Consider the following 54134-nt stretch of genomic DNA (forward strand, 5'->3'; position numbering starts at 1 on the left):
CTTGAGCCGCTCGGTCGCGTATCTGCTCGCATCGTAACCGCTCGGGATCTCCTGCACCTTGAGCGTCTCGAGCGCGCCGGTGGCAACATGATAGTCATAGACCGTCCCCGGCGTGACCATCGATTCATAGCCCAGCCGCAGTTTCTGGATGTCGTATTCGGGATTGTCCCCGCTCCCCGCGACATAGCTTGCCTCGGGAAATTTCAGCCGCACCGGCGCAATCGCGGGATCGTAGCGATGCAGCTCGACCTGATCGAGCCCATCCTCGCGCCCCTCGACGATGAAGAAGTCCGCGAAACACTCGACGCCGGTCATGTAGAAATGCTTCGAAGGGCCGATCCGCTCGATCCATTCGCCCGGCGCCTCGACGCTAGCCGTCACCAGCCGCCACATCGGATCCACATCGTTGGTGTGGATGAACAGCGTGCCGTCATGCTCGTCGACATCATATTCGCGGCCCGCTCTGCGCGGCGCCACCATCACCGGTGGCGCGACCGGGTTGTCCGCGGGCAATAGATAGACTTCGCTGGTGACATGGTCGCCCGTCGAGATCAGCAGCCATTTGCGCGATCCCGTCTCTCCGACTGCGACGCGGTAGCCCTCGTCTGCCTCGCGAAACAGCTCCACATCGTCCGCGACCGGCTCGCCTAGCTTGTGCCATCGCGCATTGTCGGTCCGCCATTGCTCGTTGGCGACGCCATAAAGAAACCCCTTGGAGTCCGCGGTCCAGACAATCTCCGAAAGCATCCCCGGGATCGTGTCGTCCAGCAGCTCGCCGCTCTCCAGATCCTTGACCCGAACCTCGAACCGCTCCGAGCCATTATCGTCCACTGCATAAGCCAGCCAGCGTCCATCGGGGCTCACCGAAGCCGCTCCGAGGCGGAAATATTCCTTGCCCTGCGCCAATGCCGGCTCGTTGAGGATCAGTTGGTCCACGCCGCCGTCGACATGCCGCCGCCAATGCCGCGGATATTCGCCGCCGGTCTCGTAATCGGTCCAATAGACCCAATCCCCGTCCTTTTGCGGCACGGTCGATTCGTCTTCCTTGATCCGCCCACGCATCTCCTGGAACAGCCGCTCGGAAAGCGCCTTGTGCGGCGCCATCACCGCTTCGAAATAAGCATTCTCCTCCTCAAGATAGGCGAGCACCTGCTTGTCGGTAACGTCGGGATAATTGGGATCCTTGAGCCACGCCCAGGGATCGTCGACCTGGATATTATGCGCGGTAAAGCTATGCGGACGCGTCGCCGCGATCGGCGGCTTGGGGGTATCGGTCATGCGACCTCATTACCGCACCGGCTAAGCCTGTCGATAACTAAGCCCCTCCCGTGAAGGGGAGGGTGCCTGCAGACCTGCTAATCCTCCCTCCTCCGCCCCTCCTTCTCCGGATCGGCATACAATTCCCACACCTGCTCCCCCGTCACCACATCGGCATAGGGCCGCCCCCGCGCATCGCGGCTCGGCGCATAGCGGAAGCGCTGGCGGATCAGCCGGCACGTCACTTCGTCCAGCGCCGCGCTGCCGCTCGATCGCGTCACGCGGCAATCGCTCACGCGCCCGTCCACGCCGACGACGAAGCGCAACCCCACGGTTCCGCTCTCGCCCATATCCGCTGCGGCGCGCGGATAGTCACGATTGTCGATGCGCCCTTTCAGCAGCCGCAACACGGTCCCGCCCCCGCCACCGGGACCATTTCCGGCATCGCCGCTTCCAGTGCCTTGGCCCTGCCCGCCGGCTCCCGTCCCCGGCCCAGCGACGGGCGCCGCGCCCGACGAGGCATCCGCCCCCTGGGCCGGCGCCGTCGCGGCGGGCACCGGCACCGGCACCGGCAGTATCGGCGGAGGCGCGGCCACTTCGGTGGCGCGCGAAACCAGATTGGGCGGCGCGGCGGCGCCTTCCTCGCGCGGTTTGGGCGCCGATGGCCGCTCGGGCTGGATTTCCAGCGGCGGCGGCGGCTCGAGTGCGAAGTCGAGCACCTGCATCGCGCGCTTGTCCTCGGGCGCGATCCGCACGCCCAGTCCCTGCACCAGGATCAGCAGCAGCGCCACCTGCACTGCGATTGCGCCTGCCGCGCTCAGCACCCGGCTGCGGGGATCGATACGCGCATACATGCTGGCTCAATGCGCCCACACGCCCATGCGATCCGCTGAACGACAGGTTGTTTTCAGTTCATGCAACTTGTCGGTCGCCGCCCGGGTTTGACACAGATCAGTTTGCAACAAGGGAATTCGTAATGCGTAAGATGCTCTTCACTCTCGCCGCCTTTGCCGTCGCTGTTCCGGTCAGCGTTGCGCTTCCGGTCGATTCTGCCGAGGCGCAGGCCCGCTCGTCGCGTTATTATGCCGGCACGAACTACAGCAAGGCGCGCTACATCAAGAAGTGCCGCCGCTCTTCGGGCACCACCGGCCTCGTCGCAGGCGGCGTCGGCGGCGCAGTGGTCGGCTCGCAGGTCATCGGTGGCGGCCTTCTCGGCACCGTCGCCGGTGCAGTCGGCGGCGCGCTCGGCGGCCGCGCGATCGATCGCTCGATCACTGCCAAGGAACGCTGCACCTATATCCGCCGTCGCCGCTAAGTAGAGCAACCGCGCGCAGTGACCGGCCAGAAGCCGGTCACTGCGTCGCCGTCTGTGATGGCATAGCGGTCGTATAGGTTCACCGTCGGGTCGCAGTGCGGCGGAATGAGCGTTACGCGGTCCGCCAGGCCCGGCAGCTTGTCGCCAATCAGCGCGCCCTGCTCGTCTCCCATGAACACATAGCGCCCCTCCGCGCCCGCCCACGCCACTGGCACGCCGGCATCAGCCGCAAACGCCTTGAGCCCCGCATCGATCGTCACGCGGCCGGGCACGTTGGCGCTCACCACCGTCGCATCCACGAACAGCGCCGGTTCGAACGCCGGCCCGCCCAGCTCGCAGTCGCGATATTCGCGGTCGAGGAAGATGTACGAACCGGCCTGCAATTCGGTCAGCACAGCCAGATCGGCGTCGATCGCAAAACTTCCCGTCCCGCCCCCCGTCACCACCGGAACTTCAACGCCATCGGCGCGCAGCGCGTCCAGCACCGTCCGCAGATAGCCCGTCTTCTCCGCCAGCACCGCGCGACGCTCCACCTCGCGCCCGATATGCTGCTCCGAGCCGCAATAGAATTGCACCCCGCCGATGCTCCCGATCGCCCTGGCCAGCGCCACCGCCGCCTCGGGCGAAGTCACCCCCGTCCGGTGCACCCCAGGGTCGATGTCTACAAACAGGCTCGCCCCGCACCCGGCCAGTGCGCGGGCATTGTCCGGGTGATCGACCACCACAGACAGCCTGATCCGCTCCGCGAGCGCCGTCAGCCGCGCGATCCCGCCGCGCGTCACCACCGGCGATGTCAGGTGGATATCGCGCACCCCCTCCGCCGACAGCGCCTCCGCCTCGCTCAGCTTGGCGCAGCATATCCCAACCGCGCCCGCCGCGATCTGACGCCGCGCGATCTCGCCCGATTTGTGCGTCTTCGCATGCGGCCGGAGCGCTAGGCTCCGTTCGCGCGCAAACCCCGCCATTGCCGCAATGTTGCGGTCCATCGCCGCAGCATCGAGCACGAGCGCCGGAGTCGGCAGATCTTCGCGGAAAAAGGCACGGTCCATCCACACAGCCTAGCGCGATTCCGGGCCGGCAGAACAGCGCAGGGTGCTGACTTTTGCCGCAATCGGGAGCAAAGCGTCCGCCAACCCTCCCACCGGAAGACTCGCAATGTCCAGCTATGCCGACCGCCTCCAGGCTTTGCGCGATCAATTGAAGCGCGACCGCCTGGACGGCTTCGTCGTGCCGCTCACCGATGAGCACATGTCCGAATATGTCGGCGAATATGCCCAGCGGCTCGCCTGGCTGACCGGCTTTCAGGGCTCGGCCGGCTCCGCGGTCGTGCTGTCGCAGGAAGCCGCGATCTTCACCGATGGGCGCTATACGCTCCAGGTCCGCCAGCAGGTCTCCGCCGATCACTGGCAATATGTCCCCGTTCCCCAGGTCAGCATCGCCTCCTGGCTCGGCGAGCATGCTCCCGAGGGCGGCCGGATCGGCTACGATCCATGGCTGCACACCCGTGCCTGGGTCGAGGAAGCGCGCAAGGCGCTCGCCGAAAAAGGTGCCGAGCTGGTCGCGGTCGATACCAATCCGATTGACGCGGTCTGGCCTGATCGCCCCCAGCCTTCGGGCGCCACGCTATCGGTTCAGGACGATTCGGCTGCGGGTAAATCCTCCGCCGCCAAGCGCGCCGAAATCGCCGACTGGCTGCACGAGCGCAAGGCCGATGCCGTCGTGCTGTCGGCGCTCGATTCGATCGCCTGGGCATTCAACATCCGTGGCAACGACGTCACCCACACCCCCGTTGCTTTGGCCTATGCCATCGTCAATTCGGACGGCACCGCCGATCTGTTCGTCGCGCCTGAAAAGATGACCGACGCGGTCGCCCAGCATCTCGGCAATGCGATCCGGCTGCATCCGCGTGCCGCCTTCGCGCCCGCACTCGCCAGCTTCAAGGGCAAGCGCGTCGCCACCGATCCCGGCAGCGCCGTCGCCGCGATCTTCGATGCGCTCGATGCCGGCGGCGCCAAGGTGCTGCCGCTGCGCGATCCGGTGATCCTTGCCAAGGCGATCAAAAACCCTGCCGAAATCTCTGGGCACAAGGCGGCGCAGGCCCGCGACGGCGCGGCACTCGTCAGCTTCCTCAAATGGTTCGAGGAAACCGCACCGCGGGGCGGGCTCACCGAAATGTCCGCGGCCGACAAGCTCCGCGAATTCCGCGAGGCAACGGGCGTCCTCAAGGATCTGAGCTTCGACACTATCTCCGCTACCGGCCCGAATGGCGCCAGCCCGCACTATAAGGTCACTGAAGAATCGAGCCTGCCGATCGAGCGCGGCCAGCTCTATCTGGTCGATTCGGGCGGCCAATATGCCGACGGCACTACCGACGTGACGCGCGTCATGCCCGTAGGCGAGGCAAGCGAGGAAATGAAGGACCGCTTCACTCGGGTTCTCAAGGGCCATATCGGCATCGCCACTGCGATCTTCCCGGTCGGCACCGTCGGCGCCCAGCTGGACAGCTTCGCCCGCGCGCCGCTCTGGGAAGTCGGACTCGATTACGGCCACGGCACCGGCCACGGCGTCGGCGCCTATCTTTCGGTCCATGAAGGCCCGCAGCGAATCGCCCAGCCCTTCTATCCCGGCGGCCAGGCGCTCGAGCCCTTGAAGGCCGGCATGTTCCTCTCAAACGAGCCCGGTTATTACAAGGCTGGCGAATATGGCATCCGCATCGAGAACCTCGTCCTCGTCGTCGAAAAGGCGATCGCCGGCGCCGAGCAGCAGATGCTGGCATTCGAGACGCTGACCTTCGCACCGATAGAGCGAACGCTGATTTTACCTAAACTTTTGACTCAAAACGAACTTGCCTGGCTCAATGCCTATCATGCGCGGGTTCTGCAGATCGTTGGCCCGCAATTGGGTGGGGACGAATTGCGATGGCTGGAAGCGAAGTGCGCACCGGTAAGCTGATGTGGTTTGCCGCGGGGGCGGCGAGCATGGCAATCTATCTGCTCGGGCCGCATGCGATCATCGATCAGGCCTATATGATGGGTCATTCGGCATCGGAATGGGTCCGCACGCGCTGAGCCTCGTCCGCGGCCTGTTCGCGGGACTGGGCCTTGCGCTTGCGCAGATTGGCCCTCAGCGCCTCGGCCAGCCGCGCTTTCTTCTCCGCTTCGTTCATGGCGCAGCGATAAACCGTCCGGGCCAAGGTTGACAATCGCCTTGCCCCAAGCACATAGGCCCCTCCCGCCCGGGCCCCTGGCCTAGCGAGTGCTGCCGTAGCTCAGTGGTAGAGCGCATCCTTGGTAAGGCTGAGGTCGTGAGTTCAATCCTCACCGGCAGCACCATTTTTCCTGTAGAATCAGAAATTACCCCATGGGGGGCAGGAACGCGGCTGGGGAGGGGGAGCATGAGACGATTGGTCCTGACCGCCCTGGCACTGACCTTGGCCGCATGCGGCAGCCAGACCCCCACTCCGCCAGGCGTCGCCGCACGCACCACCATCGATTTCGCGCATGTCGCCAATTATTCTGCCCCAAAGCTCCCAGCCTATTTCGACAAGACCGTAGCGGCGCTCGACAATAGCCCCGCCGCCAACGCTGTTGATGACAAGGTGGCGACGCTTGGACGTGTGCTGTTCTACGATCTCCGGCTGAGCACCAACGACCGCGCCTCTTGCGCCGCCTGCCACCAGCAGGCGCTCGGCTTCACCGATTCGATGCGCTTCAGCAACGGCGTCAGCGGCGCTGCGATCACCGATTTCCACGCCATGCGACTCGGCAATCTGCGTTACTGGCAGCCCGGTTCGACCTTTTGGGACAGGCGCGCGCCGAGCATCGAGGCACAGGCCAGCCACCCCTTTCACAGCCTGGTCGAATTGGGCTGGGGGGGCGCCGCGGGCGGCTTCGACGCCCTGATGCGCAAGATGGCCGCGACCGACTATTATCCGGACCTGTTCGCCTGGGCCTTTGGCAGCGCCACGATCACCGAACCACGGATTCAGAACGCGCTAGCCCAGTTCGTCCGCGCGATGATCTCGAGCACCAGCCGGTGGGACACGGGCTACGCCCAGGTCTTCTCCGCCACCGCGCCGAACCGCGCGCTGGACATGGATCTGCCCAACCTGTCGCGCGAAGAGAATCGCGGCCGGCACTTGTTCATGGCCAGTGCCCAGCAAGGCGGCGCCGGCTGTTCTTCCTGTCATCGCCCGCCGACCTTCACGCTGGCGACGGAAGCGCGCAGCAACGGCCTGGATGCCGGCGAGACCCGCCTGTTCAAGGCGCCCTCGCTGCGCAGTGTCGGGCTCACCGGCCCCTATATGCACGATGGTCGCTTCACCACCCTGGCCGAAGTAATCGACTTCTACGATCACGGCATTCAGGATGGCCCGGCACTTGACGATCGCCTGCGGCGCGGCCGCCAGCCGCAGCGGTTGAACCTAGGCGCAGCGGACCGGGCGGCTTTGGTCGCGTTCCTGATGACGCTCTCCGACCCGGCCCTTACCGGCGATCCGCGCTTCAGCGACCCCTTCCGCCGCTAGGCGCGGATCGAATGCAAGGTCGCATTGCTGATCGCATAGATTGCGCCATCGGCGCCGATCAGCGTAGGCGTATAGGCCTGGCCCAAGCCCGAATTGAGCCGCAGGTTCTGCGACAGCGTGTTGCTCGCAAGATCCCAGCGGTAGAGCACGCCATCCTCGTTGTTCGCCAGGATCGACCTGCGCAGCGGATCCGCCGCCATCGTGTTGATGCACCATTCGCGCTTGGCGGTGGCCGAGGCGCCATCCGCCGTCGGACTAAGCATCGTCAGCACTTCGCGCATCACTTCCACGCTCGGCACGATCGGATCGGCCTGCGCTGTCTTCGGGTCGAGCACCGCCATCCGGTTCTGGCCGTCGCCCGTGCCGACTCCGGCGTAATTGTTATACTTCTGCGCGAGCAGGTAGGTCGATGGGCCGGCATAGGACGGCACCATCGATGCCGGGATCACGCTGGGCGACACGTCCCAGCCGAAGCTGCCCGGCACGCCGACCGGATTGAGCAGCGCATCGAACTGCAACAGCCAGCCGCGCGCATTGTGCGTCGGAAACTGCGCTTCCAGCACGCCATAGAATACGCGCCCGTCAGGACCGATCACCGGCGATGAGGTGCCATCGTCGCTGATCCGCGCGGGAGTGAGCAAATTCGGGTCGGTCAGCGCCACCCTGGCCCGCGTCGCCAGCGTCGTGCTGTCGAGCGCGAGCAGAAAGCCGGTCTGCGTCGCGGTGGTCGAGCCGCGATTCACCGCGATGTAGACCGTGCCGCCATCGATCGAGATCGCGGGAGCGCAGTTCATTGCGGGCTTCTGGACGGTAGGATCGCTGGCAGCCGCAGCCGCGCCGACCCAGATCCCCGTCCCATCGGGCGCGACCCGCGCGATGCCGCTGACCAGACCCGCCGGGTTCGCGCCGGTAACCACGAAGCCAAAGAAGACATTGCCCTGCGCATCGGCAGTGAGCGGCGTGTTGATGAAGACGGTCCCGTCGAACGCAGCGGGATTGGCGTTATAGGTCGCAGCACCGTAGAAAACCCGCGCAGCAAAGGCGGCACTGCCGGGCTCGGCGTCGAGCCGCATCAGCAGCTTGCCGCCAGCGCCTGGGGCGTAGAGGCGGCCCTGCTCGGTCAGCAGCAGATTATAGGGCGGCAACCAATTGCGCGGCGGCGTGACGTAATCGGTGGCCGCCGACCACAAGAGCGCGCCGTTCGCGCCCGTGCGGGCTTCGACGCGGTAGCCGCCCGTGGCCGTGGTCTTGACCGGGATCACCACGATGTTGTTCGTCGTCACCACCGGCGAGCCGTAATGCGTGAGCAAGGCGCCAGACGGCGTATATTGCGGCGCCAGATCGACGGCGGTCGACCAGGAAATGCGCCCCAGATCCTGCGATGCGATCGCGCTCACCGCAGTGTGCTGCGCATCGCGGCCATAGCCGAACCATGCCGGCCCGGACACCGGCGTGGGGGTGGAGGTTGCCGTGGGCGTAGGCGTGGGTGCCGGGCTCGGCGCAGGCGACCCACCCCCGCCGCCGCCATTGCTGCATGCCGCAAGCACTGCCGACGACGACAGCATGGCCAGCGCACTGCGGCGCGAAACAAGAGTGGGAAGCGGGGCGAACGGGATGGAATCGTTACTCATAATCGCAACATACGCCTTTCTGCGGGGAAAGGCACAGGTTCGATCTGGCGGATTTCGGCCTGTGCATTGTCATACGCCCCCCGGCCTGAACTCCGCCGTCATATCGTAGCGGTCGCCGGGAAAAAGCTGCTCGACCAACGTCACCGGCGCATCGACTCGCCAGGTTCGTCGTTCGATCGAAAGGCACGCGCCGCCCACCCCCATCTGCAGCAAGGCGGCCTGGTCGGGACCAGCCTCGACGGCTCGAATCCCATGCCGCGCCCGCGTCCAGGGAACGTGCCCCAGAAGCCAGCTTCCGGGCGATACTTCCGCAAAGGGTTCGTCGGCGGCGTCGGGGACCGCGGGCAGGAAGATAGTGCGCGTCTCGAGGCACAAGGGCCGTCCGGCGGCATGGTGCACGCCGATAACCAGCAGTTCTTCGGTCACGCGCCGCTCGCGCAATTCCCAGCGGTAAACCTCGCCCCGCGCCGCGATCATCGCCGCCAGATCGGGCACTTCGAGCACTGCCGAATGGACCTGCGGATCGGCGACGAACGACCCCGCCTTGCGCCGCCGCTCGATCAGCCCCGCCCGCGCCAGCCGCGTCAGCGCCTTGCTGACGGTCGCGCGCGAGCAGCCATACGCGGCGACCAGCTCGTGCTCGAAGGGGATACGGTCCCCGGGCCGCCACTCGCCCGAATGGACGCGGCGCTCGACATCCGAGCGGATGCGCTCCTCAACCGTCATGCGAGCAGCGCCGCCACCGTCGCCCGGTAGCGGGCCGCCACCGCATCTGCCGCGACATGCCGCCCGCCCGACACCCATTTGCGTCCGCCCCGCCACACGCTCTCCACTGCGCCATGCCGTGCCGCAAAGATCCACGCGTCGAGCAATGTGTCTTCGCGCATCCCCGCCAACGCCGGATGGGCGAGATCGAGGGCAACCATGTCGGCAGCAGCGCCAACTGCCAGCCCGCCCTCAACGCCCAGCGCCTGCGCTCCGCCGACCTGCGCCCCATCGAACAGGGTTCGCCCGACCGAAGGCACCGCGTCGTCGGCAAGCAAAGCCCGCCGCCGATGCGCCAGCCGCTGTGAATATTCGAGGCCGCGCAGTTCACCGGGGGCATCGACCAGGATGTTCGAATCGGTGCCGACGCCAAACTGCCCGCCTTGCTCAAGGTAGCGGATTGCCGGGAATATCCCGTCGCCCAGATTGGCTTCGGTCACCGGGCACAGCCCTGCGACGGCTCCGCTCGCCGCCAGCCGGTCGCACTCCGTATCGCTCAAATGCGTTGAGTGGATCAGGCACCAGCGCGCATCCACGCCGGCATTATCGAGCAACCACTCCACCGGCCGCGCGCCGCTCCACGCGATGCACGCCTCGACTTCCTTGGTCTGCTCGGCAGCATGGATATGGATCGGTCCCCCCTTCGCGAGCGGCAGGAGCGCGGCGAGTTCTTCCGGCGTCACTGCCCGAAGCGAATGCGGCGCGATGCCGAGCACTGCATCGGCCGGCAGCTTCGCCCGGCTCGCCTCCAGCAGCCGCGCAAACCCGTCCATATCGCTTAAAAATCGCCGCTGCCCAGGCGCAGCCGGTGCACCGTCGAAATCGCCGTGCGCATAGAATACCGGCAGCAGCGTCAGCCCGATCCCGCTCGCCTCCGCCGCAGCGACGATCGCCCCCGCGGTTTCGGCCGGATCGGCATAGCGCGCGCCGTCCGCGTCGTTGTGGAGATAATGAAACTCGCCGACCCGCGTGAAGCCCGTCTCAAGCATCTCGACATAGGCCTGCGCGGTAATTGCGGCGATATCCTCGGGGGTCAGCCGATCGAGGAAGCGATACATCACTTCGCGCCAGCTCCAGAAATCGTCGTCGGGCCGCCCGCGTCGCTCCGAGAGTCCGGCCATGCCGCGTTGGAAGCCATGGCTGTGGACGTTGCACAGGCCCGACAGCGCCACTCCGTGCCGCTCGTCCGTCTGCTGCACCGCTACGCCGGATTCGATCGAGGCAATCCTGCCGTCGGCAAGTCCGATCCGCACATGCCTCGCCCAGCCACTCGCGAGCAACGCGCTTTCGAACCAGAGATGCTGCATCGCCAAGCCTCCTGCGTATTATGTCTAGACATAATCCGGGCCCCCGCGCAACATCGCCGCCATGGATCGGCTCTGGATCAATGCCCGACTCGCCACGATGACCGGAGGCGGCCTCGGCGTGATCGAGGACGGCGCGGTCGCCTGCAAAAACGGCCGGATCGCCTATGCCGGACCCTGTGCGGACGCGCCCACAGCGACAGAGACGATCGACTGCCAGGGCCGCTGGATCACTCCGGGCCTGATCGACTGCCACACCCACCTCGTCCACGCCGGCAACCGCGCGGACGAATGGGCGATGCGGCTCGAAGGCGCATCCTACGAAGATATCGCCCGCGCCGGCGGTGGCATCCTCTCGACCGTCCGCGCGACCCGCGGCGCGAGCGAGGCCGAACTGGTCGAGACCGCGCTCCTCCGGCTCGATGCACTGCTGGCCGAGGGCGTCACGACGATCGAGATCAAATCGGGCTACGGCCTCACGCTCGAAGACGAACTCAAGATGCTCCGCGCCGCCCGTACGCTCGGGGAGGAGCGCCAGGTCCGCGTCACGCCCACGTTGCTCGGCGCACACGCACTCCCGCCCGAATATGCCGGCCGCGCCGACGACTATGTCGATCTGGTATGCGAGGAGATGATCCCGGCCGCGGTTGGTCTCGCCGATGCAGTCGACGCGTTCTGCGAGGGCATAGGCTTCACCCCCGAACAATCGGGCCGCGTCCTTGCCGCCGCGCGGCAGGGAGGCCTTGGCGTAAAGCTACATGCCGAGCAGCTCTCCGCGCTGAACGGGGCCAGTCTAGCCGCCAGCCATAATGCGCTTTCCGCAGACCATTTGGAGCATGCTGACGAAGCCGATGTCCGCGCAATGGCGGCTGCGGGCACGGTAGCCGTGCTCCTCCCCGGCGCTTATTATTTCATGCGCGACACGCATCTGCCCCCGGTCAATCTCTTCCGCGCCCATAATGTGCCCATCGCCATTGCCACCGATTGCAACCCGGGCACTTCGCCGACCACATCGCTGCTGTTGATGCTCAACATGGGCGCGACTCTGTTCCGCCTCACCGTTGCCGAGGCGCTGCGCGGGGTGACCGCCAACGCCGCTCGCGCGCTCGGCTTGCATGACGAGATCGGCACGATCGAGCCCGGCAAGGCCTGCGATCTGGCAATCTGGGACATGACCGACCCTGCCGAGCTGGTCTACCGCATCGGCTTCAACCCCCTGCACGCGCGAGTGAAAGACGGAATATGCTGTTGACCCCCGGTGCGGTCCCCTATGCCGATTGGCGCGCCATCTATCGCGGCGAAGCGGTCGAGCTCGACCCCGCCTGCCGGCCCGCGATCGCCGAAAGCGCTGCCGCGGTCGCACGCATCCTCGCGCGCGGCGTGCCGGTCTATGGGATCAACACCGGCTTCGGGAAGCTCGCCAGCGTGCGGATCGAGGCCGAGGACCTCGCCACCCTCCAGCGCAATATCGTGCTGAGCCATGCCGCCGGCGTCGGCGAGCCGATGCCCGTGCCCGTCGCGCGGCTTATGATGGCGCTCAAGCTTGCCAGCCTGGCACGCGGCGCATCGGGGGTCGCGCCCGCAACGGTCGAGCTGCTCGAAGCCATGCTAGCCAAGGGCCTCACGCCCGTAATCCCCGCCCAGGGCTCGGTCGGCGCCTCAGGTGATCTCGCCCCGCTCGCGCATATGGCCGCGACGATGATCGGCGTCGGCGAAATCTTCGTCGATGGCGCGCGCCGCTCCGCTGCCGACGCCCTCACGCTTGCCGGTCTGGCGCCACTCGAGCTCGGCCCCAAAGAAGGCTTGGCGCTGCTCAACGGCACGCAATTCTCGACGGCCTATGCGCTTGCCGCCCTGTTCGAAGCCGAGCGCCTCTATCGCACCGCATTGGTCACCGGCGTGCTCTCCACCGAAGCCGCCAAGGGCTCCGACACACCGTTCGATCACCGCATCCATGCGCTGCGCGGCCATGCCGGGCAGATCGAGACCGCCAATGCCTTGCGCGGTCTGATGCAAGGCTCGGGAATCCGCGCCTCGCACGCGGTCAACGACGTCCGCGTCCAGGATCCCTATTGCCTGCGCTGCCAGCCCCAGGTGATGGGTGCGGTGCTGACTTTGCTCCGCCAGGCCGGCGATACGCTGGTCACCGAAGCCAATGGCGTGTCGGATAATCCCTTGATCTTCGCCGACACCGACGAGGCGCTTTCGGGCGGCAATTTCCACGCCGAGCCGGTCGCCTTCGCGGCAGACATGATCGCGCTCGCCCTGTGCGAGATCGGCAGCCTTGCCGAGCGCCGGATCGCGATGCTGGTCGATCCCGCGCTCTCCGGGCTGCCGGCCTTCCTCACGCCGCAGCCCGGGCTCAACTCAGGCTTCATGATCCCGCAGGTCACTGCCGCGGCTCTGGTCTCGGAAAACAAGCAGCGCGCCACGCCGGCGAGCGTCGACTCAATCCCGACCTCGGCCAATCAGGAAGACCATGTCTCGATGGCCGCGCACGGTGCCCGCCGCCTGATCGATATGGCCGCGAATCTCGATCACGTCCTCGCCATCGAGTTGCTCGCCGGGGCGCAGGGGTGCGACTTCCATGCGCCACTTACCTCCACCGCCTCGATCGAGGCGGTCCGCCAGGCGCTGCGCGCCGAAGTGCCGACGCTCGATCACGACCGCCACATGGCACCTGACATGGCCGCCGCGGCCGAACTGATCCGCTCCCCCGCATTTCTCACAGTTGATCTGCCGGGGATCGAGCGATGAACTGGCTCCACGTCGAACGCAGCGATACCCCGCTGATCCTCGCTTTCCCGCATGGCGGCACCGAGCTTTGCGAGCACGAGGCCGCATTTCGCTCGCGCTGGTGGGCAATACGCGACGCCGACTGGCACATCCGCGCGCTCTACGAAGGTCTCGCCGACGCGACCTTCATCTGGACCGACATTTCGCGCAGCGTGATCGATTGCAACCGCGATCCCTCAGGGCAGTCGCTCTACCCGGGCCAGGCCACCACCGGCCTCTGTCCCACCGAAACCTTCGATGGCGAACCGCTCTACCGCGACGGTTACGAGCCTGATCCTGTCGAGCGCATGGGCTGGTTCACTTCCTATCGCGCCGCAATCGAAGCCGAGATCGCCCGCCTCCGCGAAAAGCATGGGCATGTCGTGCTCTACGACTGCCACTCGATCCGCAGCCATGTTCCGCGCCTGTTCGAAGGCGAATTGCCCGAACTCAACATCGGGACCGATATGGGCAAGACCTGCAACGTCGCCCTGAGCGGCGCGGTGGTCGCCGCCAGCGCCAACCGCAGCCACGTCCTCAACGGCCGCTTCCGCGGTGGCTGGACGACCCGGCATTACGGCCGGCCCGAGCGCGGCGTCCATGCGATCCAGATGGAGATCGCGATGCGCGCCTATCTCGACGAGCCAGAGGGCGAGCCCGACGAAACCAATTGGCCGCCTGAATGGAATCCCGACCGCGCCGCTACGCTCCGCGCGGACCTCGAGCAAATCCTCGCCGCCGCAATGGCCTTCGCGAAAGCACCTGCATGACCCGTCTCGACAACACTCGTCACATCCAGGCCGCGACCGGCACCGATCTGACCGCGAAAAGCTGGCTCACCGAAGCGCCGCTGCGGATGCTGATGAACAATCTCGATCCGCGCGTCGCCGAGAATCCCAACGAGCTGGTCGTCTATGGCGGCATCGGCCGCGCCGCGCGCGATTGGGAAAGCTATGATCGCATCGTCGAGACGCTCCGCCGCCTGGAGGCCGACGAGACCTTGCTGATCCAATCGGGCAAGCCGGTCGGGGTTTTCCGCACGCACGAGAATGCTCCGCGCGTTCTGCTTGCCAATTCGAACTTGGTGCCCAAATGGGCGAATTGGGAGCTTTTCCACGAACTCGATCGCGCCGGCCTGATGATGTACGGCCAGATGACCGCCGGCAGCTGGATCTATATCGGCAGCCAGGGGATCGTGCAGGGCACCTACGAGACCTTTGTCGAGGCTGGCCGACAGCATTATGGCGGCAGCGTCGCGGGCCGCTGGATCCTGACCGCCGGATTAGGCGGCATGGGCGGCGCACAACCCCTCGCTGCGACCATGGCCGGCTTCTCCTGCCTCGCAGTTGAATGCCAACCAAGCCGCATCGAGATGCGATTGGAAACTGGCTATCTTGATCGCGCCACCGACAGCGTGGAGCAGGCGCTGGAGATCGTCACCTCGTCCAAGACGCCGGTTTCGGTCGGCCTGCTCGGCAATGCCGCGGACGTGTATCCCGAGCTCGTCCGCCGCGGCGTCCGCCCCGATCTGGTGACCGACCAGACTTCGGCGCACGATCCGATCAATGGCTATCTCCCGCAGGGGTGGACGCTGGAGCGCTGGTTCGCCGAGCGCGAGAGCGAGCCCGACAAGGTCGCGCAGGCGGCCAAGGCGTCGATGGCCACGCATGTTCGCGCGATGCTCGACTTCCACAATGCTGGCGTGCCGACCGTCGATTACGGCAACAACATCCGCCAGGTCGCGAAGGACGAAGGCGTCGCCAACGCATTCGACTTCCCCGGCTTCGTCCCCGCGTATATCCGCCCGCTTTTCTGCCGCGGCGTTGGGCCGTTCCGCTGGGCCGCGCTCTCAGGCAATCCAGAGGATATCTACAAGACAGACGCGAAGGTGAAGGAGCTGCTCCCCGACGATGCGCACCTCCACCGCTGGCTCGACATGGCACGCGAACGCATCCACTTTCAGGGCCTGCCGGCGCGGATCTGCTGGGTGGGCTTGGGCGACCGCCACCGCCTCGGCCTTGCCTTCAACGAGATGGTCGCATCGGGCGAACTGCAGGCACCCGTCGTGATCGGCCGCGATCATCTCGAACTCGGGATCGGTCGCCAGCCCCAATCGTGAAACTGAGGCAATGATGGACGGCTCCGATGCCGTCTCGGACTGGCCCCTGCTCAATGCCCTGCTCAACACCGCCAGCGGCGCGACCTGGGTCTCGCTCCATCACGGCGGCGGCGTCGGCATGGGCTATTCGCAACATTCGGGGATGGTGATCGTCGCGGACGGCACCCCCGAAGCCGCCGAACGGCTGGAGCGCGTGCTGTGGAACGATCCCGCCACCGGCGTCATGCGCCATGCCGATGCCGGATATCCGGAAGCATTGGACGCAGCGCGCCGTGCAGGCCTCGACCTTCCCAGTATCAGCAGCTAGTCCGAGCCCGAATCCAGTTCGGGAGTAGATCATGAAGACGCGCGCCGCCGTAGCATTCGAGGCGAAGCAGCCGCTTGAGATCGTCGAGCTCGATCTCGAAGGTCCCAAGGCTGGCGAAGTTCTCGTCGAGATCATGGCGACGGGTATCTGCCACACCGACGCCTACACGCTTGATGGCCTCGATAGTGAGGGCCTGTTCCCGTCGGTGCTCGGCCATGAGGGCGCAGGGATCGTCCGCGAAGTCGGCGCGGGCGTCACCAGCGTAAAGCCCGGCGATCACGTCATCCCGCTCTACACGCCCGAATGCCGCCAGTGTAAATCGTGCCTCAGCGGCAAGACCAATCTGTGCACCGCGATCCGCGCTACCCAGGGCAAAGGCCTGATGCCCGATGGCACCTCCCGGTTCAGCCATAAGGGCCAGGCCATCTTCCATTATATGGGCTGCTCGACCTTCTCGAACTTCACGGTGCTACCCGAGATCGCCGTCGCGAAGATCCGCGAGGATGCGCCGTTCAACAGCGCCTGTTATATCGGCTGTGGGGTCACCACCGGCGTCGGCGCAGTAGTCAACACCGCCAAGGTCCAGGTCGGCGATAACGTCGTCGTGTTCGGCCTCGGCGGCATCGGGCTCAACGTGCTCCAGGGCGCGAAGATGGCCGGCGCGAACCGAATCATCGGCGTCGACATCAATCCAGACCGAGAGGAATGGGGCCGCCGCTTCGGCATGACCGATTTCATCGACGGGCGGGGCAAGTCACGCGAGGAGACGATCGCGGCGATCCTGGCGCTGACCGATGGCGGCGCGGACTTCACCTTCGACTGCACCGGCAACACCGAAGTGATGCGCACTGCGCTGGAGGCTTGCCACCGCGGCTGGGGCACCAGCATCATCATCGGCGTGGCCGAGGCCGGCAAGGAGATCGCCACACGCCCGTTCCAGCTCGTCACCGGGCGCAACTGGCGCGGCACGGCATTCGGCGGCGCCAAGGGCCGCACCGACGTTCCGAAAATCGTCGACTGGTACATGCAGGGCAAGATCGAGATCGACCCGATGATCACACATGTGCTCAGCCTCGAGGAGATCAACAAGGGCTTCGACCTGATGCACGCCGGCGAAAGCATTCGCTCGGTCGTGGTCTATTGATGGAGACGCTTTCCACCAACAAGGCGCATGGCGGCGTCCAGGGGGTATACCGCCATGCCAGCACCGCGACGGGCACCGACATGGTCTTCTCGGTATTCGTGCCCGAACATGCAGTCGGCGCGCAGCTGCCGATCCTTTGGTATCTCTCCGGCCTGACCTGCACGCACGCCAATGTCACCGACAAGGGCGAATATCGCACGGCATGCGCCGAGCATGGCATCATCTTCGTGGCGCCCGACACCAGCCCGCGCGGCCAAGGCGTGCCCGACGATGCAGCCTATGATTTCGGCCAGGGCGCAGGCTTTTATCTCGATGCCACCGAAGACCCCTGGGCCGCTCATTTTAATATGCGCGTCTACCTCGAAAGCGAACTCCCAGCGCTGATCGGCGCGGAATTCCCCGCCGACATGGATGCGCAAGGCATCACCGGCCATTCGATGGGCGGGCACGGCGCGCTCACTATCGGCCTGCGAAACTCCGAGCGCTTCCGCAGCGTCTCCGCCTTCGCGCCGATCGCCGCGCCGAGCCAGGTGCCGTGGGGCCAGAAGGCGCTCGCCGGCTACCTCGGTTCGGATCAAGCCGCATGGCGGAAATATGACGCAGTCGCGCTGATCGAAGACGGCGCACGAGTGCCGGAATTGCTCGTCGATACCGGCTCGGCCGACCAACTCCTCGCCGAACAGCTCAGGCCTGAATTGCTCGAAGCGGCCTGCCGCGACGCGGGCATTGCACTCACCCAACGCATCCAGCCGGGCTATGATCACAGCTATTTCTTCGTCTCGAGCTTCATGGCCGAACATGTGGCGTGGCACGCAGCACGGCTGAAATGAAGCGCTACGACGTCCTTATCGTCGGCGCAGGCCATGCGGGGGCGCAGGCGGCGATCGCGCTTCGGCAGAACAAGTTCGAGGGCAGCATCGCGTTGATCGGCGACGAGCCTGAGCTGCCCTATGAAAGGCCGCCGCTTTCCAAGGATTATCTGGCGGGCGACAAAGCATTCGAGCGCCTGCTGATCCGGCCCGCGGCGTTCTGGGACGAGCGCCAGGTAACGATGCTCACTGGCCGCACGGTCGTCTCGGTCGATCCTGCGGCGCACCGCGTTACCACAACCGATGGCGAGACGATCAACTATGGCGCGCTGATCTGGGCCGGGGGCGGGAAGGCGCGACGGCTTGCCTGCCAGGGGCATGACCTGACCGGCATTCATACCGTGCGCACCCGCGCCGATGTCGACGCGATGATGGTCGAATTGCCAGAGGTGCGGCAAGTGGCGGTGATCGGTGGCGGCTATATCGGGCTCGAAGCGGCGGCAGTGCTGTCGAAGCTCGGCCGCGAAGTCACCGTGCTCGAAGCGCAGGACCGCGTCCTCGCGCGCGTCGCCGGCGAGCCGCTGTCGCGCTTCTTCGAAGCAGAACATCGCGCGCGCGGCGTGACCATCCGCACCGGCGTACAAGTCGATTGCATTGAGGGCGCAGACCGCGTGACCGGGGTGCGGCTGGCCAGCGGCGAGATCGTCCCCGCGCAGATGGCGATCGTCGGCATTGGCATCGAGCCCGCCGCCAGGCCGTTGCTCGATGCAGGAGCCGGCGGCGGCAACGGCGTGCTCGTCGACGCGCAATGCCGGACATCTTTGCCCGACATCTACGCGGTCGGCGACTGCGCGCTCCATGCCAATGCGCATGCCGGCGACCGCATGATCCGCCTCGAATCGGTCCAGAATGCCAACGACCAAGCCACCGTCGCGGCGAAGACGGTCTGTGGGATCGAAGCCGCCTACGACGCCGTGCCGTGGTTCTGGTCGAACCAATATGACCTCAAGCTCCAGACCGTCGGGATTTCCGCCGGGCATGACCAGGTCGTAGTGCGCGGCGATCCCGCCGCTCGCAGCTTTTCCGTAATCTATCTTGCCCAAGGTCGCGTGATTGCGCTCGACTGCGTCAATGCGACCCGCGATTATGTTCAGGGGCGTAAACTCGTAGCGGAGGGCCTCGCCGTCGAACCCGCCCGCCTCGCCGATCCGGCGACCATATTGAAGGATCTTTGATGCGCATCATCCCGCGCCTGCTTGCCGCGCTCGCCTTTCTCATCCCCCTCGCGGCGCAGGCGCAGGAAGAGAAGGATGCCGATCCGGCGATCTGGGTGGTCAAGGATGCCGATACGACGATCTATCTGTTCGGCACGATCCACGTGCTCAAGCCCGGCCTCGGCTGGTTCGACGAGGGGGTAAAGGCCGCTTTCGACAACAGCGACGAGGTGGTGCTCGAAATGGTCGAGCCCGCCGCGGCCGAGATGCAGGCGCTGATCATGAAAACCGGCATGAGCTTTACCGGCCCGACGCTCAGCGAGCGAGTGCCTGAGGCCAATCGCGCTGCGCTCGCCACTGCGGCCGCCGATCTGGGCATGCCCGCCGCCGCGCTCGACCGGTTCGAGCCCTGGCTTGGCGCGCTGATGGCGAGCATGGCGCCCCTCGGCAAGCTTGGTTATGATCCCGAAAGCGGCGCTGAGCGGGCGATCGCGGCGGCCGCCAAGGCAGCCGACAAACCCCTGATCGGCCTTGAGACCGCCGAGCAGCAATTGGGCTATCTGGATACCTTGCCCGACGATCTTCAGCTCAAGTTTTTGGTCTCGACGCTCGACGGTTACGACAAGGCCGGCCCGATGCTCGACAAGATGGTCGCCAATTGGTCGGCGGGCGATTCCGCCGCGCTGGGCGAGACGATGAACGAGGGACTGCGCGAAACCCCCGAGCTCGGCAAGATCCTGCTCAGCGATCGCAATGCGCGCTGGGCCGAGTGGATCGAAACGCGGATGGCCAAGCCCGGCACGGTGTTCATTGCCGTCGGCGCGGGGCATCTAGCCGGCAATGACAGCGTCCAGGTCTGGCTCGCAAAGCGCAAGCTGACCGCTACGCGCGTCGACTATTGATGCCCGGGCCGCGCCCCTTTCTGGGCCTGCTTGCCGGCGTGGCAGCGGGCCTGGTCGCATCCGCTGCGATGGCGGCGTTCCAGGCACAGGCGCAGAAGCTGCTGCCCGATAGCGACGGGGACCCCGCAACGGTCAAAGCGGCGGACAAGGCCAGCGAAACGCTGACCGGCCAGACTGTTCCCGAGCCCTATCGCGAGCCCTCGGGCCAGGCAGTTCACTATATCACCGGCGCGGTGCTGGGCGGGATTTATGGCGTGCTCACCGAATATCGCAGCGAAGCCAGTGCAGGTTTCGGCACTGCCTACGGCATCGCAACCGCGGCGCTTCTCGACGATGTCGCGGTCCCCGCCGCCGATCTTGGCCCGCCGCCGCAGGATACTCCACTCGCAACGCATGCCTATAGCGCGGCCTCGCATCTGGTTTATGGCTGGGTGCTCGAAGGCGTCCGCGCGCTAATAGCGGGGCGGCGCTGACCGCGAGCGACCAAGCGCCTATAACAGCAGATCCTGCGGCGGCGGGCCGGTGCGTTTGACGGCCCCGCCGCCCTGCCGACGGGCCATCTCGGTCGCTGCGCTGAAGCGAATATCGGCATCGCGATCGTTCATGAACGCGACCAGCACATCCTCGTTGAGTTCGGCATATTCCCTGCCGCGTTCGGGCCCATAGCGCACGCGCGGCTCAAGCGCCGGCTCTTTCGACCAGGCAATCAATTGCTCGACGCTCGCTTCGTTGAGCATGTCGCGCAAATGAAATGCGGTCACATAGGCATCGGGAAAGGCGCGATGTGCGGGGAGGCCGCGTTCATGATCCATGCCTTCAGGCATCCGCCAATAGCGCAGAAACTGGTTCGAGAAGCGCGGGCTGCCCGGCCATAGCCGCAGCGCGCATTTATACGTGCAGATCCAGTCCGCACCGCGAGTGAGCGACGGCGTACAAAACTGCTCTTCGAAGCTCGCCCGGTGCGCCGCCAGCGCGAGGCGCCGCGGCCACGGATCGAGAACCGGCCGCGCGACATCGTGCCACCAGGGCGCATCGGCCACGTCCTCGTCGCGGATATGGTGGATAGCCATGGTCAGCGGCGGGATCGGCCGGCCGGGATTGACCATCCGATTGCCGCCCTCGCCATAAAGCTCCCAGCGCCCGTCGGCACCCAGTGCGACGTCCTGCCAGCCAATCTCGACCACGCCGTGCGCGGGCGGCTTGTCGCCGGTAGTCTCGAGATCGATGACGCGGATGAGCGTAGGCTGGGGCGGCGGCATTACCGGTTAAGTGGGGGCGAGACCGCTAAAAAGCGAGTCTTTCCCGCGGCCGGCTCTATTTCGAATCGCGGACCAGCCGGCCTTCGCCTGCCTTGAAATAGAATTGGCTGGCGACCAGCCATCCCTTGATCGGGCGAAGCGGGAGCACCGTGAACAGCAGCACTATTGGCAGGCTGAAGGCGAGATGCATCCACATTGGCGGGGCATAGAGAATCTCGAACATCAGCGCGAACAGCACGCCCGGTACGCAGGCGAAGAGCTGGACGAAGATTGCCGGGCCGTCGGCCGGATCGGCATAGGAATAATCGAGACCGCAGACTTCGCAGCTTGCGCGCATCCTCAGGAACCCCGCGAAGATATGCCCCTGCCCACACCGCGGACACCGACCGCGCACGCCGGTCTGCACAGGCTCAAGCCGCGGCCAAAGCCTGCCGCTTGCGTCGATCTGCCGGGGGTCGTCGGGGGTCATATAAGCTGTCCGCAGCGTGCGGCAGCATTATCCGCACGATGGCGATATAGGGAGCGGGCCTGCCGCGCACATCGGACAAATTGTCCAAGGCGCGCGGCATGTGCGAAATCAGTGCCCGGCTTGCGGGCCGCGCTCCAGCCCGCTTGCAGCAAGCTGCGCGTCGATCATCGCCATCAGACGGTCGAGGCTTTCCTGGCTCCTCGCCTCGGCACGCGCGACCAGCACGTCCTGTGTGTTCGATGCTCGCAGCAGCCACCAGCCATCTGGGGTGTTTACCCGCGCGCCATCGGTGCGGTTGACGTCCGCGCCTTCGGCCTCGAGCCGCGCCAGCACTTCCTCGATCACTGCGAACTTGCGCGTGTCCGAAACCTGGAAGCGCATCTCCGGCGTGTTGACGAATTCGGGCATCTCGCCGCGGATTTCGGTCAGCGACTTGCCGATGACGTGCACTGCGTTGATCAGCTGGACCGCGGCATATTGCGCGTCGTCGAAGCCGTAATAATCCTGCGCAAAGAAGATGTGGCCGCTCATTTCCCCGGCCAGCGGCGCCCCGGTTTCCTTCATCTTGGTCTTGATGAGCGAGTGGCCGGTCTTCCACATCAAGGGCTCGCCGCCCAGCTCGGCGATGCGGTCATACAGCATCTGGCTGGCCTTGACGTCGGCGATGATCGTGGAGCCCGGAGCCTTGCGCAGCACCGGCACCGCCAGGATCGAAAGCAATTGATCCCCCCAGATCACCCGGCCGGTGCCGTCAATCGCGCCGACACGGTCGCCGTCGCCATCGAAAGCCAGTCCGAAATCGAGATGCTTCTCGGCGACGAGACGCTTCAGATCGGCGAGGTTCTTTTCCTCGGTAGGATCGGGATGATGATTGGGGAAATTGCCGTCCACATCGGTGAAGATCGTGTGATGCTCACCCGGCAGCAGCTTCACCAGCTTTTCGATCACCGGGCCGGCGGCGCCGTTGCCCGTATCCCATCCGATGCGATAGGTGCCGCCGGCATAGCCCGCGAGCAGCCGGCCGACATAGATATCCTCGATGTCCGCATCGGTAATGGTCTCGCTGCCGTCCCCGTCTTCCCAATCGCCTTCTGCCGCCAGGCGACCGACCGTCTGGATGTCCTCGCCGAAAAACGGCTTATGCTGGAACACCATCTTGAAGCCATTGTAATTGCCGGGGTTATGGCTGCCGGTTATCTGGATGCCGCCATCCACTTCTAGCGTCGCCTCGGCATAATAGAGCATCGGCGTCGGGCCCATGCCGGTGCGCACCACGTCGCAGCCCGAGGCAACGAGCCCTTCGACCAGCGCGTCGCGTAGAACCGGCGAGGAGACGCGCCCGTCCCAGCCCACAGCCACCCGCCTGCCGCCCGCGCGGCGCAGCAACGTCGCGAAACCGCGGCCGATCGCGCGCGCGTCATCGGGTCCGAGCGCCTCGCCGACGATCCCGCGGATATCGTATTCGCGCAGCGATGTGGGGTCGAAAATGTGAGTCATGATGCCTCCGGGGAAATCGTTACGCGCCTAATCCGCGAGGTCGCGGGAAGTTGCAAGATGATCCTCCCCGGAACGGGGAGGGGGACCAGCTGAAGGCTGGTGGAGGGGGGATGCCGCAAGCGTCGGCTGCGCGGAGAACTCCCGCCGTCAGCGCTTCGCGCTGCCACCTCCCCGTCCCGGGAAGGATTATTTCAGCAGCGCATCTCGCGCGGCATTGATCCGCCGTGTCAGCTCGGCCGAACCGCCCTTGTCGGGGTGGAGCGCAGTCACGAGCCGCCGGTGCGCTGCACGGATTTCGTCTTCGCCGGCATCGCGGCCCACGCCCAATATCTCGCGTGCCTCATCCAGCGGCAACCGATGCACCGGCTTCGGCCGTGGCCGGATGAACAGATAATAGACTGCTGCGACGATGGCTGCAGCCAGGAGCAGCTTGGCCATCAGGCGAACAGCGGCATGGCGACTTCGGGAAGTGCGAGCCCCGCCATCATCTCGCGAAGCTCCTGTCGTGCCGCAACATGGCTGAGTCCCATCGCGCCGAACTCGCCCGAATCGAGCATGGTCAGGCCTTGCGGGAAGAGCTCGCGATAGATCACGCGCTCCGAAAGCCCCGAAATCACCCGGAAGCCGACGCGCTTGGAAAGCTGGTCGATCGCCTCCGATACGCGGCGCATGTTGCGCGCCTCGATATGCTGCATGCGGTTGCGCAGCACGACCCAGTCGATGCTTTCGCCATCGGCCTTGGCGCGGCGCTTGCGCGAGTCCCAGATCATTTCCGAATAAAAGCTTGGGCGCGAGACGCGAAAAGTCTCGGGATCGACCTGACCGATCAGGTCGAAATCGACGAAGCTGTCGTTCATCGGCGTGACGAGTGTGTCGGCATTGGTGACGGCGATGCGCGCGAACTTGTCGTCGCGGCCCGGCGTATCGATCACCAGAAAATCGGCATCCTCGCCCAGCCGCTCCAATGTGGACGAGAAAAAGTCCATGCTCTCGCCATCATGCGTCTCATAGGTGGGCATCGGCAGGTCGCGCCCGGTGCGCCGGATCGTCTCGGCTCGATTGTCGAGATAGCGCCCCATCGTCCGCTGGCGATGGTCGAGATCGAAGCATGCGACGCGCGCGCCTTTGAAGGCGAGCGCAATCGCTGCGTGGACGGCAGTGGTGGACTTGCCCGTGCCGCCCTTCTCGTTGGCGAAAACCAGTACGTGCAGCCGCTTCGATCCGTCGCTCAAACTACCCAACTTCCGTTATTGATCGTGCCGACACTCCCCCATAGAAGGCCGCGCTCCCCGTCTTATCGAAAGTGTTAACGCGTGCAAACCGTCCGTAGCCTCGAAGTCCTGAGAGAGGCGGTCTCCGCCTTTCGGGCGGAAGGGCTGCGCGTTGCGCTGGTCCCCACCATGGGAGCGCTCCATGCGGGGCATATGGCGCTTGTCGAAGAGGCCAAATTGGCCGCCGACCGTGTGGTCGTCTCGATCTTCGTGAACCCAACCCAATTCGCGCCGAGCGAAGACTTCGGAAAATACCCACGCCGGGAAATGGCGGATTCGCGGATGCTGTCGAGTGCGGGCGTCGATTTGCTCTGGATGCCCAGCGTCGAGGAAATGTATCCGAACGGCCCCGAGATCGACGTAAAGGCCAGCGAGATCGGTAATGTGCTCGACGGCGCGCATCGCCCCGGCCATTTCGACGGCGTGACCACAGTGGTCGCGCGATTGTTCAATCAGGTGCAGCCCGATGTCGCCTTGTTCGGCGAAAAGGACTGGCAGCAGCTTGCCGTGATTCGCCGTATGGTCGCCGATCTGGAACTCAACCTCGAGATTCGCGGCGTTCCTACTCAGCGCGAGGATGACGGCCTCGCCCTCTCGTCGCGAAACATCTTCCTGATGGACGAAGACCGGGCCAAGGCCGTGGCGCTGCCGCGCGCATTGGGCGCGGCCGAGCGCACGATCGCGACCGGCGGCGATCCGGCTGCGGCGCTGGCGCAGGCGATCGACACGCTGAGCGCGGCCGGCTTCGACGTCGATTATGTCGAGCTGCGGGACGCCGCAACCCTAGGGGCTCCGGTCGCCGACCAACCGATGCGTCTGCTTGCGGCGGCGAAGATCGGCGGCACACGCCTAATCGACAACATCGCAGTCGGTTCTGAATAGATACGGTTAACGCCGTTAACCATTTGTTGAACGATTGGCTGCGATGAACCCCATAGCACGAGGGTGCAAAAGGGGTGACGACGATGGGCAACAGCCTGAAGAGCGCACAGTTTCTGATCGAAAGCCGGCTCCGCGATGCGGCACGCGGCGATACCAAGGCCTGCTACGATCTTGGCATGGTCTATTCGAGCGGAGCCGAGGGCGTGGATATCGACCTGATCGAAGCGCATAAATGGTTCAATCTGGCGGCGATGTCCGGCAGCGAACGCGCCATGGAATGCCGCGCCGAGATCGCCGAAGACATGACCGCACGCGAGATCATCGAAGCCCAGAAAGCCGCGCGCGCGTGGCTGGTGCAGACGCAGGTTCGCGCCGCCTGAGGTTCGACTTTCCGGCGGCTTGGGGTTAGCCTCCCGAAAAAGGGAGGGACCCATGCCGTTGACGATCACCGGCTTCACCGCCGCTGCGCTCGCGATCCTGCTCGTGCTGCTTGCACTCGACACGATCCGCAACCGCTTCCGGACGCGCCTGTCGTTCGGCCTGGGCGACGATCCCAGCCTCACCTCGGCGAGCCGCGCACACGGCAATCTGGCCGAAAACGCTCCCATCGCGCTGATCCTGATCGGCCTGCTCGAATATGGCGGCGCCGATCGCCAATATCTGATGTATGCCGCGGTCGCCTTTGTCAGCGCGCGGCTGCTCCACGCGCTGGGCCTTTATACGCCCTCGAAAGGCCCGCCCCCGCTGCCGCGCGCCCTGGGCGTGATCGCGACATTGGTGATCCAGCTCGGATTGGCGGGATGGCTGCTGGCGCGACTGCTCTAGCTTAGCGCGAGGCACGCATCGAAGATGAGCCGCTCCGGCGCGCTGAGCGGTCGCCCATCAAGCGCATAAAAACGCACCAGCCGGTAATCGCCGCGTTCAACCACATCGATCTGAATCGACCGCTCCGGGTTCCGCTTGCGCTTGGTGTCGGGCACGCCCTTGGGCGAGCCCCAGCGTTCCTGCAGGCCAAGCGCTTCCGCGCCGCGAAGATCGAGGCAATTGCGCAGCGCGGCGCTGGCGGCTGGCACCCGGCGCTCCTCGACCAGAGTGTAGCGCGCAGCTTCCCTAGCGGTCCGCCGTACGCCGCTGATCCACATCGCGATAATCGCGCCGAGCGTCGCCGCCATTATCCCGAACAATAGCCAACGCGGCACGCGAAGTCCCGGTGCAGGCGCGTCCGTCACTTCTTCGCCGCGGCCTTTTTGGGAGCAGCCTTTTTGGCCGGCGCCTTCTTCTTCGGGGCTGCCTTCTTCTTGGCCTTGCCCTTCGCCGGACCTGCCGCCGCACGCGCATCGATTAGCTGGGCGGCTTCCTCGAGCGTGAGCTGATCCTTGTCGATCGACTTGGGCAGAGTCGCATTGGTCTCGCCATCGGTGACATATTCGCCGTAGCGGCCCGCCATCAACTTGATCTCGGCCTCGGTGCGCGGATGCTTGCCCAGCACCTTGAGCGGCTCGCGCGCAGCACCGCGGGCGGGACGTCCGCCATTCGCCGCCGCCTCGGCCAGCTTGACCACGGCCGCGTTCATTCCGGTCTCGAACACCTCCATGGTCGAAGTCAGCCGCGCATATTTGCCCGCATGCGCGAGATACGGCCCATAGCGGCCAATCGAGGCAGTGATCGGCTCACCACTCTCGGGATGCGTGCCCACGGTGCGCGGCAGGCTGAGCAGCTTCAGCGCCATCTCCAGGTCCAGCTCGACATCCTTGGGGATCGATGCGCGCTTGGCGTCCTTCTCATCTCCGAGCTGGATGTAGGGTCCGAACCGCCCCGACTTGCGCTCGACCTTGAGACCGGTGTCGGGGTCCTCCCCAAGCACCTGCGGCCCGGTGTCCTCGCTGCCCTCGCCGCCCGGCTGGGCGAAGCGGCGCGTATATTTGCAGTCCGGATAGTTCGAGCACGCCACGAACGCGCCGAAACGCCCGCCGCGCAGCGCCAGCTGGCCCTCGCCGCAATTGGGGCAAAGCCGCGGATCGCTGCCATCGGCATTGGGCGGGAACAGATAGGGCGCGAGGAACTGGTCGAGCGCCGCAGTGATCTCGGACGGCTTCTGCTCCATCACGTCCGCGGTGCGCGGCTTGAAGTCCTTCCAGAACGCTTCGAGCACTGCCTGCCATTCGGCACGCCCGCCCGACACTTCGTCGAGCTCTTCCTCCAGTCCCGCCGTGAAATCGTAATTCACATAACGCTCGAAAAAGCGCTCGAGGAACGCCGTCAACAGCCGCCCGCTCTCCTCGGCGAAAAAGCGGTTCTTCTCGATACGGACATAGGCGCGATCCTTGAGCACCTGGATGATCGAGGCATAGGTCGAGGGACGCCCAATTCCGAGTTCTTCCATCCGCTTCACCAGCGACGCTTCAGAGAAGCGTGGCGGCGGCTGGGTGAAATGCTGCTCGGCATTGACTGCCTTCTTTGCCGGCGTAGCACCTTCGGAAAGCTTGGGCAGGCGGCGCGAATCCTCGTCCGCCTCGTCGTCACGGCCTTCTTCATAGAGCGCGAGATAGCCGGGGAAGAGCACGACCTGCCCAGTGGCGCGCAGCCCATGCTGGCCGGTCGCATCCTCCATCTCGATCGTGGTGCGCTCCATCCGCGCGCTCGCCATCTGGCTCGCCAGCGCGCGCTTGAAGATCAGATCGTAAAGCTTGGCATGATCGCCGCCGCCATAGCTGTCCTTGCCGAAATCGGTCGGCCGGATCGCCTCATGCGCTTCTTGGGCGTTCTTGGCCTTGGCGGTGTAGTGGCGCGGCTTTTCCGGCACGTAATGCCCGTCATAGCGGTTCACGACCGCCTTGCGCGCCTGCTGGATCGCGTCGCCATCCATCTGGACGCCGTCGGTACGCATATAGGTAATCGCGCCATCCTCGTAGAGTCCCTGGGCGATGCGCATCGTGTGACTGGCCGAAAAGCCGAGCTTGCGTGCGGCCTCTTGCTGGAGCGTCGAAGTGGTGAAGGGCGGCGGCGGATTGCGCATCGCCGGCTTGGTCTCGACCGAGACGACACTGAAGCGCCCCTGCTCGACCGCGAGCTTGGCCGCCTCGGCGGTCTTACCGTCGCCGATCGTCAGGCGATCGATCTTGTCGCCCTTATATTTGACCAGACGGCTGACGAACGCGGTGCCGTCCTGCTCCATATCGGCAGTTACCGACCAATATTCCTGGGGCTTGAACCCCTCGATCTCGCGCTCGCGCTCAACGATCAGGCGCAACGCCACCGATTGCACGCGCCCCGCCGACTTCGCTCCCGGAAGCTTGCGCCAAAGCACCGGCGAGAGCGTGAATCCGACCAGATAATCGAGCGCGCGGCGCGCGCGATAAGCATCGATCAGGTCGGTATCTAGCTCGCGAGGATGTGCCATTGCGGTTAAAATCGCCGGCTTGGTAATCGCGTTGAAGGTTACCCGCTCAACCTCGGCAGGCAGCGCCTTCTTCTGGCGCAGCACTTCCTGCACATGCCAGCTGATCGCCTCGCCCTCGCGATCCGGATCGGTGGCGAGGATCAGGCGGTCGGCGGTCTTGGCGAGATCGGTGATCGCCTTGAGCTGCTTGCCCTTGTCGGCATAGGCCTCCCATTCCATCGCGAAGCCCTCGTCCGGGTTCACCGAACCGTCCTTCGCCGGCAGATCGCGGACATGGCCGTAGGAAGCGAGGACGCGATAGTCCTTGCCGAGGTATTTCTCGATGGTCTTCGCCTTTGCGGGCGATTCGACGATGACAAGCTGCATGGGGTTTTCGGTGTTCCTTACGTGTACGCGTAAGGTGGGGGGTGGATTCGGGTGCCGTCAAGCGGGGTAGAAGCGAACGATCGACCAAGCCACGCCGATTGCCATCGGAGCTGCAACTACGGAGCGGATGCGATCGACAGGCCGAAGCGGATCGCGCACCGCGTTGATCACTCCGCTCACGACCAAGGCTCCCGCGACCGAAAGCCAGACAAGCCCGACTGGAAGCGCGAAGAACGGATTGCGGGCGAGGATCGCGAGACAACCGGCGGTCAGCGCCAGCAGGAACAACGCAGCCCATTCGATCGGCAAAATCCTCGGCGGCGTCATGTCAGGCTCACTTTCCCACCTGCATGCCGCTCCAGCCGCCCGCCCAGCTCCAATTCCAGCAGCACGGTCTGCACCACCGCCGGCGCCAAGCCCGACTGGCGGATCAGTTCGTCTACGGGAACAGGGACCGGTCCCAGCAATCCGATGACCGCGCGCCGTTCCCCATCACTCGCATCCTCGGGCGGTGAGCCCTCCCAGCCGGTTGCCGGGGCGCGTACCGCACGCGCGTCGATAGGACGGATCGCCTCCAGAATGTCGTCGACGCTCTGCACGAGCGTCGCGCCTTCGCGGATCAGCAGATTGCACCCCTGCGCGCGCGGATCGAGCGGAGAGCCGGGGACGGCCATCACTTCGCGCCCCGCTTCCGCTGCCAGCCGTGCAGTAATCAGCGAGCCCGAACGCGGCGCCGCCTCTACCACCACCGTGCCGAGCGCCAGCCCAGCGATGATCCGGTTGCGCGAGGGGAAGAAGCGGGCGAGTGGCTCGGTACCCGGCGGCTGCTCGGCCACCAACAGCCCCTCGATCGCCACGCGCTCTTGGAGCTCGCGATTTTCGGGTGGAAAGCCGATATCGATGCCGCTGGCGATCACCCCGACGGTACCGCCTTGGATCGAGCCGATATGCGCCGCAGTGTCGATCCCACGCGCGAGTCCCGAGACGACGGTCGCGCCCGCATCGGCCAAGCCCAGTGCCAGTTGCCGCGCAAAGCGGCACGCGGCGGCGCTGGCATTGCGCGCACCGACCATCGCGATGCAATTCTGCGCGAGCAGGTCCACTCGCCCGCGCACGATCAGCGCTGGCGGCGCGCTTTCGGTCTCGGCCAGCAGACGCGGATAATCCGCTTCTTCGATAAACAGATACCGCGCGCCGAGTTTCTCGACCGTGGCGATCTCGCGCCGCACTGCGCCTGCATCGGCAAGCTTCGGCGCGCGTCCGCCGCCTCGGGCCGCGAGCATCGGCAGAGCCTCGAGCGCCGCCTCGGCGGTACCGAAGCGCGCGATCAACTGCCGATAGGTGACGGGACCGATGTTCGCCGAGCGCAGCAGCCGCAGCCGTGCCTCGCGCGAATCAGCCATCCTGCTTCTTGCCGCCAATGCGCGGCTCGGTGCCGCTCAGCAGCCGATCGATATTGTCGCGATGCTTCCACATCACAATCAGCGCCATCGCGAGCAGCAGCAACACGATATCGATCTGCCCGAAATAAGCCGCGCTGACCGGAGCGCTCGCTGCCGCAGCCATGCCGGCGAGCGAAGAAACCCGCAGCGCGCCGAGCATGCCCAGCCAGATCGCGGCATAGACCAGCCCCGAAGGCCAATGCAGCGCCAGGACGATTCCCATCAGGGTCGCGACGCCCTTGCCGCCCGTGAACTTGAGCCAGACCGGGTAGCAATGGCCGAGAAACGCCGCCATTCCGCCGAGCATGCCGTTGCCGGGGAACAGCCATTCGGCGAGCAAAACCGCCGCCGCGCCCTTGGCCAGATCGAGCAGCAAGGTTGCGGCGGCAAGACCCGTGCGCCCGGTGCGCAACACGTTGGTCGCGCCGATATTGCCCGAGCCGATCTCGCGCAGGTCGCCGGCGCCGGCAGCGCGCGTGAGCAGCACGCCGAACGGAATCGAGCCGAGCAAATAGCCGAGGATGATCGCGGCGGCCGGAGCCACCCAGAGGATTTCGCTTTGCACCCTGCCCCCTTCTTGAATTTGCAGATTAGGCCCTCGCGCAGGGCGGCGCAATGATCTCGATCTAGGGGTGGTTGACCCCCCGCGAACTGCGCGCCAATCGCAGTCTATGCCCCACAGCCGCCCGATCCTGTTCTTCGATTCCGGCGTCGGCGGCCTTTCGGTGCTTGCCCCGACGGCGGCGCTGCTTCCGCAGGCACCCATCGTATACGCCGCCGACTCGGCCGGCTTCCCCTACGGCACCCGCACCGAAGGCGAAATTGCCGCGCGCGTGCCCGCATTGCTCGGGCGGCTGGCCGAGCGCTTCGATCCGCGGCTGATCGTAATCGCCTGCAACACCGCCTCGACAATCGCGCTCCAGCATGTCCGCGCGGCGCTGGACATTCCGATCGTCGGCACCGTGCCCGCGATCAAGCCGGCCGCCGAAGCCAGCACGACGCGCGTCATCGGCGTTCTCGGCACCGAGGCGACCGTCCGCCAACCCTATGTCGACGATCTGAGCGCGCGCTTCGCGGCAGACTGCACGGTATTGCGCCACGGATCGGCCGAACTGGTCGAACTGGCCGAGCGCGCGCTGGGTGGCGCCTCACCCCCTGCCGGCCGCCTTCGCGCAGTGCTCGAAGGACTATTTGCCCAGCAGGGCGGCGAGCGGCTCGACGTGATCGTCAATGCGTGCACGCATTTCCCGCTGCTGGAAAAGGAGCTCGCCGCCGCCGCGCCGCATCCGGTGCGTTTCGTCGATGGCGGCCCCGGCATTGCCCGCCGGGTCGCTTTCCTCACTCAGGGTCAGTCATGGCCGGAGGAAAAGCCGCAGGGCCGCGCGGTATTCACGCGGCTCGATGCAGCGGCAGAGGCGCTCGCGCCAGCATTGGCGCGATACGGCCTAAGCCAGATCGAATTGCTTTAGGCGCGCACTTGCTGGAGCGGCGCCAATTCGCTCAGCCGCGCGGCATAACGCTCGGCCATTTCCTGATGAACGCGCCTGGCGATCGAATCCTGCGTGCGCTCGGCGCTGTCGCGTTCCTGTTTCGCTCGCCTGGCGTAATAGTCCACGTCTCGACTGGTCACAGCGATGCTCCTTTCGCAAGCGGGAGCCTAACGGTCTCTCCACGCAGGCATGCTTGAAACGCGAGTCGCCTGCGATCTGCATTGTATAGCAGGTCTAGGGGCAGCCGTTGTTGATCCGGGTTAGGGGGATGCGACGAAGCGCCCTTATTCCGGGAACTTTCACGCGAAAGCCCGCCCGCCCGTCGCAACTAGGTCGTTTTGTCCTACCTCCAGCGCTGGAAATCGGCGGGATTTGGGTTTAGGGGGCAGAATATCATGCGTGATCTGCCGCCCAGCCCGTCACCCGCTGTCGATTACACGCGGGTATTCTCGTCGGCGATCGACCGGCTGCACGCCGAGGGCCGCTACCGGGTCTTTATCGATGTACTGCGCAACAAGGGCGCCTATCCCAATGCACGCTGCTTTGCCGGGCATAACGGCCCCAAGCCGATCGTCGTGTGGTGCTCGAACGATTATCTGGCGATGGGCCAGCATCCCAAGGTGATCGCGGCAATGGAGGAGGCCCTCCACGACGTCGGCGCCGGCTCCGGCGGCACGCGGAATATCGGCGGCAACACCCATTACCATATCGAGCTTGAACATGAGCTTGCCGATCTTCACGGCAAGGAGGGCGCTTTGCTCTTCACTTCGGGCTATGTCTCGAACGAAGCGACGCTGGCGACGCTCGCCAAGATCCTGCCCGGCTGCATCGTCTATTCGGACGAACTGAACCACGCATCGATGATCGCGGGCATCCGCAACTCGGGATGCGAGAAGCGCGTTTTCCGCCACAACGATTTGGCGCATCTCGAGGAATTGCTCGCAGCAGACGATCCCTCGGCGCCCAAGCTGATCGCGTTCGAGAGCGTTTATTCGATGGACGCCGATGTCGCCCCGATCGCCGAGATCTGCGACCTCGCCGACAAGTATAATGCCCTGACCTATTGCGACGAAGTCCATGCCGTCGGCATGTATGGCCCGCGCGGCGGCGGGATCACCGAGCGCGATGCGGTCGCCGATCGGATCACCATCCTCGAAGGCACGCTCGGCAAGGCGTTCGGCGTGATGGGCGGCTATATCGCGGCCGATCAGATGATCATCGACGTGATCCGCAGCTATGCGCCGGGCTTCATCTTCACGACCAGCCTATCCCCCGTGCTGGTCGCGGGCGCACTGGCGAGCGTCAAGCATCTCAAGGCCTCGTGCACCGAGCGCGACGGCCAGCAGGAAGCCGCAGCCAAGCTCAAAACGCTGATGGCGGAGGCTGGGCTGCCGGTGTTGCCTTCGACCACGCATATCGTCCCGCTGATGGTCGGCGATCCGGTCAAGGCCAAGAAGATCAGCGACGTGCTGCTCGCCGAATATGGCGTCTACGTCCAGCCGATCAATTACCCGACCGTGCCGCGCGGCACCGAGCGGCTGCGCTTCACTCCCGGCCCTACGCACGACGAAGCGATGATGCGCGAGCTCGTCGATGCATTGGTCGAGATCTGGGGCCGGCTGGAATTGCGGCGCGCTGCCTGATCAGCGTGACGGCCGCGGCTCGCGATCCTTGTTGCGCTTGTCGGCGACGTAGCTCAGGCCATTCTCGGTCTTGTAGATGTCGAACAGGCCGACCGCTTCGAACAGCGCCGGGAAGTTCTTGACGCCGTAATTGCGCGGATCGATCGAGGCCTGGCGCTTGGCGGCGCTGCCTGCTGCCGACATCGTCGCCCAGCCATCGTCCCACACCGATGCTTCGACTGCGCCGCGCAGGATCGTCACCAGGGTGGCGTCCTGCGCCAGCGATTTCTTCGCTTCGACAGCCGCGGCCGCCGGTGGCGCCGATGCCTTGGTCTGACCGGTCGTGCGCGAAGGTGCAGGAGCCGGGGCGGTCGGCTCTCCCCCCAGCGTATCGAGATACAAAAAGGTCGTGCAGGCATTGCGGAACGGCGCGGGCGTCTTGCGTTCGCCAAAGCCATAGACTTCATGGCCATTGGCCTTGAGCTGCATCACCAGCGGCGTGAAATCGGCGTCGCTGGAGGCGATGCAGAACGCATCGAGCTTCTGCGTGTAGAGCAATTCCATCGCATCGATGACGAGCGCGATATCGGTCGCGTTCTTGCCCGCCGAATAGCTGAACTGCTGGATCGGGCGGATCGCGAAATCGTGGAGCTTTTCCTTCCAGCCCTTCAGGCTGTTGCTGCCCCAATCGCCATAAGCCCGGCGAATATTGGCGGTGCCATATTTGGCAAGCTCGGCCAGCATCGGCGCGATCTTGGTGTGCGAGATATTATCGGCGTCGATCAGCAGCGCAATCCGGCGATCGGGCGCGCGCCCCTTGGGTTGATCGGTCTGCATGACGTTCCTCGGTAGAAGGCAGGATTTCACCTGCCCTCTACCCCCAACACCGCTTATTGCGAAGCATCGCCTCGTACCGCCGGCGCCGGCATGAAGCGCGGGTTGCGCAGCAAGGCCGCCGAGACCAAAGAAACCAGCACGCCGACGGGCAGCATCTCGACCATGCTGATCGGGATGCGGATCAGCGGGCTTGCATAGCTGCCCGTGAAAAACGCACGCATCTCGGCGACTTCCTGCGGGGTGCTTCCGCCTTCCTGCGACATGGCGATCATCCGCTCGGCAAAAGCGTCTAGCCCGATCATCGACAGCGACACTTCCCAAAACAGCGCATAGACCAGCCCCGCGATCAGGCTGATCGCGATGCCCAATCCGAAGGCGGGCCAGAAGCGGATCACCCCGCCCTGGTCCACGTCGCGGCGGCGCTTGATCGCGAGGAAGATGGTGGTGAGGCCGATCAGCATCGTCAGATAGCCGATCGTCATCCCGACATTCATCGAGACCTCGATGCTGCCCGCGCACATCAGGCAGCCCCAGATGCCCGCGAAGGCGCCGGCGATCAGGCCCGGAATCAAAATGGTCTTCATGTTTGTGTCCCCCTTGGATCAGGTTGCGCCGCGATCAGGCGCGCCGCAAGCGAGCCGGGCAATCGCCCGAACGGGTGATTTTCGCGGAATGCGCCCACCATTTGTCACCCCGGGCTTGTTCCGGGGTCCATTGTGCAACTTGGCACGACGCTAGAGCCGCGCGCTGATCGCGCGTGGATACGTGGATCCCGCAACAAGTCCGGGATGACAGTTAGCCGATGATCCCCAATTCCCGCGCCCGCGCCACGGCATCAGTACGCCGCTCGGCGCCGAGCTTCTCGAACAGCCGCGCAGCATGCGTCTTCACCGTGTTGGGCGATACCCCCAGCGCTTCGGCAATTTCCCGGTTCGAGCGGCCGGCCGCGATCTGCTCGAGCACGGCGAGTTCGCGAGGGCTGATGCCCAAAGCGGCGAGCGCCTGCGGGTTGCCCGCGAATGCCACGCGCCGCGGCGCCGCCAGCCGGATTCCGGCGACGACGCCCAGCACCAGGAACGCGCCCGCAATCAGGAAGATGTAGATGTCGTCCCAATGGCTGCGGGCGAGCCTTTGATAATCGAGCCATTGCAACGCGAGCGTTCCCGCCCCCAGCAACACTCCATACAGGCCCGCCCGCTTCCACATCGCCGCACAGCCTAAGCAGGGCAACATCGACAGGCCAGTCTTACTCCTTGGCGATGCCGCCCGCCGCCGGCCAGTCGCTGTCTCCGACGCGCTTGAGAATCATCTTAAAGAATTGCCGCACGGGCTGACCGGGGACCACATAGTCGCCGACTTCGGTCCACACGCCGTTCGCAAGCGTTGCGGTATAGCGGATCGTCATGTTGCCCGTGGCGATTTCCCAGACATAGCCGGTGTCGGTCACGGTCATCGGAAACTTGCCGCCGCGACCCAGCGCCCAGCTGGTCAGCCAATAGGATTTGGACTGCGCATCGTAGGAGACGACGCCGAGCGCATTGAAGCCCACTGTCCCGTCGGCATTATAGCCCTTGCCTTCCATCATCGTCAGCGTGCCATCGAGGAAGCTGCCGATCCGCTCGGTCTGGGCAACGTCGCGCGGACCTTGCGGGAATTGCGTGACGGCGGGGCCGCGCCATACGCCGTGCATCCAGTCGAGTTTCGTCATCGCCTGCTTCTGCGCCGCGATCGCGGCCATGTCGGTCCCCTGCGCCTGTGCGCCCGGAATGAGCAGAACTGCGCCCAGAGCGGCCAGCCCGCACATCATCCATTTCAACATCATGCAATCTCCAATTGTCGTTGCGTCCGGCGCGTGGCAGCCTTGCCTCCATGTCCGCCGTCCGGTCCGCCCTGTTTCGTGCCACGTCCTCGGCGAACAAGCGCGGTTTCGCGAAAGCCGCGCGTGGCTTCGTGAAACGCGTTCGCGGCCTCGCCAATCTGCCCGGCTTCCCGATGCTGTGGATCGCCTGCGCCGCCGCGGCTGCATTGATGACCGTCACGGGCGGCTTCGGCACCGGCGCGATGCCCGCGGGACAGCGCATGCTGTTCTGGGCGCTCCTGATGAGCTGGAGCGCGCTCAAATGGCAATTGTGGTTCTGGCGACTGGTTCGACAGCCCAGCGACTGGCTTCGCGCCGCGGCGATCGGGAGCGTGATCCTGTCGCTACCGATCCCGCTCGAAGTGCATCTGAGCGCCCGCGCCGTCGGGCTGGGCGCGGACATGCCCGATGCGTTCGGCACCTGGGGCCGCGCGCTCGCGATCGGCGGCGTCGTGCTGATCACCGTCCTGCTCGTCACGCGCGCCAGCGGCTATCGCCCGCGCTGGACCATACCGGTACCCCAGGCGAACGGCCTGCTTCAGCGCGCGCGAGTCGATGCCGCGTCGCTCCTCGCGATCGAAGCCGAAGACCATTATTGCCGCGTCCACCGCCGCGGCGGGCCGAGCGTGCTGATCCATTATCGCTTCGGCGACGCTATCGAGGAAGTCGCGGGAGTCGAAGGCACGCAGGTTCATCGCGGCGCCTGGGTCGCGGCCGAGGCCGTCGAAGGCGCAGCACGCGACGGGCGGCGCTGGGAACTGGTGCTTGCCGATGGCCAGCGCGTGCCGGTCAGCGCGACCTATCTGCCGCAGGCGCGCGCCCGCGGCTGGCTGGATTCGAGGAGAAGCTGATGCCCCAGCAGACCGTCAGCGTGAGCACATATAGTCGGGGAGGGCTTCGGCTTCATTCAGCCCGATGACGGCGGGGAGCATTGCTGGTCCACTTCCGCGGGCTCGTCGGCAATCACGATGGCATGGGCACCCTGAACAAGGGCGAAGCGGTGCACTTCGATGTCGTCCAGGGTGCCAAAGGCCTGCAAGCGATAAACGTGTCGCGAATTGAAACCCTAGCGCGTGGCGTTCTCGATCGAATTGCCTACGCCCTCGGCGCGATTGCCCACGTCTTCCGCAGCATTGCCCAGATAGTCGCCGGTGCGATCGAGCCCGTTCTCGATCGAATCTCCAGCATCTGAAGCCACGTTCTCGATCGAATCGCCTGCACGGTCGAGCGAGTTGCTGAGGTTGTTCTGCGAACTGTCGGTGCAGGCGGCGAGCCCGAGTCCAAGCGCGGCAACCAGAATGATCTTCTTCACGTGTATTTCTCCTTCGAATGATTTCAGTCGCGGCAATAGCCTTCGCCGTCCTTGACGGTCAGGCAGTCCTTCTTGCCGGCAAGATATTTGAGGCCCGTGGCGTCGCCGTTCGATGCGTGGAGCAATTGCTTGCCGTCGGGCCGAGTGAAGGCGATGCCTTCTTCAGTTCCGGTGCCGTCATAGCTGCCCTTTGAATCGAGGGTATATTGCATCTCCAGCCGGTAATGATCGGGCAGCGCGCCCTTGTTGATGACGAGATAGGTTCCTTCCACGCCGGTCCAGCGGCCGACCCAAGCATCATGCCCTGCAGCGGCTTCGGCGACTGCGTTGCCCGTGTCTCTGGCCAGATTGCCGCTTGCCGCGGCCATATCGCCCCCGGCATTGACGAGCGCATCGCCGGTCACTTCGGCGGTGTTGCCGATCTGATCGGCGGCATTCTCGGCGGTGCTGCATGCGGCAGCCGCCAGCGCGAGGGGAAGGGCGAGGATGAGGCTTCGCATTTAACGCTCCAAAGCTGTCGTCACGGCTAGCCAGCAAAGACCCGAAGTCGTAGAGGCGCTGGCCATGCCGCGCCGCATCGCCATCGCTTCGGATCATGCCGCCTTCGCAATGAAGGCAGAACTCGCCAATTGGTTGCATGAAGCGGGGCACGAAGTGGTGGATCTGGGGACGAACGGGCCCGAAAGCGTCGATTACCCCGATTACGGCTTTGCACTGGGCAAGGCCATCGAAGATGGTCGGGCCGACATTGGCGTGGCGCTGTGCGGATCCGGGATCGGCATTTCGATCGCAGTCAACCGCATCGCCGCGGCGCGCTGTGCGCTCGTCTCCGAGCCGCTCTCCGCCAGCCTCGCCCGCCAGCACAACGACGCCAACGTCATAGCGTTAGGCGCCCGCCTGATCGGCACCGAGATGGCCAAGGCCTGCGTCACTGCATTCCTCGACACCGAATTCCTCGGCGAACGCCATCAGCGCCGCGTCGACAAACTCACCAAGGGAGCCTGATCCATGAGCACCAACCCGCAAATGGCAGGGCTCCAGCCCGATGGCTTCTTCACCAAGAGCCTCGCCGAAGTCGATCCCGCGGTGTTCGCTGGGGTGCGCCATGAACTGGAGCGCGAACAGCATCAAATCGAGCTGATCGCCAGCGAGAATATCGTCTCCAAAGCAGTGCTCGAAGCCCAGGGTTCGGTCTTCACCAACAAATATGCCGAGGGTTATCCGGGCAAGCGTTATTACCAGGGCTGCCACCCTTCGGACGAAGTCGAGCAGTTGGCGATCGACCGCGGCAAGCAGCTGTTCAATTGCGGCTTCGCCAACGTTCAGCCGCACTCAGGGGCGCAGGCCAATGGCGCGGTGATGCTGGCGCTGACCAAGCCGGGCGACACGATCATGGGCCTCAGCCTCGATGCCGGCGGCCACCTGACGCATGGCGCGAAGGCGGCGATGAGCGGCAAATGGTTCAACGCCGTGCAATATGGCGTCGATCCGGTCAGCCATCTGATCGATTTCGACGAAGTCCGCGCCAAGGCACTCGAGCATCGCCCCAAGCTGATCATCACCGGCGGCTCGGCCTATCCGCGGATCATCGATTTCGCCAAGTTCCGCGCCATCGCCGATGAAGTGGGCGCGATCTTCATGGTCGATATGGCGCATTTCGCCGGGCTCGTCGCAGGCGGCGCGCACCCCACGCCGTTCGGCCACGCCCATGTCGTCACCACCACTACCCACAAGACCCTGCGCGGCCCGCGCGGCGGCATGGTGATGACCGACGACGAAGCCATCGCGAAGAAAATCAATTCGGCGGTCTTCCCCGGCCTTCAGGGCGGCCCGCTGATGCACGTCATCGCCGCCAAGGCAGTCGCCTTCGGCGAAGCGCTCCAGCCCGATTACAAGCGCTACATCGCCGCGGTGGTGGAGAACGCCAAGGTGCTCGCCGCCACTCTCAAGGAGCGCGGGGCGGCAGTCGTCTCGGGTGGAACTGACACGCACCTTGCGCTGATCGACCTCACTCCGCTGGGCGTCACCGGCAAGGATGCCGATGAAGCGCTCGAGCGCGCCGCGATCACCTGCAACAAGAACGGCATCCCCAACGATCCGCTGCCTCCGGTCAAGACCAGCGGCATCCGCGTCGGCTCGCCGGCGGGCACCACCCGCGGCTTCGGCGCCGGTGAATTCCGCGAGATCGGCAACATGGTCGCCGATGTGCTCGAAGGCTTGCGCAAGAATGGCGAGCAGGGCGACGCGCAGATCGAGGCCAATGTCCGCGAGCGCGTCCGCGCGCTGTGCGAGCGCTTCCCGATCTATCCGGACGCCTGATGCGCTGCCCGTTCTGCAGCAACGAAGACTCGCAGGTTAAGGACAGCCGCCCCACTGAAGACGGCGCTGCGATCCGCCGCCGCCGCCAGTGCGAGGCATGCGCCGCGCGCTTCACCACCTTCGAGCGCATCCAGCTGCGCGAGCTGACCGTCCTCAAGTCCGAAGACAAGCGCGAGCCGTTCGAACGCGACAAGCTCGTTCGCTCGGTCTCGATAGCCGTGCGCAAGCGCCCCGTCACCGCCGCCCAGATCGAGCGCCTGGTCTCGGGCATCCAGCGCCAGCTCGAGACGCTCGGCGACAGCGAGATTCCGTCGCAGAAGATCGGCGAGCTGGTGATGGATGGGCTCAAGGGCCTCGATCCCGTCGCCTATATCCGCTTCGCCAGCGTCTATAAGGACTTCCGCGAAGCCAAGGATTTCGAGGAATTCGCAGGCAATGTGAGCGACGCGGGCAAGCCGTGAGCGCGCCCCAGCCAGCCATCGTCCTGGTCCGCCCCCAGCTTGGCGAGAATATCGGCAAGGCTGCGCGGGCGATGCTCAATTTCGGGCTGACCGATCTGCGCCTCGTCGCCCCGCGCGATGGGTGGCCGAACCCCTCCGCCGGCCCCGCCGCCAGCGGCGCCGATATCGTCCTCGAACGCGCCCAGGTCTTTGAGACCGTTGCCGATGCCGTTGCCGATTGCGTCCATGTCTACGCCACTACCGTGCGCAAGCGCGGGATCACCAAGCCGGTGGTTACGCCCGAGGTGGCAGCACGCGACATCCACGCCGAGCAGGGCCTTTCAGCGATCCTGTTCGGCCGCGAGCGCTCGGGCCTGGATATCGAGGAAGTCGCGCTCGCCCGCACCATCGTCACCGTCCCGATCAATCCCGAGTTCGGCTCGCTCAATCTGGCGCAGGCGGTGATTCTCGTCGCGTACGAATGGTCGAAGGGCCAGGCGCTCGTCAGCCCGCCCGCCGTCGATCTCGATCCGCCGGCGCCGCAGGAAGAATTCGAAGGCATGTATGCCCAGCTCGATGCGATGCTGGAGGAGTCCGGCTTCTTCTATCCCCCCGCCCGCGTCCCGACCACCAAGCAGACCTTGCGCAACCTGCTCACCAAGCCGGGCTGGTCGAGCCCGGAGGTTCGGACCCTGCGCGGCGTGCTTTCGGCACTGGCGGGCAAGAAGCTTCGCCGCCGCGACTGACACTTTCGTCGCATGGCTTTCGTCGCATGGCTTTCGCATCTGCGATAATCTGCTATATAGCCCATATACGCCAATCGGTTACCTGGAGCTTCCCTCACATGCGTTTTGTACCCTTTATCGCCCTGTTGGCGCTCGCTTCGCCTGCTTATGCCCAGGATACCGGCGCTCAGCCGAAGAAGGCGGATAAGAAGATCTGCCGCGCTCTGGGCCAGACCGGCTCGATCCTCGGCGGCAAGCGCGAGTGCCATACCAAGGCCGAGTGGGAAGCCCTGTCCGAGCGTGCGAGTCGTGAGCGCGACAATCGCGACATGGACAATCGCGCGAACGCCTCGACCGATCCGACCTTCCGCCCGCGGAACAACTAAGGGGCACGCGCCGGCGCGAACTCGCCCGGCGCCCCTTGCCCAATCTTGACATGCAGGGGGCGTGCGTCTAGGCGCGCGCCTTCGCAATGGCCCCGCACTCCGGTGAAGCGGTGGCCCTGCCCTCCTTTGAGAGACCAGCAGGCGGATACCGGAATCAACCCCGCGCCTTTTCGGAAGCGCGGATTACGTCGTTAGCAATTGCAAGGAATATCAGATGTCGAAGCGCCATAGCGCCAAGCACAAGCTCGATCGCCGCATGGGCGAGAATATCTGGGGTCGCCCAAAGAGCCCGGTCAACAAGCGCGAATACGGCCCCGGCCAGCACGGCCAGCGCCGCAAGGGCAAGATGTCGGACTTCGGCATCCAGCTGCGCGCCAAGCAGAAGCTCAAGGGCTATTACGGCGACATCACCGAGAAGCAGTTCAAGCGCACCTATGAAGATGCGTCGCGCATGAAGGGCGATACCGGCCAGAATCTGATCGGCCTGCTCGAGCAGCGCCTCGACATGATCGTGTACCGCGCCAAGTTCGCACCGACCGTGTGGGCGGCTCGCCAGCTGGTCAATCACGGCCATGTCCGCGTCGGCGGCGAGAAGTGCAACATCGGCTCGCGCCGCATCAAGCCGGGCGAGGAAGTCTCGCTTTCGGGCAAGGCGCAGGAAATGGCATTGGTCATGGAAGCACAGAGCCTCGCCGAGCGCGACATCCCCGATTACGTCGCTCCCGATGGCGCCTCGAAGATCACCTTCACCCGCGTGCCGACCCTCGACGAGGTTCCGTATCCGGTGAAGATGGAGCCGAACCTGGTCGTGGAATTCTATTCGCGCTAATCGACCGGTTCAGGCGACAGAAAAAAGGGCGGTCCCTCGCGGGGCCGCCCTTTTTCGTCGTATTGGCAATCGCCTTTGACTCGCTCCCCTCGTCACCCCGGACTTGTTCCGGGGTCCAGCAGGCCGCTTGGTCGGATCCTTGAGCCTCTTCCTCCCTACATGCCGATGGTTGGATCCCGGAACAAATCCGGGATGACGGCCGCCGCCGCAACCCTCAAGGCTTCGCCGGAAGCCCCAGCGCCGCGCGCAGGAACCCATCGCTCTTGTCGAGCATCGTCGCGCGCGCCTTGTCGTCGTCGAGCTGGTGGTCGAGCCCGGCGAACTCGACATATTCCACCTTCCCGCCCGCAGCCTTCAGCCGCGATTCCATCAGCCGCGATTCGGCGACGCCGACGTTCAAATCCTTGTCGCCATGGAACAGCAGCACCGGCGCCTTGATCCCGCCGGCGTTTTGCGCGGGCGAGCCTTCCTTGACGTGCGGCCCCTTGCCGATGAACTCGTCAACCTGCCTGAAATTGGTGTAGCCGCGCGATTCGTTGCGCAGCTCCTCCAGATCGGTGACCGGTGCGATCGCGACGATCGCCTTGAACAGGTTCGGATCGAGCGCGGGCGATTGCAGCGCCGCATAGCCGCCATAGGACCAGCCGACGATGGCGAGCTTGCCCGGCGCCGCAATCCCCTGCGAGACCAGCCAGCGCCCGCCATCGTTGACGTCGCCCACTGCGGTCCGCCACGATTGGAAGCCGTTCTTCTTGAACCAGGCATCGCCATAGCCCGCCGATCCGCGGAAATTGGGCTGGAGCACAGCGAACCCGCGCGCCGCATAGAATTGCGACAGCCAATCGAAACCCCATTCATCGCGCGCGCCCGGCCCGCCATGCGGCATCACGATCGCTGGCAGGCCCTTGCCGTCGCTTCCCGCCGGAAGCGTCAAATAGCCTGGGATCATCGTGCCATCGGCAGCGGGAAAGCTTACCGGCTTGACGCTGGCCAGCGCAGTCTTGGCAAGCTGGGGCCGGACGGGGCTGATCTCGACCATCTTCTTGGTCTTGCGATCGAGGAAGTAATAATTGCCCGCATCCTTGTCGCCGCCGGCGAACAGCAGCAATTTGCTCTCGTCAGCACTGGCATCGACGAAGCTCACGATCGGCTGCCCGGGCAGCGCCTTGGAGAGCGACACCGCCAGTGCCTGAAGCGACGGATCGAAGAACACCGAGCGGCGCTTGTCGGTCGCATAAGAAAGCCCGACCACGCGCCGCTGGCGCCCGAAGCGGATAAGGTCGTCAACATCGACTGCGCCATGCTCGAACACCATTTCGCGCTTGAGGCTTCCGTCGAGCGAGACCCGGAACATCGCCGCGCGGCCATTCTGGTTATCATAGCCATAGACGGCGTTCAGATCGTGATCGACGGCAAGCGGCACGAACCCGACCGTACCCTGCGGCGTCACCTGAATCTGACTGAGCGGAATCCAGTCGCGGCTGCCGGTCTTTCGATACTGGTAGGTGCGCCGGTTGAGATTGTTGCCGTCGCCCCCAGTCGCCTGGATGCCCATCACGCGGACATTGCCGTGCCCGTCGCTCAGATAGTCGAAGGTGCTGCCCTTTGCCGATTCGACCGTCGAGCGCTTGAGGCTGACGGTATCGACGCGCTCGACGCCCAGCCCGCTGGTCTGGCGCGAGACCAGACGCCCGGTGCTGCCCTCGGCAATGAAATAGCGCTCCATCAACACCACGCTGTCGGCATCGTCGGCGAGCCAATCGATGATCGCGCCGCCATACAGACTCGCGCCAAGCTCGCTCGATCCCGCACGCGCGGTGAGCTGCTTCAGATCCGAACCGTCGGCATTGACTGCGATCATCCGCGAATAGCCGGTCAACAGCGCACCGCTGAATTCGACCATGAACACCGAGCAGACCAGCCGGGTAGAAGTCGACCAGCGGCAATAGGAAAGCCGGTCGGGCTTGCCGCTCGAAGTCAGGATCGCCTTGGGCTCGCCGCTGCCATCGAGCGGCGCAACCAGCACCGCGGCGCCTCCCCCCGCCACCGGCGAGATCATTGCGATCTTGCTGCCGTCGGGCGAGATGCTTGCTTGGATCACGCCCTCGCGTGCGCCGAATTTTACCGCATCCGCGCTCTGGGCCTGCGCCATGGCGGGCACGCAGAGCGTCGCCAGCAACGCGGCGGTCAGGTTCCTAATCATCGAAAGCCCCCCAAAATCGAATAGATTGCAGGAGCCTAGCGGGTTTCGTTACCGGATCAATCGCGCTTCGCGCCCGATCCGGCCGCAAGCTTCGCGACTGCGAAATCGATGAATGTCGGCCAATTATCGCGATTATTATGCCCGCCCTGGTGCTGGCGGAAGCCGATCGTGCCGGCAGTTACCGGCGTCAGCACTTGCGGGAACTCGACCGCGCTCAGCCCGGGCTTGCCGAGCAGGTCCCAGGCATGGCTGGCCGCCGCTGCGGCCAGGAAACTGCCCTTGGGATCTACCCAGCCATCTCCTGTCTCGACCGTTCCCGCGCCGATGAAGATCGGGCGCGGCGCCGCCAGCGCGATCAGCAGATGCGCATCAACCGGCAAATCGAATTCGGTCAGGCCCCCGCAATATTTGAGGAAATTGCCCGCGAACCAGTGATATTCGCCGCCCGCGCACAAATTGCCCATCCGCTCCCCGAAATTGCGTCGGTAAAGCGCCGCGCCCCCCGCCCCCGACGAGCCGATGAACCCGATCGCAAAGCGCTGGTCATATGCCATGGTGACGAGCGCCGCTTTGCCATAGCGCGACAGCCCCTCGATCCCGATGCGCTTGGCATCCACGGTGGGATCGCTGGCCAGTGCATCAAATGCGCGGCTCGCCCCCCATGCCCAGGCGCGCAGCACGCCCCAATCTTCGGGACTTCGCTTTGCGCCGGCGAGCGAGATGCCGACCACGCCGTCGCTCAGTTGCCCGCCATTATCCGCCTGGATCGAATTGGCGACCACCACCGCATAGCCCCAGCCGCGCGCCAGCAATTGCTCGGTATAAGGCGGCCCCGGATCGGCCGGGCGCGGCGGCCCGGGAAAGCGGAAGCCCTCTGGGAAACCGAATGACAGCATCAGCGGCACCTGCGTCTTGCCGCGCGGCAAAGTCATCCGCAGCGAGATCGTCGCCGCTGCCTGGGGCCAGGCCTTGTTATCGGCCATTCCCTCCAGCCATTTCTTGACCACCGGCACGCCGCCCTCGACTGCGTCCTCCTGCCGCACCACCCGCCAGGATATCTTCGGCGCAGTTGCCGGCACGCGGCCATAGATTTCACGATCGAACAGCCCGACGATTTCGGGCCGGCGCTCGCCCCACCACATTTCCGGGCTGTCGACCCGGTCGCCATTGACCATGGTCAGCACACCGTGGAGCACAGGCTCTCCCGCCTTCGCCTCGTCGTAATTGGCGGCGTTGGACGCGTTCTTGTTGAAGCCGTCCGCGCCCGCACGCACCGATTTGATCCCGAGCCGATCAAGCATCGCCTGGCGATCGGCATTGGCCGCGGTATAATCCTGCTGCTGCGCTGATGCCGGCAGCGCGGCGCACAGCAAGAGCATCAGTTCAGTCGCAAACCGCATCGCCCTCTCCCGCATGTTATCGCTACCAGGCTGCATCACGTTGCGGACGTGCGCAAGACTGCCAATGTCCGGGGATCATATCGGGAGCCGCACGCGGCAAACCACGAGGGGTGTCTGGAGCACCAAGGTTTGTTAGAGACCTCCACATGACCACCGTCCCTCCGCCCCCCAAGCCCGAATGGGCGCCGCACGATGCCGTCTGGATCGGCTTCCCCAGCCATCCCGAGCTGTGGCTCGAGGATATCGAGCCCGCGCGCGCCGAAGTCGCGATATTCGCCCGCGCCGTGCACGCCGAGGGGCGCGGCGAGAAGGTGATCCTGGTCTGCGCCGACGACGAGGCCGCGGCCGCGGCGAAGAAGCTGGTCGGGCATGACGCCCGCATCGTGGTCGAGCCGTTCGGCGACATCTGGCTGCGCGATACCGGGCCGATCATCGGCGGCGACCGCACTGCGCACGATTTCGGCTTCAATGGCTGGGGCGGCAAATACGATCTCGAAGGCGATGACGATATCGGCCACCGCCTCGCCCGCCGGCAGCATTTCCATGTCGAGGATCATGACTGGATCCTCGAAGGCGGCGCGATCGACGGCGACGGCACCGGACTGGTCGTCACCACCGAGCAATGCCTGCTCAACCGCAACCGCAATCCCGGCCTCTCCAAGGCCGATGTCGAAGCCTTGCTGAAGTCGGATCTCGGTTACACCGACGTGCTGTGGCTCGGCGACGGGCTGCTCAACGATCACACCGACGGGCATGTCGACAATCTCGCGCGTTTCGTCGGCGAAAACCGCCTGTTGATCCCACAGGCGACCGACAATGATCCGAACTGGCGCGTCTATCAGGATGCCAGGATGCGCGCCTCCGCCCATGGCGTCGAAGTCGTGCCCTTCCCCTCGCCCGGCCGCGTGCTGGGACCCGAGGAAGACATCATCCCCGCCAGCTATATGAACTTCTATATCGGCAATGCCGCGATCGTCGTCCCGCTATACGGGCAGGACAATGACGATGCCGCGGTGGATGCGCTCGGCCAGCTCTTCCCCGGCCGCCAGATCGTCGGACAGCGCGCCGATCATATCCTGACTGGCGGCGGCAGCTTCCACTGCATCAGCCAGCAGATCCCGTCAGAGTAAGCGGAACGCCGCGTACATCATCAGCAGTATGCACAGCACGGCCAGGCTGAGCCGCTCGTGCCTGGTGAAGATCAGGAGCAGCCCGAGACTGGTATAGGCCACGGGGATCGCCACGCTCTGCCAATCGGTGAAGATGTTACCGAACAGCAGCACCCGCGCGGTCATCACCATCAGGTTGGCGACGATCACCCCCGCCATCACCTGCCCCTTATGGCGCAGGAAATAAGCATCGAGATCGGGCCACTCCTCAAGCTCGACCGGGAACACCAACGAGGCCGAGAGATAATAGATCGCGGCGATGCCGGTGCCGTATAGCAGTGCCTCGAAGCTTGGCGGGATCGCTTCGCGCATGTCCCAGGCGTTGGACCAGAAGGTCACCAGATCGACCATCAGCAGCACGCCTAGCAACGGCGTCAGCCAGCCGAGCCGCATCTTGTGCCGCGCGCGCAGCACCCGCGCGAAGCCCCCCATCACTTCGGCGACGGAGAGGCCCAGCAACAAGCCGAACAGCGAAAAGGCGAATTCGAAGCTTGTCATCGCCGCCGATTAAGCCGGGGGGTGCGAAACAATGCAATCGGCATTACATGGCGGCGCATGACCGAGATCACCGTCGGAGCGCTCCAGCTCGCCTTTACCGCCGATATCGACGCAAACATCGCGGCGATTACTGAGATGGTCCGCGAGGCTGCGAGCCGCGGCGCACAGGTCGTGCTTCCGCCTGAGCTGTTCGAAGGCGAGTATTTCTGCCGGGTCGAGGATGAGGGTCTGTTCTCGAACGCCAAGCCGGTCGGCCAGCACAAGGCCGTGCTGGCGATGCAGAAGCTCGCCGCAGAGCTCCAGATCCACATCCCCACCAGCTTCTTCGAGGCAGACGGACCGCATCACTATAACAGCCTCGCGATGATCGGCCCGGACGGCAAGGTCGCCGGCGTTTATCGCAAGAGCCACATCCCCGATGGCCCGGGATATGAAGAGAAATTCTATTTCCGCCCCGGCAATACCGGCTTCAAGGTCTGGGACGGCCCCGCCGCCACAACCCTTGGCGTCGGCGTCTGCTGGGATCAATGGTACCCGGAAACCGCCCGCGCGATGATGCTGATGGGCGCCGAAATCCTGTTTTACCCCACGGCGATCGGCAGCGAGCCGCATGACGACAGCCTCGACACTGCACGCCTGTGGCGCCGCGCGATGGTCGGCCATGCGGTAAGCAACGTGGTCCCCGTCGTCGCCGCCAACCGCATCGGCACCGAGCACGACCAGACCTTTTACGGCACCAGCTTCATCACCGACGAGCGCGGCGACATTCTCGCCGAACTCGGCCGCGAGGAAACCGGCGTGATCACCGCCAAGCTCGACCTCGACCGCGTCAAGCGCCACCGCGCTGCTTTCGGCTTCTTCCGCGACCGCCGCCCCGAACTCTACGGGCGGCTGGTCCAGGATATCTAGCCAGCGTCTTGTACCGGAAGAAACCGCGCCAGCCGGACTTCAAGCAGGCGGATCAAGTTGGGGTCCATGAATGCATAGTCGTCGGGAATATCGAGGCAGATGAGACGCGCATGCTTCATCGCCCCCCGAAAGCGCTTCTGCATCTTGGCGCGGTGCACGCGTTCCATGATGAAAATCAGCTCGGCCCACTCCACGAGCTCGGCGGTAAGCGGGTTTTCCGCGTCATGGTTCGTCCCTGCCGACGTCACCTCCAGATCGCGGCGCGACGCGAAGACCTGTTCCGCAGTCGGGCTGCGCAGCTTGTTCTGGCTGCAGACGAACAGTATTTTCTTCATGGCCCCTGCATCTCCGGCGCGCGCGGGACCGCCGCATCGAGCCATACGGGCCGAGGATATCTGATTCTCAGCGCTGGCGTCGCCGGTATTCGCGCACCTTGACCGGCGTCTCGCAGCCGCCCTCCAGCCGAAGCACAGTGAAATAGGCCTCCGCCTCGGGCAGTTCGTTGAGCTTTTGCAGCCGATTGGGCGCAGGCCGGTCTAGTTGCGACATAGTCGGCTGGCTCTTGCAGGTTTTGGCGGGGGCCGGCGGATCGCGCTCGCCGGCCAGGGCTGTGGCGGGAAGGAGCATCAGGGCAAAAGCGAGCACGCGCATCACACTCTCCTATTCTGCGCCATCGATACCAGAACCCAGCGCCGCGCGAAACTCCAGCGCGCGGGCGAACACCGCTTCGAACATCTCCGCCGTCAGCCGGTTGGTGTTCTGGTTGTAGCGCGAGCAGTGATAGCTATCGATCAGCATGCGCCCGTCGGGCATGCGATGCTCGTTGAGGTGCCCGAAATTGCATTTGGGGAGCCGCCCGCCCATCGCCTTCACGGCGGACTGGTGCGCGATCTGGCCGAGCGCCACCGTCACCGGCGCGCGCAATTGCGGGGCGAGGAATTGCCGGCACGTCCGGATCTCCTCCGGCACCGGCTTGTTGCCCGGCGGCAGGCAGCGCACGGCATTGAGGATCAGCACGCCCTTGGGCTCGCCCCCCTCCGCCAGCCCGAACTTCTCAAGCGTCGCAAACAGCAAATCGCCCGATGCATCCCCGGTAAAGGCCCGCCCCGTCCGATTGGCGCCCTTCATCCCCGGCGCAAGCCCGACGATCGCCAGCCAAGCCTGCGGCTCGCCTAGCGCAGGCACCGGCGCGTTCCACCAATCGGGCTGGGCAATGCGCAACTCCTCGCGCACCGCCACCAGGCGCGGGCAGAGCGGGCAATCGCGGGGCGGCTCCGGGCTTGGCGTGTCCATCCGCGCGCGATAGGCCCTGCGATGTGACGACGACAAGGTATCTGATCGCGCTTGGATCGAATCGCCGCGGCCGTCACGGTTCGCCCGAGCGCGAGATCGCCGCCGCACTCGCCGCTCTCGGTCCCGTTATCGTCTCTCCGATCCTGCGCACCGCCCCGCTCGGCCCCTCCAAGCGCCGCTTCGCCAATGCCGCGGCAACCCTCGAGACCAGCGACGATCCCCCCACCCTGCTCGCCCGCCTCAAAGACATAGAGCGCGACTTCGGCCGCCGCCGCGGACGCGTCTGGGGAACGCGCGTGATCGATCTCGACATCATCCTGTGGTCGGGCGGCGCCTGGAGTCAGCCGCACCTCACCATCCCCCACCCGCATTTCCGCGCCCGCGATTTCGTCCTCAAGCCGCTGCTCGCCATCGCCCCCGGCTGGCGCGACCCGATCACCGGGCTTAGCATCCGCCAACTTGCCGCCCGCCTCCGGAGACCCGCATGACCCTGCTCCTCGCGCTGAGCCTGATCGCCGCCGATCCCAATGCCGAGATACTGCGTGCCGCCGATGCCTTCGATGCCGCCCAGCTCAGCCAGGATCGCGCCGCACTGGAGCGGCTTACCGGCGACGGCTTCGTCTTTATCGATGGTTCGGGCCAGCGGCTGGGCAAAAAGGATTTCATCGAGGGCTGGCTCACCCCCGGCGATAAATACGACCCCCTCGTCCTGGTCGATCGCATGGTCGTTCCCCTCGGCCCCGATGCCGCGGTGGTAACCGCCGAAACCGAGCTCACCGGCGAATCGGGTGGCAAGCGCTTCGCCAGCCGCTTCCGCTATTCGGACGTTTTCCACCGAGTCGGCGGGGTCTGGCGCGCCGTGCTCGTCCAGGTAACGCGCATTCCGGCCAAACCAGCCGGTTGACCGCTTCGGGCGCCATGCCTAGGTGCAACCGCCTTGGTGCGGGCTCGTAGCTCAGTCGGTAGAGCAACGGACTTTTAATCTGTAGGTCATGGGTTCGAATCCCATCGAGCCCACCAAGGCAGCTTCAGCAAAGCGCTTGCGTCATGATACGATGCAACATATCGATTATCCACGGCTGCAGCAGAAAGCGTTTTCGGATTCGATGAAGGCACGGGCCATCCAGGACAAGCGCATCCAGCGTGGCGATCGCCGCGCGGTGACGACGCGCGTCCTCGGCCCGCGGCTCGCTTTGGCATGGCGGGCATTACTGCTCGCGATGATGCTGGCGGTCGGCTGGCAGGGTTTCGTCGCGCAGACGCATCGCCATCCCGAGGGCGCATCGCCGTTCGCCGGCCCAACCGTACTGGTCGATGTCGCGGCCAGCGCGGATCACAAGACGCCGCTCAAGCTGCCCGATTCCTGCCCGATCTGCCGCGAACTCGCCCATGCCGGCAGCGCCTTGTTACCGACCCCGTCGGACGTTACCCCGCCCGCGCTGATCGCTGCCCCGGTGGCAGAGACGCCTCCCGCCCTCCAGGCACATGTCCAGCCGCTGTCGCACGGCTGGCGGAGCCGCGCGCCTCCAATACTCCCCCAAGCCTGAGCAACCCCGATGCACGGCCGGCGCACCCCTGCGCCCGCGTGCGTCCCGTGGTTTGCCGATCAGTCCCCCTGACTAGGTTTCCTGGAGTATCCCCATGCGTTTTGCCCTTCTCCTCGGTGCGGCCAGCGCCGCGCTCGCTTTGCCTGCCGCCGCCCGCGCTGCCGATCCAGACCCCACGGCCGCGGCCCGCGATAAAACATCCGCTGACACACCTGCCGACACCCCGCAGGATCATACCGAGCCGAGCGAGGCGATCGTCATCACCGGCAGCCGCGCGCGCAACGCCGCCGATGTGCTGGGCGGTACGGCAGTGCTCGCAACGCAAGAACTCCAGCGCGAATTGCGCCCGACGATCGGCGAAACGCTCGCCAAGCAGCCCGGCGTCTCTTCCTCGTCCTTCGGCCCCAATGCCTCGCGCCCGGTGCTGCGCGGCTTTGTCGGCGCGCGCGCGCCGCTGCTGGTCGATGGAATCGGCAGCATCGACGTGTCGAACACTTCGGCCGATCACGCCGCGATCATCAATCCGCTGACCGCTGACCGTATCGAAGTGCTGCGCGGGCCGACGGCGCTGCTGTTCGGCCCCTCGGCGATCGGCGGCGTGGTCAACGTGATCGACAGCCGCATCCCGCGCCGCATGCCTGACGAGGCAATCCACTTCGACGGTATCGCCAATTACGGCACCGCGTCGGACGAGCGTTCGGTCTCTGGCCGCGCCGATGTGCCGGTCTCGGGCAACATCGTCGTTCACGCCGATGGCAGCTTCACCCAGACTGGCGACCAGCGCACCGGCGGCTATGTCCTCGCTCCCAATCTGCGCGCCCAGGCCCTGGCCAGCGCCGACCCGGAGATCCAGGCGCTGGCGGGGCTCAAGGGCCGCGTGCCCAACACTGCCGCCAAGACCTGGGACGTGGCCGGCGGCGCGGCGATCGTCGGCGAAGGCGGCAATCTCGGCTTCTCGGTCGGCCATTATGACAGCCTCTATGGGGTGCCCGTGCGCTATTCGCTCGATCCGGCGGTCGAGGCCGAGCAGGTCCGCCTCCACGCCGAGCAGACCCGCGTCGATATTCGCGGCGAAGTCATCACCAAGGCCGCCGGCATCCACGCAATCCGCCTCCGCCTCGCCGCCGCGGATTACCGCCACTCGGAGATTGACGATACCGGCGCAGTCGGCACGACCTTCTTCAGCCAGGGTCAGGAAGGCCGGCTTGAGCTCGTCCAGGAATCGCATGGCCAATGGGAGGGCGTGAGCGGCGCGCAATTCTCGTCGCGCCAGATGCACATTGTCGGCGACGAGAAATTCCTGCCGAAGAACCAAGCGACGCAATATGGCCTGTTCACGTTGCAATCGCTCGATTTCGGCGCGCTCAAGGCCGAAGCAGCGCTGCGCTACGAGCATAATGATCTGAGCGCGATGGCCGATTCGGATATCGGCAATCCGGCCTATGACCGCCGCTTCGACAGTGTCTCGGGCTCGATCGGCGCAAGCTATGCGTTGGCCGACCGCGTCCGGCTTGGCGTCAATGCCTCGCGCAGCGCCCGTGCACCCACTCCAGAAGAGCTTTTCGCCAACGGGCCGCATGCCGGCACCCAGGCCTATGAGATCGGCAACCCCGATTTCACCACCGAAAAGGCCTGGGGCGTGGAAGCCACGCTCAAGGGTTCGGGCGAAGGCTGGAGCCTCGGCGCCTCGGCCTATTACAACCGCTTCAGCAATTACATTTACGACGCACCCACGGGCGCCACGCAGGACGACTTGCCCGTCTTCCAATATTATCAGGCCGATGCCCGCTATTACGGGTTCGAGGCCGAGGGTTCGGCGCGGCTCGGCACCGTCAAGAACTTCACGATCAACATGGATGCGCTGGCCGATTATGTGCACGCCAACGTCATCGGCGCCGGTCCCGCCCCCCGCATCCCGCCGCTGCGCCTGCTCGGCGGGCTGGAGGCACAGTCGGACCATCTCGATCTGCGCGTGGAGGCCGAACACAGCTTCGCCCAGCGCCGCCTGGCGGCCTTCGAGACCCCGACCAAGAGCCACACTCTGGTCAATGCCTCGATCGCCTGGAAGCCCTGGGGCCCGGACGGCACCAGCTTCTCGCTCTCGGCGAACAACCTCTTCGACGTCGAGGCCCGCCGCCATTCGAGCGTCCTCAAGGACTATGCCCCGCTACCGGGGCGGGACATCCGCGTAACGGCGCGGGTGCAGATTTAACGCCGCACCCTCATCCCTTCCCATTCGGCTGCGCCTCGCGGGCCCCTTCCCTCTCCCGATGGGAGAGGGAAGGAGGCGCGAAGCGCCGGAAGGGTGAGGGTGACAGGTTAGACGGTGGTTGCCGTCTCCAAGAAGCAGCGTCACGATAAGACAATGGACGAACCCACCATCCTCACCGGCCCAGAACGCCCTGCCTCGCGCCGCATACCCTGGCCGGTCCTCGCGGCATCGGCGACCGCCGCGCTCCTCCTGCTCATCCTCTGGCTCGGGCGCGAGCTCGTCGAGGGTGACGGCGCCAGCATCGATCGCGCGATCATGCTGGCGATGCGCGTCCCCGGCCATCCCGACACCCCTGCCGGGCCCGCCTGGCTCCCCTCGGCAATGCGCGACGTGACCGCGCTCGGCAGCAGCACGATCCTGACTTTCGTCGTG

The 54134-nt window shown here is 65.4% G+C and carries 61 protein-coding genes, 2 tRNA genes and 2 pseudogenes (2 of these 65 only partly in view); 35 read left to right on the plus strand and 30 right to left on the minus strand.

The genetic code is table 11. The features are described 5' to 3' along the window. Window positions 1-1278, minus strand: partial view of a S9 family peptidase gene (locus tag ACZZZM_RS00310; RefSeq protein ID WP_463593118.1) — the 5' portion only. The gene continues 786 nt to the left of window position 1, outside the view; the window shows 1278 of its 2064 coding nt (coding positions 1-1278); the start codon lies at window positions 1276-1278; its stop codon lies beyond the left edge, outside the window. A gap of 77 nt (window positions 1279-1355) precedes the next feature. After that, a complete protein-coding gene (locus ACZZZM_RS00315) occupies window positions 1356-2111 on the minus strand; it encodes an energy transducer TonB (protein ID WP_463593119.1) in 756 nt (251 codons plus the stop codon). Window positions 2112-2233: 122 nt separating this feature from the next. Here ACZZZM_RS00315 and ACZZZM_RS00320 point away from each other — a divergent pair, with 122 nt between their 5' ends. Continuing rightward, complete coding sequence (locus ACZZZM_RS00320; RefSeq protein ID WP_463593120.1) at window positions 2234-2572, plus strand: hypothetical protein; 339 nt, start codon at window positions 2234-2236, stop codon at window positions 2570-2572. On the opposite strand, the gene ACZZZM_RS00325 is transcribed toward ACZZZM_RS00320, so the two are convergent. Continuing rightward, the gene (locus ACZZZM_RS00325; RefSeq protein ID WP_463593121.1) at window positions 2569-3621 is read right to left on the minus strand and encodes a DSD1 family PLP-dependent enzyme; all 1053 of its coding nucleotides are present in this window, start codon (window positions 3619-3621) and stop codon (window positions 2569-2571) included. The two genes, ACZZZM_RS00320 and ACZZZM_RS00325, sit on opposite strands and share 4 nt — an antisense overlap. Before the next feature lie 106 nt (window positions 3622-3727). Here ACZZZM_RS00325 and ACZZZM_RS00330 point away from each other — a divergent pair, with 106 nt between their 5' ends. After that, a complete protein-coding gene (locus ACZZZM_RS00330; RefSeq protein WP_463593122.1) occupies window positions 3728-5524 on the plus strand; it encodes an aminopeptidase P family protein in 1797 nt (598 codons plus the stop codon). After that, on the plus strand, window positions 5491-5640 hold the full coding sequence (locus ACZZZM_RS00335) for a hypothetical protein (RefSeq protein WP_463593123.1): 150 nt from the start codon (window positions 5491-5493) through the stop codon (window positions 5638-5640). Before ACZZZM_RS00330 ends, ACZZZM_RS00335 begins: the two co-directional genes overlap by 34 nt. Here ACZZZM_RS00335 and ACZZZM_RS00340 read toward each other — a convergent pair. Beyond that, complete coding sequence (locus tag ACZZZM_RS00340; protein ID WP_463593124.1) at window positions 5607-5738, minus strand: hypothetical protein; 132 nt, start codon at window positions 5736-5738, stop codon at window positions 5607-5609. The genes ACZZZM_RS00335 and ACZZZM_RS00340 overlap by 34 nt on opposite strands. Before the next feature lie 91 nt (window positions 5739-5829). On the opposite strand from ACZZZM_RS00340, the gene ACZZZM_RS00345 reads away from it, so the two are divergent. Continuing rightward, a tRNA-Thr gene (locus tag ACZZZM_RS00345) sits at window positions 5830-5904 on the plus strand. A 62-nt stretch (window positions 5905-5966) separates the two neighbouring features. Continuing rightward, window positions 5967-7097, plus strand: a complete 1131-nt coding sequence (locus ACZZZM_RS00350) for a cytochrome-c peroxidase (RefSeq protein ID WP_463593125.1) — start codon at window positions 5967-5969, stop codon at window positions 7095-7097. Here the strand turns inward: ACZZZM_RS00350 and ACZZZM_RS00355 are convergent. The 3 genes from ACZZZM_RS00355 to ACZZZM_RS00365 form a co-directional block, all read right to left on the minus strand. Then, the gene (locus ACZZZM_RS00355) at window positions 7094-8728 is read right to left on the minus strand and encodes a hypothetical protein (RefSeq protein WP_463593126.1); all 1635 of its coding nucleotides are present in this window, start codon (window positions 8726-8728) and stop codon (window positions 7094-7096) included. The genes ACZZZM_RS00350 and ACZZZM_RS00355 overlap by 4 nt on opposite strands. Window positions 8729-8797: 69 nt before the next feature. Further along, complete coding sequence (locus ACZZZM_RS00360; protein ID WP_463593127.1) at window positions 8798-9454, minus strand: UTRA domain-containing protein; 657 nt, start codon at window positions 9452-9454, stop codon at window positions 8798-8800. Beyond that, a complete protein-coding gene (locus ACZZZM_RS00365; protein WP_463593128.1) occupies window positions 9451-10800 on the minus strand; it encodes a formimidoylglutamate deiminase in 1350 nt (449 codons plus the stop codon). Before ACZZZM_RS00365 ends, ACZZZM_RS00360 begins: the two co-directional genes overlap by 4 nt. A 61-nt stretch (window positions 10801-10861) precedes the next feature. On the opposite strand from ACZZZM_RS00365, the gene hutI reads away from it, so the two are divergent. The 9 genes and pseudogenes from hutI (at window position 10862) to ACZZZM_RS00410 (ending at window position 20540) form a co-directional block, all read left to right on the plus strand. Further along, window positions 10862-12049: an imidazolonepropionase gene (gene hutI, locus ACZZZM_RS00370; protein ID WP_463593129.1), complete on the plus strand. Its 1188-nt coding sequence runs from the start codon at window positions 10862-10864 to the stop codon at window positions 12047-12049. Next, window positions 12040-13554, plus strand: a complete 1515-nt coding sequence (gene hutH, locus ACZZZM_RS00375) for a histidine ammonia-lyase (RefSeq protein ID WP_463593130.1) — start codon at window positions 12040-12042, stop codon at window positions 13552-13554. Before hutI ends, hutH begins: the two co-directional genes overlap by 10 nt. Beyond that, window positions 13551-14342, plus strand: a complete 792-nt coding sequence (gene hutG, locus ACZZZM_RS00380) for an N-formylglutamate deformylase (protein WP_463593131.1) — start codon at window positions 13551-13553, stop codon at window positions 14340-14342. Before hutH ends, hutG begins: the two co-directional genes overlap by 4 nt. After that, window positions 14339-15998 (plus strand): annotated as a pseudogene (hutU, locus tag ACZZZM_RS00385) (urocanate hydratase). Before hutG ends, hutU begins: the two are co-directional and overlap by 4 nt. 31 nt (window positions 15999-16029) lie before the next feature. Beyond that, window positions 16030-17142: an S-(hydroxymethyl)glutathione dehydrogenase/class III alcohol dehydrogenase gene (locus ACZZZM_RS00390; protein ID WP_463593132.1), complete on the plus strand. Its 1113-nt coding sequence runs from the start codon at window positions 16030-16032 to the stop codon at window positions 17140-17142. Further along, window positions 17142-17972, plus strand: coding sequence for an S-formylglutathione hydrolase (fghA, locus tag ACZZZM_RS00395; protein ID WP_463593133.1), 831 nt, complete (start codon window positions 17142-17144; stop codon window positions 17970-17972). Before ACZZZM_RS00390 ends, fghA begins: the two co-directional genes overlap by 1 nt. Then, the gene (locus tag ACZZZM_RS00400) at window positions 17969-19186 is read left to right on the plus strand and encodes an NAD(P)/FAD-dependent oxidoreductase (protein ID WP_463593134.1); all 1218 of its coding nucleotides are present in this window, start codon (window positions 17969-17971) and stop codon (window positions 19184-19186) included. The genes fghA and ACZZZM_RS00400 overlap by 4 nt, the downstream gene beginning before the upstream one ends. Then, window positions 19186-20067 (plus strand): TraB/GumN family protein, encoded by an 882-nt coding sequence (locus tag ACZZZM_RS00405; protein WP_463593135.1) that lies wholly within the window; start codon window positions 19186-19188, stop codon window positions 20065-20067. Before ACZZZM_RS00400 ends, ACZZZM_RS00405 begins: the two co-directional genes overlap by 1 nt. Next, entirely contained in the window at window positions 20067-20540 is a 474-nt protein-coding gene (locus tag ACZZZM_RS00410; protein WP_463593136.1) for a DUF1440 domain-containing protein, read from the plus strand. Before ACZZZM_RS00405 ends, ACZZZM_RS00410 begins: the two co-directional genes overlap by 1 nt. Window positions 20541-20558: 18 nt before the next feature. Here ACZZZM_RS00410 and ACZZZM_RS00415 read toward each other — a convergent pair whose 3' ends face one another. From ACZZZM_RS00415 to ACZZZM_RS00435, 5 genes are all read right to left on the minus strand, one after another. After that, window positions 20559-21326 (minus strand): exonuclease domain-containing protein, encoded by a 768-nt coding sequence (locus ACZZZM_RS00415; RefSeq protein ID WP_463593137.1) that lies wholly within the window; start codon window positions 21324-21326, stop codon window positions 20559-20561. A gap of 55 nt (window positions 21327-21381) precedes the next feature. Further along, complete coding sequence (locus ACZZZM_RS00420) at window positions 21382-21795, minus strand: DUF983 domain-containing protein (protein ID WP_463593138.1); 414 nt, start codon at window positions 21793-21795, stop codon at window positions 21382-21384. Window positions 21796-21903: 108 nt separating this feature from the next. Beyond that, window positions 21904-23292: a phosphoglucomutase/phosphomannomutase PgmG gene (pgmG, locus tag ACZZZM_RS00425; RefSeq protein ID WP_463593139.1), complete on the minus strand. Its 1389-nt coding sequence runs from the start codon at window positions 23290-23292 to the stop codon at window positions 21904-21906. Window positions 23293-23478: 186 nt separating this feature from the next. Continuing rightward, window positions 23479-23730 carry a J domain-containing protein gene (locus tag ACZZZM_RS00430; RefSeq protein WP_463593140.1) on the minus strand — a complete coding sequence of 84 codons (252 nt, stop codon included), beginning with the start codon at window positions 23728-23730 and terminating at the stop codon, window positions 23479-23481. Then, window positions 23730-24524 carry a division plane positioning ATPase MipZ gene (locus tag ACZZZM_RS00435; protein WP_463593141.1) on the minus strand — a complete coding sequence of 265 codons (795 nt, stop codon included), beginning with the start codon at window positions 24522-24524 and terminating at the stop codon, window positions 23730-23732. The genes ACZZZM_RS00430 and ACZZZM_RS00435 overlap by 1 nt, the downstream gene beginning before the upstream one ends. An 81-nt stretch (window positions 24525-24605) precedes the next feature. Between ACZZZM_RS00435 and panC the strand changes: the two genes are divergently transcribed. From panC to ACZZZM_RS00450, 3 genes are all read left to right on the plus strand, one after another. Continuing rightward, entirely contained in the window at window positions 24606-25445 is an 840-nt protein-coding gene (panC, locus tag ACZZZM_RS00440; protein ID WP_463593142.1) for a pantoate--beta-alanine ligase, read from the plus strand. 83 nt (window positions 25446-25528) lie between these two features. Next, a complete protein-coding gene (locus ACZZZM_RS00445) occupies window positions 25529-25825 on the plus strand; it encodes a hypothetical protein (protein ID WP_463593143.1) in 297 nt (98 codons plus the stop codon). 52 nt (window positions 25826-25877) lie between these two features. Continuing rightward, window positions 25878-26270 (plus strand): MAPEG family protein, encoded by a 393-nt coding sequence (locus ACZZZM_RS00450; protein ID WP_463593144.1) that lies wholly within the window; start codon window positions 25878-25880, stop codon window positions 26268-26270. On the opposite strand, the gene ACZZZM_RS00455 is transcribed toward ACZZZM_RS00450, so the two are convergent. From ACZZZM_RS00455 to plsY, 5 genes are read right to left on the minus strand one after another with little or no spacing between them, the layout of a single operon-like run. Then, window positions 26267-26644 (minus strand): hypothetical protein, encoded by a 378-nt coding sequence (locus ACZZZM_RS00455; RefSeq protein WP_463593145.1) that lies wholly within the window; start codon window positions 26642-26644, stop codon window positions 26267-26269. The genes ACZZZM_RS00450 and ACZZZM_RS00455 overlap by 4 nt on opposite strands. 26 nt (window positions 26645-26670) lie before the next feature. Then, window positions 26671-29211, minus strand: a complete 2541-nt coding sequence (gene topA / locus ACZZZM_RS00460) for a type I DNA topoisomerase (protein WP_463593146.1) — start codon at window positions 29209-29211, stop codon at window positions 26671-26673. 57 nt (window positions 29212-29268) lie between these two features. Then, the gene (locus ACZZZM_RS00465) at window positions 29269-29538 is read right to left on the minus strand and encodes a hypothetical protein (RefSeq protein ID WP_463593147.1); all 270 of its coding nucleotides are present in this window, start codon (window positions 29536-29538) and stop codon (window positions 29269-29271) included. Continuing rightward, complete coding sequence (gene dprA / locus ACZZZM_RS00470; RefSeq protein WP_463593148.1) at window positions 29535-30614, minus strand: DNA-processing protein DprA; 1080 nt, start codon at window positions 30612-30614, stop codon at window positions 29535-29537. Before dprA ends, ACZZZM_RS00465 begins: the two co-directional genes overlap by 4 nt. After that, the gene (plsY, locus tag ACZZZM_RS00475; RefSeq protein ID WP_463593149.1) at window positions 30607-31218 is read right to left on the minus strand and encodes a glycerol-3-phosphate 1-O-acyltransferase PlsY; all 612 of its coding nucleotides are present in this window, start codon (window positions 31216-31218) and stop codon (window positions 30607-30609) included. The genes dprA and plsY overlap by 8 nt, the downstream gene beginning before the upstream one ends. Before the next feature lie 106 nt (window positions 31219-31324). On the opposite strand from plsY, the gene murI reads away from it, so the two are divergent. Next, a complete protein-coding gene (gene murI, locus ACZZZM_RS00480) occupies window positions 31325-32122 on the plus strand; it encodes a glutamate racemase (RefSeq protein ID WP_463593150.1) in 798 nt (265 codons plus the stop codon). Here the strand turns inward: murI and ACZZZM_RS00485 are convergent. Beyond that, entirely contained in the window at window positions 32119-32283 is a 165-nt protein-coding gene (locus ACZZZM_RS00485) for a hypothetical protein (protein ID WP_463593151.1), read from the minus strand. The two genes, murI and ACZZZM_RS00485, sit on opposite strands and share 4 nt — an antisense overlap. A 255-nt stretch (window positions 32284-32538) precedes the next feature. Between ACZZZM_RS00485 and hemA the strand changes: the two genes are divergently transcribed. After that, window positions 32539-33786, plus strand: a complete 1248-nt coding sequence (hemA, locus tag ACZZZM_RS00490; RefSeq protein ID WP_463593152.1) for a 5-aminolevulinate synthase — start codon at window positions 32539-32541, stop codon at window positions 33784-33786. Here the strand turns inward: hemA and ACZZZM_RS00495 are convergent, their stop codons facing one another. From ACZZZM_RS00495 to ACZZZM_RS00510, 4 genes are all read right to left on the minus strand, one after another. Then, complete coding sequence (locus tag ACZZZM_RS00495) at window positions 33787-34602, minus strand: NYN domain-containing protein (RefSeq protein WP_463593153.1); 816 nt, start codon at window positions 34600-34602, stop codon at window positions 33787-33789. A gap of 53 nt (window positions 34603-34655) precedes the next feature. Beyond that, on the minus strand, window positions 34656-35186 hold the full coding sequence (locus ACZZZM_RS00500) for a DUF4199 domain-containing protein (RefSeq protein ID WP_463593154.1): 531 nt from the start codon (window positions 35184-35186) through the stop codon (window positions 34656-34658). 211 nt (window positions 35187-35397) lie between these two features. Next, complete coding sequence (locus tag ACZZZM_RS00505) at window positions 35398-35808, minus strand: response regulator transcription factor (protein WP_463593155.1); 411 nt, start codon at window positions 35806-35808, stop codon at window positions 35398-35400. Window positions 35809-35848: 40 nt separating this feature from the next. Then, complete coding sequence (locus ACZZZM_RS00510; RefSeq protein ID WP_463593156.1) at window positions 35849-36424, minus strand: DUF1579 domain-containing protein; 576 nt, start codon at window positions 36422-36424, stop codon at window positions 35849-35851. Between the two features lie 47 nt (window positions 36425-36471). Here ACZZZM_RS00510 and ACZZZM_RS00515 point away from each other — a divergent pair, with 47 nt between their 5' ends. Together ACZZZM_RS00515 and ACZZZM_RS00520 are read left to right on the plus strand one after the other, a co-directional pair. Next, window positions 36472-37311, plus strand: coding sequence for a LytTR family DNA-binding domain-containing protein (locus tag ACZZZM_RS00515; protein WP_463593157.1), 840 nt, complete (start codon window positions 36472-36474; stop codon window positions 37309-37311). A gap of 80 nt (window positions 37312-37391) precedes the next feature. Then, window positions 37392-37505 (plus strand): annotated as a pseudogene (locus ACZZZM_RS00520) (cold-shock protein); the annotation flags it as partial. A 21-nt stretch (window positions 37506-37526) separates the two neighbouring features. Here the strand turns inward: ACZZZM_RS00520 and ACZZZM_RS00525 are convergent. After that, the gene (locus ACZZZM_RS00525; RefSeq protein WP_463596478.1) at window positions 37527-37772 is read right to left on the minus strand and encodes a hypothetical protein; all 246 of its coding nucleotides are present in this window, start codon (window positions 37770-37772) and stop codon (window positions 37527-37529) included. Between the two features lie 23 nt (window positions 37773-37795). Then, complete coding sequence (locus ACZZZM_RS00530; protein ID WP_463593158.1) at window positions 37796-38272, minus strand: hypothetical protein; 477 nt, start codon at window positions 38270-38272, stop codon at window positions 37796-37798. A 64-nt stretch (window positions 38273-38336) separates the two neighbouring features. Here ACZZZM_RS00530 and rpiB point away from each other — a divergent pair, with 64 nt between their 5' ends. The 6 genes from rpiB (at window position 38337) to rpsD (ending at window position 42471) form a co-directional block, all read left to right on the plus strand. After that, window positions 38337-38777, plus strand: coding sequence for a ribose 5-phosphate isomerase B (gene rpiB, locus ACZZZM_RS00535; protein WP_463593159.1), 441 nt, complete (start codon window positions 38337-38339; stop codon window positions 38775-38777). Between the two features lie 3 nt (window positions 38778-38780). Next, a complete protein-coding gene (gene glyA / locus ACZZZM_RS00540) occupies window positions 38781-40091 on the plus strand; it encodes a serine hydroxymethyltransferase (protein ID WP_463593160.1) in 1311 nt (436 codons plus the stop codon). Further along, the gene (gene nrdR / locus ACZZZM_RS00545) at window positions 40091-40552 is read left to right on the plus strand and encodes a transcriptional regulator NrdR (protein WP_463593161.1); all 462 of its coding nucleotides are present in this window, start codon (window positions 40091-40093) and stop codon (window positions 40550-40552) included. The genes glyA and nrdR overlap by 1 nt, the downstream gene beginning before the upstream one ends. Beyond that, window positions 40549-41277 (plus strand): RNA methyltransferase, encoded by a 729-nt coding sequence (locus tag ACZZZM_RS00550; protein WP_463593162.1) that lies wholly within the window; start codon window positions 40549-40551, stop codon window positions 41275-41277. The genes nrdR and ACZZZM_RS00550 overlap by 4 nt, the downstream gene beginning before the upstream one ends. 98 nt (window positions 41278-41375) lie before the next feature. Then, complete coding sequence (locus ACZZZM_RS00555; protein ID WP_463593163.1) at window positions 41376-41642, plus strand: hypothetical protein; 267 nt, start codon at window positions 41376-41378, stop codon at window positions 41640-41642. 214 nt (window positions 41643-41856) lie between these two features. Continuing rightward, window positions 41857-42471, plus strand: a complete 615-nt coding sequence (gene rpsD / locus ACZZZM_RS00560; protein WP_463593164.1) for a 30S ribosomal protein S4 — start codon at window positions 41857-41859, stop codon at window positions 42469-42471. A 214-nt stretch (window positions 42472-42685) separates the two neighbouring features. Here the strand turns inward: rpsD and ACZZZM_RS00565 are convergent, their stop codons facing one another. Further along, the gene (locus tag ACZZZM_RS00565; RefSeq protein WP_463593165.1) at window positions 42686-44674 is read right to left on the minus strand and encodes a S9 family peptidase; all 1989 of its coding nucleotides are present in this window, start codon (window positions 44672-44674) and stop codon (window positions 42686-42688) included. Between the two features lie 56 nt (window positions 44675-44730). Then, window positions 44731-46074, minus strand: coding sequence for a glucuronyl esterase domain-containing protein (locus tag ACZZZM_RS00570; RefSeq protein WP_463593166.1), 1344 nt, complete (start codon window positions 46072-46074; stop codon window positions 44731-44733). Between the two features lie 146 nt (window positions 46075-46220). On the opposite strand from ACZZZM_RS00570, the gene ACZZZM_RS00575 reads away from it, so the two are divergent. Beyond that, complete coding sequence (locus tag ACZZZM_RS00575) at window positions 46221-47204, plus strand: agmatine deiminase family protein (RefSeq protein ID WP_463593167.1); 984 nt, start codon at window positions 46221-46223, stop codon at window positions 47202-47204. Here the strand turns inward: ACZZZM_RS00575 and ACZZZM_RS00580 are convergent. Further along, window positions 47196-47741: a hypothetical protein gene (locus ACZZZM_RS00580; RefSeq protein ID WP_463593168.1), complete on the minus strand. Its 546-nt coding sequence runs from the start codon at window positions 47739-47741 to the stop codon at window positions 47196-47198. The two genes, ACZZZM_RS00575 and ACZZZM_RS00580, sit on opposite strands and share 9 nt — an antisense overlap. Window positions 47742-47798: 57 nt before the next feature. On the opposite strand from ACZZZM_RS00580, the gene aguB reads away from it, so the two are divergent. Then, window positions 47799-48650 (plus strand): N-carbamoylputrescine amidase, encoded by an 852-nt coding sequence (gene aguB / locus ACZZZM_RS00585; RefSeq protein WP_463593169.1) that lies wholly within the window; start codon window positions 47799-47801, stop codon window positions 48648-48650. On the opposite strand, the gene ACZZZM_RS00590 is transcribed toward aguB, so the two are convergent. The 3 genes from ACZZZM_RS00590 to ACZZZM_RS00600 form a co-directional block, all read right to left on the minus strand. After that, on the minus strand, window positions 48647-48985 hold the full coding sequence (locus tag ACZZZM_RS00590) for a low molecular weight protein tyrosine phosphatase family protein (RefSeq protein WP_463593170.1): 339 nt from the start codon (window positions 48983-48985) through the stop codon (window positions 48647-48649). The two genes, aguB and ACZZZM_RS00590, sit on opposite strands and share 4 nt — an antisense overlap. 67 nt (window positions 48986-49052) lie before the next feature. After that, window positions 49053-49301 carry a hypothetical protein gene (locus tag ACZZZM_RS00595; protein WP_463593171.1) on the minus strand — a complete coding sequence of 83 codons (249 nt, stop codon included), beginning with the start codon at window positions 49299-49301 and terminating at the stop codon, window positions 49053-49055. Between the two features lie 9 nt (window positions 49302-49310). Further along, window positions 49311-49943: a uracil-DNA glycosylase gene (locus ACZZZM_RS00600; RefSeq protein ID WP_463593172.1), complete on the minus strand. Its 633-nt coding sequence runs from the start codon at window positions 49941-49943 to the stop codon at window positions 49311-49313. A gap of 23 nt (window positions 49944-49966) precedes the next feature. On the opposite strand from ACZZZM_RS00600, the gene folK reads away from it, so the two are divergent. The 6 genes from folK to ACZZZM_RS00630 all read left to right on the plus strand — a co-directional run. Beyond that, a complete protein-coding gene (gene folK / locus ACZZZM_RS00605) occupies window positions 49967-50431 on the plus strand; it encodes a 2-amino-4-hydroxy-6-hydroxymethyldihydropteridine diphosphokinase (RefSeq protein WP_463593173.1) in 465 nt (154 codons plus the stop codon). Then, window positions 50428-50847: a nuclear transport factor 2 family protein gene (locus tag ACZZZM_RS00610; RefSeq protein WP_463593174.1), complete on the plus strand. Its 420-nt coding sequence runs from the start codon at window positions 50428-50430 to the stop codon at window positions 50845-50847. The genes folK and ACZZZM_RS00610 overlap by 4 nt, the downstream gene beginning before the upstream one ends. 40 nt (window positions 50848-50887) lie before the next feature. Next, window positions 50888-50963, plus strand: a tRNA-Lys gene (locus tag ACZZZM_RS00615). Between the two features lie 35 nt (window positions 50964-50998). Next, window positions 50999-51490: a hypothetical protein gene (locus tag ACZZZM_RS00620; protein ID WP_463593175.1), complete on the plus strand. Its 492-nt coding sequence runs from the start codon at window positions 50999-51001 to the stop codon at window positions 51488-51490. Window positions 51491-51584: 94 nt separating this feature from the next. Beyond that, window positions 51585-53702: a TonB-dependent receptor gene (locus tag ACZZZM_RS00625; protein ID WP_463593176.1), complete on the plus strand. Its 2118-nt coding sequence runs from the start codon at window positions 51585-51587 to the stop codon at window positions 53700-53702. Between the two features lie 153 nt (window positions 53703-53855). Then, a protein-coding gene (locus tag ACZZZM_RS00630) for a phosphatase PAP2 family protein (protein WP_463593177.1) crosses the window boundary here: on the plus strand, window positions 53856-54134 show its beginning. 435 nt of this gene lie beyond the right edge of the window; 279 of the gene's 714 nt are visible here — the first part of the coding sequence; the start codon lies at window positions 53856-53858; its stop codon lies off the right edge, out of view.

This window comes from Sphingomonas sp. AC522, from assembly GCF_979258125.1.

Excerpts from the sequence above, each read along its gene's own strand:
- ACZZZM_RS00600 (WP_463593172.1), bottom strand. The coding sequence starts at position 49,943 with ATGGACACGCCAAGCCCGGAGCCGCCCCGCGATTGCCCGCTCTGCCCG.
- ACZZZM_RS00320 (WP_463593120.1), top strand. The coding sequence starts at position 2,234 with ATGCGTAAGATGCTCTTCACTCTCGCCGCCTTTGCCGTCGCTGTTCCG.
- hutH (WP_463593130.1), top strand. The coding sequence starts at position 12,040 with ATGCTGTTGACCCCCGGTGCGGTCCCCTATGCCGATTGGCGCGCCATC.
- ACZZZM_RS00445 (WP_463593143.1), top strand. The coding sequence starts at position 25,529 with ATGGGCAACAGCCTGAAGAGCGCACAGTTTCTGATCGAAAGCCGGCTC.
- ACZZZM_RS00610 (WP_463593174.1), top strand. The coding sequence starts at position 50,428 with ATGACCCTGCTCCTCGCGCTGAGCCTGATCGCCGCCGATCCCAATGCC.
- ACZZZM_RS00555 (WP_463593163.1), top strand. The coding sequence starts at position 41,376 with ATGCGTTTTGTACCCTTTATCGCCCTGTTGGCGCTCGCTTCGCCTGCT.
- fghA (WP_463593133.1), top strand. The coding sequence starts at position 17,142 with ATGGAGACGCTTTCCACCAACAAGGCGCATGGCGGCGTCCAGGGGGTA.
- aguB (WP_463593169.1), top strand. The coding sequence starts at position 47,799 with ATGACCGAGATCACCGTCGGAGCGCTCCAGCTCGCCTTTACCGCCGAT.
- murI (WP_463593150.1), top strand. The coding sequence starts at position 31,325 with ATGCCCCACAGCCGCCCGATCCTGTTCTTCGATTCCGGCGTCGGCGGC.
- ACZZZM_RS00415 (WP_463593137.1), bottom strand. The coding sequence starts at position 21,326 with ATGCCGCCGCCCCAGCCTACGCTCATCCGCGTCATCGATCTCGAGACT.
- ACZZZM_RS00410 (WP_463593136.1), top strand. The coding sequence starts at position 20,067 with ATGCCCGGGCCGCGCCCCTTTCTGGGCCTGCTTGCCGGCGTGGCAGCG.
- ACZZZM_RS00620 (WP_463593175.1), top strand. The coding sequence starts at position 50,999 with ATGCAACATATCGATTATCCACGGCTGCAGCAGAAAGCGTTTTCGGAT.
- ACZZZM_RS00405 (WP_463593135.1), top strand. The coding sequence starts at position 19,186 with ATGCGCATCATCCCGCGCCTGCTTGCCGCGCTCGCCTTTCTCATCCCC.
- rpiB (WP_463593159.1), top strand. The coding sequence starts at position 38,337 with ATGCCGCGCCGCATCGCCATCGCTTCGGATCATGCCGCCTTCGCAATG.
- ACZZZM_RS00495 (WP_463593153.1), bottom strand. The coding sequence starts at position 34,602 with ATGCAGACCGATCAACCCAAGGGGCGCGCGCCCGATCGCCGGATTGCG.
- topA (WP_463593146.1), bottom strand. The coding sequence starts at position 29,211 with ATGCAGCTTGTCATCGTCGAATCGCCCGCAAAGGCGAAGACCATCGAG.
- ACZZZM_RS00580 (WP_463593168.1), bottom strand. The coding sequence starts at position 47,741 with ATGACAAGCTTCGAATTCGCCTTTTCGCTGTTCGGCTTGTTGCTGGGC.
- ACZZZM_RS00590 (WP_463593170.1), bottom strand. The coding sequence starts at position 48,985 with ATGAAGAAAATACTGTTCGTCTGCAGCCAGAACAAGCTGCGCAGCCCG.
- ACZZZM_RS00595 (WP_463593171.1), bottom strand. The coding sequence starts at position 49,301 with ATGCGCGTGCTCGCTTTTGCCCTGATGCTCCTTCCCGCCACAGCCCTG.
- hutI (WP_463593129.1), top strand. The coding sequence starts at position 10,862 with ATGGATCGGCTCTGGATCAATGCCCGACTCGCCACGATGACCGGAGGC.
- ACZZZM_RS00315 (WP_463593119.1), bottom strand. The coding sequence starts at position 2,111 with ATGTATGCGCGTATCGATCCCCGCAGCCGGGTGCTGAGCGCGGCAGGC.
- ACZZZM_RS00450 (WP_463593144.1), top strand. The coding sequence starts at position 25,878 with ATGCCGTTGACGATCACCGGCTTCACCGCCGCTGCGCTCGCGATCCTG.
- ACZZZM_RS00400 (WP_463593134.1), top strand. The coding sequence starts at position 17,969 with ATGAAGCGCTACGACGTCCTTATCGTCGGCGCAGGCCATGCGGGGGCG.
- ACZZZM_RS00420 (WP_463593138.1), bottom strand. The coding sequence starts at position 21,795 with ATGACCCCCGACGACCCCCGGCAGATCGACGCAAGCGGCAGGCTTTGG.
- ACZZZM_RS00360 (WP_463593127.1), bottom strand. The coding sequence starts at position 9,454 with ATGACGGTTGAGGAGCGCATCCGCTCGGATGTCGAGCGCCGCGTCCAT.
- dprA (WP_463593148.1), bottom strand. The coding sequence starts at position 30,614 with ATGGCTGATTCGCGCGAGGCACGGCTGCGGCTGCTGCGCTCGGCGAAC.
- pgmG (WP_463593139.1), bottom strand. The coding sequence starts at position 23,292 with ATGACTCACATTTTCGACCCCACATCGCTGCGCGAATACGATATCCGC.
- ACZZZM_RS00355 (WP_463593126.1), bottom strand. The coding sequence starts at position 8,728 with ATGAGTAACGATTCCATCCCGTTCGCCCCGCTTCCCACTCTTGTTTCG.
- ACZZZM_RS00515 (WP_463593157.1), top strand. The coding sequence starts at position 36,472 with ATGTCCGCCGTCCGGTCCGCCCTGTTTCGTGCCACGTCCTCGGCGAAC.
- ACZZZM_RS00350 (WP_463593125.1), top strand. The coding sequence starts at position 5,967 with ATGAGACGATTGGTCCTGACCGCCCTGGCACTGACCTTGGCCGCATGC.
- hutG (WP_463593131.1), top strand. The coding sequence starts at position 13,551 with ATGAACTGGCTCCACGTCGAACGCAGCGATACCCCGCTGATCCTCGCT.
- ACZZZM_RS00570 (WP_463593166.1), bottom strand. The coding sequence starts at position 46,074 with ATGCGGTTTGCGACTGAACTGATGCTCTTGCTGTGCGCCGCGCTGCCG.
- ACZZZM_RS00625 (WP_463593176.1), top strand. The coding sequence starts at position 51,585 with ATGCGTTTTGCCCTTCTCCTCGGTGCGGCCAGCGCCGCGCTCGCTTTG.
- ACZZZM_RS00510 (WP_463593156.1), bottom strand. The coding sequence starts at position 36,424 with ATGATGTTGAAATGGATGATGTGCGGGCTGGCCGCTCTGGGCGCAGTT.
- ACZZZM_RS00430 (WP_463593140.1), bottom strand. The coding sequence starts at position 23,730 with ATGGCCAAGCTGCTCCTGGCTGCAGCCATCGTCGCAGCAGTCTATTAT.
- ACZZZM_RS00505 (WP_463593155.1), bottom strand. The coding sequence starts at position 35,808 with ATGTGGAAGCGGGCGGGCCTGTATGGAGTGTTGCTGGGGGCGGGAACG.
- ACZZZM_RS00390 (WP_463593132.1), top strand. The coding sequence starts at position 16,030 with ATGAAGACGCGCGCCGCCGTAGCATTCGAGGCGAAGCAGCCGCTTGAG.
- nrdR (WP_463593161.1), top strand. The coding sequence starts at position 40,091 with ATGCGCTGCCCGTTCTGCAGCAACGAAGACTCGCAGGTTAAGGACAGC.
- rpsD (WP_463593164.1), top strand. The coding sequence starts at position 41,857 with ATGTCGAAGCGCCATAGCGCCAAGCACAAGCTCGATCGCCGCATGGGC.
- ACZZZM_RS00465 (WP_463593147.1), bottom strand. The coding sequence starts at position 29,538 with ATGACGCCGCCGAGGATTTTGCCGATCGAATGGGCTGCGTTGTTCCTG.
- ACZZZM_RS00335 (WP_463593123.1), top strand. The coding sequence starts at position 5,491 with ATGGCTGGAAGCGAAGTGCGCACCGGTAAGCTGATGTGGTTTGCCGCG.
- ACZZZM_RS00575 (WP_463593167.1), top strand. The coding sequence starts at position 46,221 with ATGACCACCGTCCCTCCGCCCCCCAAGCCCGAATGGGCGCCGCACGAT.
- ACZZZM_RS00325 (WP_463593121.1), bottom strand. The coding sequence starts at position 3,621 with ATGGACCGTGCCTTTTTCCGCGAAGATCTGCCGACTCCGGCGCTCGTG.
- ACZZZM_RS00565 (WP_463593165.1), bottom strand. The coding sequence starts at position 44,674 with ATGATTAGGAACCTGACCGCCGCGTTGCTGGCGACGCTCTGCGTGCCC.
- ACZZZM_RS00500 (WP_463593154.1), bottom strand. The coding sequence starts at position 35,186 with ATGAAGACCATTTTGATTCCGGGCCTGATCGCCGGCGCCTTCGCGGGC.
- glyA (WP_463593160.1), top strand. The coding sequence starts at position 38,781 with ATGAGCACCAACCCGCAAATGGCAGGGCTCCAGCCCGATGGCTTCTTC.
- ACZZZM_RS00330 (WP_463593122.1), top strand. The coding sequence starts at position 3,728 with ATGTCCAGCTATGCCGACCGCCTCCAGGCTTTGCGCGATCAATTGAAG.
- ACZZZM_RS00530 (WP_463593158.1), bottom strand. The coding sequence starts at position 38,272 with ATGCGAAGCCTCATCCTCGCCCTTCCCCTCGCGCTGGCGGCTGCCGCA.
- ACZZZM_RS00340 (WP_463593124.1), bottom strand. The coding sequence starts at position 5,738 with ATGAACGAAGCGGAGAAGAAAGCGCGGCTGGCCGAGGCGCTGAGGGCC.
- hemA (WP_463593152.1), top strand. The coding sequence starts at position 32,539 with ATGCGTGATCTGCCGCCCAGCCCGTCACCCGCTGTCGATTACACGCGG.
- ACZZZM_RS00365 (WP_463593128.1), bottom strand. The coding sequence starts at position 10,800 with ATGCAGCATCTCTGGTTCGAAAGCGCGTTGCTCGCGAGTGGCTGGGCG.